Origin of the sequence: Lysobacter daejeonensis GH1-9, from assembly GCF_000768355.1 — a bacterium.
In the GTDB taxonomy this organism is placed as follows: Bacteria; Pseudomonadota; Gammaproteobacteria; order Xanthomonadales; family Xanthomonadaceae; genus Aerolutibacter; species Aerolutibacter daejeonensis.
In genome coordinates, this window is sequence record NZ_AVPU01000012.1 from 1 (window position 1) to 55,964 (window position 55,964).

Annotated in this window: 54 protein-coding genes (1 of these 54 running past the window's edge); 30 read left to right on the top strand and 24 right to left on the bottom strand. The window is 67.7% G+C overall.

From position 1 onward, the window contains the following. Positions 1-761 (bottom strand): hypothetical protein (locus tag N800_RS08155; protein WP_156962919.1); only part of this gene is annotated, 761 nt, incomplete at its 3' end. A 379-nt stretch (positions 762-1,140) separates the two neighbouring features. Between N800_RS08155 and N800_RS08160 the strand changes: the two genes are divergently transcribed. Beyond that, a complete protein-coding gene (locus tag N800_RS08160) occupies positions 1,141-2,136 on the top strand; it encodes a polyprenyl synthetase family protein (RefSeq protein ID WP_036136856.1) in 996 nt (331 codons plus the stop codon). 28 nt (positions 2,137-2,164) lie between these two features. Here N800_RS08160 and murD read toward each other — a convergent pair whose 3' ends face one another. The 3 genes from murD to N800_RS08175 are packed head-to-tail and all read right to left on the bottom strand — an operon-like array spanning position 2,165 to position 7,513. Continuing rightward, positions 2,165-3,565 (bottom strand): UDP-N-acetylmuramoyl-L-alanine--D-glutamate ligase, encoded by a 1,401-nt coding sequence (gene murD / locus N800_RS08165; protein ID WP_036136857.1) that lies wholly within the window; start codon positions 3,563-3,565, stop codon positions 2,165-2,167. Then, positions 3,546-4,907, bottom strand: coding sequence for a UDP-N-acetyl-alpha-D-muramoyl-L-alanyl-L-glutamate epimerase (gene murL, locus N800_RS08170; RefSeq protein ID WP_052108078.1), 1,362 nt, complete (start codon positions 4,905-4,907; stop codon positions 3,546-3,548). The genes murD and murL overlap by 20 nt, the downstream gene beginning before the upstream one ends. An 11-nt stretch (positions 4,908-4,918) precedes the next feature. After that, complete coding sequence (locus tag N800_RS08175) at positions 4,919-7,513, bottom strand: bifunctional aspartate kinase/diaminopimelate decarboxylase (RefSeq protein WP_036136858.1); 2,595 nt, start codon at positions 7,511-7,513, stop codon at positions 4,919-4,921. A 172-nt stretch (positions 7,514-7,685) separates the two neighbouring features. On the opposite strand from N800_RS08175, the gene N800_RS08180 reads away from it, so the two are divergent. Then, the gene (locus N800_RS08180) at positions 7,686-8,567 is read left to right on the top strand and encodes a PhzF family phenazine biosynthesis protein (RefSeq protein ID WP_036136860.1); all 882 of its coding nucleotides are present in this window, start codon (positions 7,686-7,688) and stop codon (positions 8,565-8,567) included. Between the two features lie 86 nt (positions 8,568-8,653). Here the strand turns inward: N800_RS08180 and N800_RS08185 are convergent, their stop codons facing one another. The 3 genes from N800_RS08185 to N800_RS08195 all read right to left on the bottom strand — a co-directional run bounded on the left by N800_RS08185 (position 8,654) and on the right by N800_RS08195 (position 10,538). After that, positions 8,654-9,319 (bottom strand): glycine zipper 2TM domain-containing protein, encoded by a 666-nt coding sequence (locus tag N800_RS08185; protein ID WP_036137031.1) that lies wholly within the window; start codon positions 9,317-9,319, stop codon positions 8,654-8,656. Between the two features lie 91 nt (positions 9,320-9,410). After that, on the bottom strand, positions 9,411-10,085 hold the full coding sequence (locus N800_RS15310) for an alpha/beta fold hydrolase (RefSeq protein WP_052108062.1): 675 nt from the start codon (positions 10,083-10,085) through the stop codon (positions 9,411-9,413). A gap of 15 nt (positions 10,086-10,100) precedes the next feature. Beyond that, entirely contained in the window at positions 10,101-10,538 is a 438-nt protein-coding gene (locus tag N800_RS08195; protein WP_036136861.1) for an OsmC family protein, read from the bottom strand. Positions 10,539-10,799: 261 nt separating this feature from the next. On the opposite strand from N800_RS08195, the gene fusA reads away from it, so the two are divergent. Further along, the gene (fusA, locus tag N800_RS08200; RefSeq protein WP_036136863.1) at positions 10,800-12,848 is read left to right on the top strand and encodes an elongation factor G; all 2,049 of its coding nucleotides are present in this window, start codon (positions 10,800-10,802) and stop codon (positions 12,846-12,848) included. 47 nt (positions 12,849-12,895) lie between these two features. Here the strand turns inward: fusA and N800_RS08205 are convergent, their stop codons facing one another. Together N800_RS08205 and N800_RS08210 are read right to left on the bottom strand one after the other, a co-directional pair. Continuing rightward, a complete protein-coding gene (locus N800_RS08205) occupies positions 12,896-13,348 on the bottom strand; it encodes a thioesterase family protein (protein WP_036136865.1) in 453 nt (150 codons plus the stop codon). A 73-nt stretch (positions 13,349-13,421) separates the two neighbouring features. After that, the gene (locus N800_RS08210) at positions 13,422-13,730 is read right to left on the bottom strand and encodes a hypothetical protein (protein ID WP_036136868.1); all 309 of its coding nucleotides are present in this window, start codon (positions 13,728-13,730) and stop codon (positions 13,422-13,424) included. A gap of 177 nt (positions 13,731-13,907) precedes the next feature. Between N800_RS08210 and N800_RS08215 the strand changes: the two genes are divergently transcribed. The 4 genes from N800_RS08215 (at position 13,908) to N800_RS08230 (ending at position 16,218) form a co-directional block, all read left to right on the top strand. Continuing rightward, complete coding sequence (locus tag N800_RS08215) at positions 13,908-14,231, top strand: helix-hairpin-helix domain-containing protein (protein ID WP_036136870.1); 324 nt, start codon at positions 13,908-13,910, stop codon at positions 14,229-14,231. Between the two features lie 214 nt (positions 14,232-14,445). Then, on the top strand, positions 14,446-15,012 hold the full coding sequence (locus N800_RS08220; RefSeq protein ID WP_156962920.1) for a DUF1439 domain-containing protein: 567 nt from the start codon (positions 14,446-14,448) through the stop codon (positions 15,010-15,012). Between the two features lies 1 nt (position 15,013). Continuing rightward, the gene (locus N800_RS15315; RefSeq protein WP_156962921.1) at positions 15,014-15,712 is read left to right on the top strand and encodes a hypothetical protein; all 699 of its coding nucleotides are present in this window, start codon (positions 15,014-15,016) and stop codon (positions 15,710-15,712) included. 41 nt (positions 15,713-15,753) lie between these two features. Further along, positions 15,754-16,218 carry a PIN domain-containing protein gene (locus N800_RS08230; RefSeq protein WP_052108067.1) on the top strand — a complete coding sequence of 155 codons (465 nt, stop codon included), beginning with the start codon at positions 15,754-15,756 and terminating at the stop codon, positions 16,216-16,218. A gap of 45 nt (positions 16,219-16,263) precedes the next feature. Here the strand turns inward: N800_RS08230 and N800_RS08235 are convergent, their stop codons facing one another. The 3 genes from N800_RS08235 to N800_RS08245 all read right to left on the bottom strand — a co-directional run bounded on the left by N800_RS08235 (position 16,264) and on the right by N800_RS08245 (position 20,213). After that, positions 16,264-18,534 (bottom strand): DUF5916 domain-containing protein, encoded by a 2,271-nt coding sequence (locus tag N800_RS08235; RefSeq protein ID WP_036136871.1) that lies wholly within the window; start codon positions 18,532-18,534, stop codon positions 16,264-16,266. 110 nt (positions 18,535-18,644) lie between these two features. Further along, a complete protein-coding gene (locus tag N800_RS08240; protein ID WP_036136872.1) occupies positions 18,645-19,475 on the bottom strand; it encodes a 3-hydroxybutyrate dehydrogenase in 831 nt (276 codons plus the stop codon). Positions 19,476-19,676: 201 nt separating this feature from the next. Continuing rightward, entirely contained in the window at positions 19,677-20,213 is a 537-nt protein-coding gene (locus N800_RS08245) for an SET domain-containing protein (RefSeq protein WP_084087364.1), read from the bottom strand. A gap of 88 nt (positions 20,214-20,301) precedes the next feature. Here N800_RS08245 and N800_RS08250 point away from each other — a divergent pair, with 88 nt between their 5' ends. From N800_RS08250 to N800_RS08295, 10 genes are all read left to right on the top strand, one after another. After that, a complete protein-coding gene (locus N800_RS08250) occupies positions 20,302-21,318 on the top strand; it encodes a VIT1/CCC1 transporter family protein (RefSeq protein WP_036136874.1) in 1,017 nt (338 codons plus the stop codon). 76 nt (positions 21,319-21,394) lie between these two features. Next, positions 21,395-21,988, top strand: a complete 594-nt coding sequence (locus N800_RS08255) for a YajG family lipoprotein (protein ID WP_156962922.1) — start codon at positions 21,395-21,397, stop codon at positions 21,986-21,988. 169 nt (positions 21,989-22,157) lie between these two features. Continuing rightward, positions 22,158-22,616, top strand: coding sequence for an SUF system Fe-S cluster assembly regulator (locus N800_RS08260; RefSeq protein ID WP_036136875.1), 459 nt, complete (start codon positions 22,158-22,160; stop codon positions 22,614-22,616). A gap of 16 nt (positions 22,617-22,632) precedes the next feature. Next, positions 22,633-24,099, top strand: a complete 1,467-nt coding sequence (sufB, locus tag N800_RS08265; protein ID WP_036136877.1) for a Fe-S cluster assembly protein SufB — start codon at positions 22,633-22,635, stop codon at positions 24,097-24,099. Positions 24,100-24,101: 2 nt separating this feature from the next. After that, entirely contained in the window at positions 24,102-24,296 is a 195-nt protein-coding gene (locus N800_RS08270) for a tautomerase family protein (protein ID WP_036136879.1), read from the top strand. An 8-nt stretch (positions 24,297-24,304) separates the two neighbouring features. Next, entirely contained in the window at positions 24,305-25,069 is a 765-nt protein-coding gene (sufC, locus tag N800_RS08275) for a Fe-S cluster assembly ATPase SufC (protein ID WP_036137048.1), read from the top strand. Position 25,070: 1 nt separating this feature from the next. Beyond that, the gene (sufD, locus tag N800_RS08280; RefSeq protein WP_036136881.1) at positions 25,071-26,396 is read left to right on the top strand and encodes a Fe-S cluster assembly protein SufD; all 1,326 of its coding nucleotides are present in this window, start codon (positions 25,071-25,073) and stop codon (positions 26,394-26,396) included. 2 nt (positions 26,397-26,398) lie between these two features. Next, the gene (locus N800_RS08285; protein ID WP_084087366.1) at positions 26,399-27,688 is read left to right on the top strand and encodes a cysteine desulfurase; all 1,290 of its coding nucleotides are present in this window, start codon (positions 26,399-26,401) and stop codon (positions 27,686-27,688) included. 74 nt (positions 27,689-27,762) lie between these two features. Next, on the top strand, positions 27,763-28,383 hold the full coding sequence (locus N800_RS08290; RefSeq protein ID WP_084087379.1) for a GNAT family N-acetyltransferase: 621 nt from the start codon (positions 27,763-27,765) through the stop codon (positions 28,381-28,383). Next, positions 28,380-28,706, top strand: a complete 327-nt coding sequence (locus tag N800_RS08295; protein ID WP_036136883.1) for a Rieske (2Fe-2S) protein — start codon at positions 28,380-28,382, stop codon at positions 28,704-28,706. The genes N800_RS08290 and N800_RS08295 overlap by 4 nt, the downstream gene beginning before the upstream one ends. 18 nt (positions 28,707-28,724) lie before the next feature. On the opposite strand, the gene N800_RS08300 is transcribed toward N800_RS08295, so the two are convergent. Then, positions 28,725-29,492 carry an oxygen-binding di-iron domain-containing protein gene (locus N800_RS08300; RefSeq protein WP_036136885.1) on the bottom strand — a complete coding sequence of 256 codons (768 nt, stop codon included), beginning with the start codon at positions 29,490-29,492 and terminating at the stop codon, positions 28,725-28,727. A gap of 217 nt (positions 29,493-29,709) precedes the next feature. Between N800_RS08300 and N800_RS08305 the strand changes: the two genes are divergently transcribed. After that, positions 29,710-31,818, top strand: a complete 2,109-nt coding sequence (locus N800_RS08305; protein WP_084087368.1) for a TonB-dependent receptor — start codon at positions 29,710-29,712, stop codon at positions 31,816-31,818. Between the two features lie 66 nt (positions 31,819-31,884). Further along, positions 31,885-32,547 (top strand): PepSY-associated TM helix domain-containing protein, encoded by a 663-nt coding sequence (locus N800_RS08310; RefSeq protein WP_036136886.1) that lies wholly within the window; start codon positions 31,885-31,887, stop codon positions 32,545-32,547. 1 nt (position 32,548) lies between these two features. On the opposite strand, the gene N800_RS08315 is transcribed toward N800_RS08310, so the two are convergent. Together N800_RS08315 and N800_RS08320 are read right to left on the bottom strand one after the other, a co-directional pair. Further along, complete coding sequence (locus N800_RS08315; protein ID WP_036136887.1) at positions 32,549-33,199, bottom strand: HutD/Ves family protein; 651 nt, start codon at positions 33,197-33,199, stop codon at positions 32,549-32,551. 161 nt (positions 33,200-33,360) lie between these two features. Then, positions 33,361-33,651 (bottom strand): ComEA family DNA-binding protein, encoded by a 291-nt coding sequence (locus tag N800_RS08320; protein ID WP_084087382.1) that lies wholly within the window; start codon positions 33,649-33,651, stop codon positions 33,361-33,363. A gap of 205 nt (positions 33,652-33,856) precedes the next feature. Here N800_RS08320 and N800_RS08325 point away from each other — a divergent pair, with 205 nt between their 5' ends. Further along, positions 33,857-35,350: a M20 family metallopeptidase gene (locus N800_RS08325; RefSeq protein WP_036136889.1), complete on the top strand. Its 1,494-nt coding sequence runs from the start codon at positions 33,857-33,859 to the stop codon at positions 35,348-35,350. Between the two features lie 157 nt (positions 35,351-35,507). After that, the gene (locus N800_RS08330) at positions 35,508-35,750 is read left to right on the top strand and encodes a GlsB/YeaQ/YmgE family stress response membrane protein (RefSeq protein WP_036136891.1); all 243 of its coding nucleotides are present in this window, start codon (positions 35,508-35,510) and stop codon (positions 35,748-35,750) included. A gap of 148 nt (positions 35,751-35,898) precedes the next feature. On the opposite strand, the gene cysN is transcribed toward N800_RS08330, so the two are convergent. Genes cysN through N800_RS08345 form a run of 3 tightly spaced genes read right to left on the bottom strand, consistent with a single transcriptional unit; the run spans position 35,899 to position 39,545 of the window. Beyond that, a complete protein-coding gene (gene cysN, locus N800_RS08335; RefSeq protein ID WP_084087370.1) occupies positions 35,899-37,821 on the bottom strand; it encodes a sulfate adenylyltransferase subunit CysN in 1,923 nt (640 codons plus the stop codon). Continuing rightward, the gene (cysD, locus tag N800_RS08340) at positions 37,821-38,747 is read right to left on the bottom strand and encodes a sulfate adenylyltransferase subunit CysD (RefSeq protein WP_425476503.1); all 927 of its coding nucleotides are present in this window, start codon (positions 38,745-38,747) and stop codon (positions 37,821-37,823) included. The genes cysN and cysD overlap by 1 nt, the downstream gene beginning before the upstream one ends. Positions 38,748-38,792: 45 nt before the next feature. After that, entirely contained in the window at positions 38,793-39,545 is a 753-nt protein-coding gene (locus N800_RS08345) for a sulfite exporter TauE/SafE family protein (protein WP_036136893.1), read from the bottom strand. Positions 39,546-39,703: 158 nt separating this feature from the next. Here N800_RS08345 and N800_RS08350 point away from each other — a divergent pair, with 158 nt between their 5' ends. From N800_RS08350 to N800_RS08360, 3 genes are read left to right on the top strand one after another with little or no spacing between them, the layout of a single operon-like run. Then, positions 39,704-41,632 carry an assimilatory sulfite reductase (NADPH) flavoprotein subunit gene (locus N800_RS08350; protein WP_036136895.1) on the top strand — a complete coding sequence of 643 codons (1,929 nt, stop codon included), beginning with the start codon at positions 39,704-39,706 and terminating at the stop codon, positions 41,630-41,632. Continuing rightward, positions 41,632-43,365, top strand: a complete 1,734-nt coding sequence (gene cysI, locus N800_RS08355) for an assimilatory sulfite reductase (NADPH) hemoprotein subunit (protein WP_036136897.1) — start codon at positions 41,632-41,634, stop codon at positions 43,363-43,365. The genes N800_RS08350 and cysI overlap by 1 nt, the downstream gene beginning before the upstream one ends. Then, complete coding sequence (locus N800_RS08360) at positions 43,362-44,117, top strand: phosphoadenylyl-sulfate reductase (protein ID WP_052108068.1); 756 nt, start codon at positions 43,362-43,364, stop codon at positions 44,115-44,117. The genes cysI and N800_RS08360 overlap by 4 nt, the downstream gene beginning before the upstream one ends. A 42-nt stretch (positions 44,118-44,159) precedes the next feature. On the opposite strand, the gene N800_RS08365 is transcribed toward N800_RS08360, so the two are convergent. Continuing rightward, positions 44,160-45,143 (bottom strand): LysR family transcriptional regulator, encoded by a 984-nt coding sequence (locus tag N800_RS08365; protein ID WP_036136900.1) that lies wholly within the window; start codon positions 45,141-45,143, stop codon positions 44,160-44,162. 247 nt (positions 45,144-45,390) lie between these two features. On the opposite strand from N800_RS08365, the gene cysG reads away from it, so the two are divergent. From cysG to N800_RS08380, 3 genes are all read left to right on the top strand, one after another. Further along, entirely contained in the window at positions 45,391-46,842 is a 1,452-nt protein-coding gene (gene cysG, locus N800_RS08370; protein WP_036136903.1) for a siroheme synthase CysG, read from the top strand. 57 nt (positions 46,843-46,899) lie between these two features. Further along, the gene (cysK, locus tag N800_RS08375) at positions 46,900-47,877 is read left to right on the top strand and encodes a cysteine synthase A (protein WP_036136905.1); all 978 of its coding nucleotides are present in this window, start codon (positions 46,900-46,902) and stop codon (positions 47,875-47,877) included. Between the two features lie 375 nt (positions 47,878-48,252). Then, positions 48,253-49,593: an ISL3-like element ISStma11 family transposase gene (locus N800_RS08380; RefSeq protein WP_036136908.1), complete on the top strand. Its 1,341-nt coding sequence runs from the start codon at positions 48,253-48,255 to the stop codon at positions 49,591-49,593. Between the two features lie 82 nt (positions 49,594-49,675). On the opposite strand, the gene merA is transcribed toward N800_RS08380, so the two are convergent. The 3 genes from merA to merT are packed head-to-tail and all read right to left on the bottom strand — an operon-like array spanning position 49,676 to position 52,022. Continuing rightward, positions 49,676-51,370 carry a mercury(II) reductase gene (gene merA / locus N800_RS08385; protein ID WP_036136910.1) on the bottom strand — a complete coding sequence of 565 codons (1,695 nt, stop codon included), beginning with the start codon at positions 51,368-51,370 and terminating at the stop codon, positions 49,676-49,678. Between the two features lie 10 nt (positions 51,371-51,380). After that, positions 51,381-51,659 (bottom strand): mercury resistance system periplasmic binding protein MerP, encoded by a 279-nt coding sequence (merP, locus tag N800_RS08390; RefSeq protein ID WP_012480190.1) that lies wholly within the window; start codon positions 51,657-51,659, stop codon positions 51,381-51,383. Positions 51,660-51,671: 12 nt separating this feature from the next. Continuing rightward, positions 51,672-52,022 (bottom strand): mercuric ion transporter MerT, encoded by a 351-nt coding sequence (gene merT, locus N800_RS08395; RefSeq protein ID WP_036136917.1) that lies wholly within the window; start codon positions 52,020-52,022, stop codon positions 51,672-51,674. Between the two features lie 77 nt (positions 52,023-52,099). Here merT and merR point away from each other — a divergent pair, with 77 nt between their 5' ends. From merR to murU, 3 genes are all read left to right on the top strand, one after another. Beyond that, the gene (gene merR / locus N800_RS08400; protein WP_425476504.1) at positions 52,100-52,504 is read left to right on the top strand and encodes a mercury resistance transcriptional regulator MerR; all 405 of its coding nucleotides are present in this window, start codon (positions 52,100-52,102) and stop codon (positions 52,502-52,504) included. Positions 52,505-52,792: 288 nt separating this feature from the next. Continuing rightward, positions 52,793-53,845 carry an aminoglycoside phosphotransferase family protein gene (locus tag N800_RS08405; protein ID WP_036136921.1) on the top strand — a complete coding sequence of 351 codons (1,053 nt, stop codon included), beginning with the start codon at positions 52,793-52,795 and terminating at the stop codon, positions 53,843-53,845. After that, complete coding sequence (gene murU / locus N800_RS08410) at positions 53,842-54,549, top strand: N-acetylmuramate alpha-1-phosphate uridylyltransferase MurU (protein ID WP_036136923.1); 708 nt, start codon at positions 53,842-53,844, stop codon at positions 54,547-54,549. Before N800_RS08405 ends, murU begins: the two co-directional genes overlap by 4 nt. Before the next feature lie 13 nt (positions 54,550-54,562). Here the strand turns inward: murU and hda are convergent, their stop codons facing one another. Together hda and N800_RS08420 are read right to left on the bottom strand one after the other, a co-directional pair. After that, positions 54,563-55,249 (bottom strand): DnaA regulatory inactivator Hda, encoded by a 687-nt coding sequence (gene hda / locus N800_RS08415; protein ID WP_232227572.1) that lies wholly within the window; start codon positions 55,247-55,249, stop codon positions 54,563-54,565. 26 nt (positions 55,250-55,275) lie between these two features. Then, positions 55,276-55,964: the 3' portion of an AI-2E family transporter gene (locus tag N800_RS08420; RefSeq protein WP_036137067.1), read on the bottom strand. 454 nt of this gene lie beyond the right edge of the window; only the last 689 of its 1,143 coding nucleotides appear in the window; its start codon lies beyond the right edge, outside the window; the stop codon is at positions 55,276-55,278.

The following is a 55,964-nucleotide window of genomic DNA, read 5'->3' on the forward strand; positions in this document are numbered from 1 at the left end:
CCGTCGACGGCGGTAAACGCAAATGAGTCTGGAGCAGCATCAGGCAAGGTCTGCTTGGTAACGTCCACATGGCCCGCCACCACGATGTTGCTGACCGAGGCCGTGCCGCCGGTGCACTTGGAGGTGGTTCCGGCACGCACGACCCCGGGGCCCGTGCAGACACCGCCGGTGTTCTGGCTGTATGCCAGCGTGTAGGGCATGACCAGCTTGCCATCAGCGCCCGCGGTGCAAGTCAGCTTCACATTCTGGACGGTGACGGTCGCGGATCCGTTGGCGTTGAAGTCGCCACAGGTATCAGTGGGCTGGGTGCCCGCATCCAGATCGGCAAACGGCGCCGGCGATTCCGGAAAGGTCGCAACCGAACACGTGCCGCCCAACTGCGCGGGATTGTTGCCGTCCTCTCCCATGAACAGGCCGATGTCATAACGATCCGTAGAATTGGACTGCAGCGTGAGTTGCACGCTGACCGTGATTTCCGACCCCGCCGTGCACGTGGTCGGAGCGCTGAGCGCTTGCGCGGTCACGATGTGCGAGAAGTCGTTGGCGGTGCACCCGAGGTTCGTCGGGTTGTCCATTCGATTGGCAAGGCAGGACAAGCTATTGGTGGCCGTGACCGTCTGGGCCTGCGCCGCGGGCGTTGCGCTCACCATCAGGAGCAGGCAGGCCAAGGCCATTGACGCGAGGTGTCGCGAGCGAAACACGCCGGATCGAGTTCCGGGCATTGCCGCGTTGGTATTTTTGTTTCCAGTTCCTGTGGCCATCTCGGCGCTCCCACTCCACTGCGTCATCGTCGGGAAATGCGGACGCCCAGCCGGCGCATGCGCGCCTGGCCAAGCGACAAGAAAGACGTGTGGGTGCGAGGCCGCGCGGTCGGACGTGCCGACGCGCTTCGACAACCTCGGTAGTGCCCCTATGACAGAACCCGGCTTCCGCCGGCCTCCCCATCAACCCCCCTCTCACCCTGCCGTTACGTCGGAAGTGAACTCGACCGGACAAAAATGAGACATAAGTCTCGTTTTTCTCGCCAATTGGTTAATTCACTGTTAATAATTGCTTCACATTAGTTGAGCGCTGGCCTGTGCGCGGGGGGAAACCGCACCCAACGCCTATACTTGTGGCCCCTCGCCCACCCGACACTCCATGCACGCCCAAGACGCCGCCTCCGCCCTCGACCTGAAGACGATCCAGGCCCTGGCCCAGGAGGACATGGCGGCGGTGGACGCGTTGATTCGGCGGCGGCTGGCCTCGGACGTGGTGCTGATCAACCAGATCGCCGACTACATCGTCAGCGCCGGGGGCAAGCGCCTGCGGCCGATGCTGCTGCTGCTGGCGGCGGGCGCGCTGGGCCACCGTGGCGCGGATGCGCACCAGCTGGCGGCCGTGGTGGAGTTCATCCACACCTCCACGCTGCTGCACGACGACGTGGTGGACGAATCCGACCTGCGCCGCGGCCGCAAGACCGCCAATGCCGTGTGGGGCAACGCCGCCAGCGTGCTGGTCGGCGATTTCCTCTACTCGCGCAGCTTCCAGCTGATGGTGGAACTGGACAGCATGCAGGTGCAGCGCATCCTGGCCGACACCACCAACCGCATTGCCGAAGGCGAAGTGCTGCAGTTGCTGCACGTACGCAACCCGGACACCGACGAGCCGGCCTACCTGCGGGTGATCGAGCGCAAGACCGCGGTGCTGTTCGCCGCCGCCACCCGGCTGGGCGCGCTGCTCGCGGGTGCGAGTCCGGCGGTGCAGCAGCAGTTGTTCGACTACGGGCTCAACCTGGGCTATGCCTTCCAGATCGCCGATGACGTGCTCGACTACGCGTCTGACGCCGAGACGCTGGGCAAGAACCTCGGCGACGACCTGGCCGAGGGCAAGGCGACCCTGCCGCTGATCCACGCCATCCGCCATAGCGACGAAGCCACCCGCCAGCTGCTGCGCACCGCGATCGAACACGGTGACACCTCGGCCATGCCAGCGGTCATGGCCGCCATCCATGCCACCGACGGCCTTGGCTACAGCCGCCAACGGGCACGCGACTACGCGGTGCTGGCCGAGCAGTCACTCGACACGCTGGAAGACAACGACTACGTCGCCGCGCTCCGCGGCCTGGCGCGCTACGCCGTCAGCCGCGACCACTGAGTCGCGGCGCGGTCCTCAGGGGCCGGGTTCAGGCGATGCCTAGCCCGGGAATCGCACTGATGCTGTCCGGATCGAATCCGGCGAGTGCGGCGAAATGACGGCCGCGCGCCACATAGTCCCGATACGGTCCGAAGCTCGGCGCGCCAGGCGACAGCAATACCACCCCGTCATGCCCGAGCACCGCCTGGGCCTGCGTGATTGCAGCCGACAGGTCTTCCGCAGCGGACAGGACGAAGCGTCCCTGCTGGGCCAAGGGCAGCAGGAGTTCATGAATGCGCGGGCCGTTCTGCCCCATGGTCACGATGGCCAGCGGCGCGTCGTGTCGCATCGCTTCGGCAAAGTCATGCCAGTCCACGCCACGGTCGTGACCGCCCGCCAGGAGGGCGATGCGACGGCCACGGAAGCAATCCAGCGCGGCCAGGCTGGCAAACGGCGTGGTGCTGATCGAGTCGTTGACCCAAGTCAGCCCATCGCGCACACCCAGCGTCTGCAGCCGGTGCGGCAGCGGCTTGAAGTCGGCGGCATGCGGCGCCAGCGCCACCGCGTCCAACCCGAGCGCCTCGATCGCGGTAAGTACGGCGCACAGGTTGCCTCGGTTATGGCGACCCGGCAGCGGCAATGACAGCGTGTCCATGACCAGCGTGTCGCCGCGGTAGAGCAGGTCCTCGCGCAGGTGCCAACCTTCGGCGTGACCGAAGTGGCGGACCTCGCTGTCAGGCAACACCAGGCCCGCCAGATGCGGGTCGTCGGCGTTGATGATCACGATCTTCGGGCGCGCGCCGGTCAGCAGGCGCAGCTTGTCCTCGACATAGCGGGCTTCGCTGCCATGCCAGTCCAAGTGCTCGGGGAAGAGGTTGAGGACGATGGCGACCTCGGGCCGTGCGCCGCTCTCGGCCACGTCGCCGGTCTGGTAGCTGGACAACTCGATGGCACGGAACGCGGGCACCGGCGACTCCGCCAGCTCCAGCAGCGGCAGCCCAATGTTGCCGGCCAGCGCAGTGACGTGGCCACCCGCGCGCAACAGATGCGCCAGCAGCGACGTGGTGGTGCTCTTGCCCTTGGTGCCGGTGACGCAGACGGTGTCGGCAACGAAGCCGTCAGCGCCCGCATGCTCGGCGAACCACAGCGCCGTGCCACCGAAGAAACGAGTACCCTGCGCCTGCGCCGCCTGGGCTTCGGGTTTGTAAGGGCTGATGCCTGGCGACTTCACCACCACATCGAAGGCCGACAGCCGCTCGGCGCTGGCTGCGGTTTCCACCGCCAGCAGCGGATCGGCCAGGGCCACCGCATCAGCGGTCTCCTCGGCGCTGCAGAACAACGTCAGCGGCAGGCGCGGCAGTTGCGTGCGGATGGCGCGATAGGCCGCCCTGCCCTCGCGTCCCCAGCCCCAGAGCGCAACCCGCTGGCCATCAAGCTGCAAGATGCGCACGCAGGCGGTCCCACAGCTTGGCGGGGATACGGTGCTCCTCATCGATCACCAGCAGCGGTGCGATGGCCAGTTCCGTGGCGTCCAACTGCGGCAGGATCTCGCGCGCGAAACGCTTGACCAGTTCATCCTCACGCCACTCCGGACGTGCGGCCAGCGCAGCCATCGCGGCGCGCGACTCCTTGCCCTCGCCCACGCATTCGAACGGCTTGTGATCCTGGAATTCGAGCAGGGCGTCGTAGCCGCCGGTCTGGGCCGGATCATCCAGCAGGTTACGGCCAAAGATGCCCACCAGCCGCGGCTTGGGCATGAACGGCGCAAGCGCCAGGAACACGAAGTGGCACTTGGGGCACACGCCGCACCAGCGGTTGGCCGGGCGCTCGCCCAGGATGTGGAAGTTGCGGTTGCAGCTGCTGAAGTGCGCGTCGTAGCGATCGGTGCGGGTGAACTGCCGCGCCACCGCCAACTCGCTGAGTGGACGCAACAAGGAGTAGTAATGCAGGTCGGCCGCGACGTGTTTCTCCACGTAGTCACCAAAGGCCGACTCGAACGCCCAGCCCTTGGACCACTGATGGTTCACCTCCCCGGTGCCCTCGATCAGGCTGCCGTAGCTGGCCGAGCGCTCATTGGAGAACACCACCTGGTCCACGCCGTGCAGCAGCGCGGCCAGCACCAGGATCGCGGAATTCACCGCGGTCACCGGGATGTGGCCGTTCCAGGCGCCTTCGCGGTTGTAGTCGAACAACTGCGGCGCCAATGCGCGGCCCAGGTTGAGCGTGGGCAGGCCGGTGCGCTCGGCGCAGGCCTTGATCAGCTGCGAGCCACCGATCCAGGTCACGGTCTGGTCGATGCCCAGCGCGCGCAACGCCTCGATGCTGACCAGCGAATCCTTGCCGCCGCCGATGGCGACCAGCGCGTGCTCGCGCAGACCCAGCGCCGGGGCGGCCGCATCGGCATCGGCCCCGTGCGGGAAGCGGATCCTGCCGTGCAGGTTGAGGCCGTTGCGGTAGGCGAACTCGCCCAGGCCATGCAGGTACACCGACTCCAGCAACGCGGCCGTCTCGGCATCGATCGTGTACGACTCGATGCGGATTTCCCCGGGCACCGCCGCCTTGTAGTAGCTCACGCCGGTGATCAGGTGCAGCAGCTGCAACGCGCGCTGCACCGCCGCGGCACGGGCCGCATCCAGGGCGAACGGTGCACCCGGGATGGTGATGGTCTCCACCAGTTCCGGGCCGTCGTCGAAGGCGTACACCAGCCGTGCGACGCCCGTCGCCGCATCCAGCTCGCAACGCACGAACCGGAACGCCTTGATGCCGTCACGCTGGAACCGCCACTCGCCCATGTCCACACCCATCACTCGGTTTTTCCCAACACCTGCTCGGCCGGCAGGGCCCGCAGATTGTATGTGTTTGCCATCGCCATGCCGTAGGCGCCCGCGTCGGCCACCAGCAGCACGTCACCCTCGACCGTCGCCGTAGGCAGCAGACGGCCACGACCCAGCACATCGCCGGTCTCGCAGATCGGTCCGACCACGTCGAAGGCCTGCGTAGCCCCATCGTCCAAACGGGTGAGGTTGTGGATGCCGTGGTAGGCCTCGTACATCGCTGGGCGCATCAATGCGTTCATGCCTCCATCGCCACCCACGCGGCGCACGCCGTCCTTCTCCACCACCTGGGTCACCGTGAGCAGCAGCACGCCCGATTCCGCGACCAGGTAGCGGCCCGGCTCGATAACCAGGCCGAAGCGCGGGTACTCAGCCTTGATCTCGTCCAACCCCGCACGCCACGCGACAAGGTCGAATGCCTCGGCGTCAGGCGTGTACGGGATGGGCAGGCCGCCGCCGATGTCGATGAACTCGATGGTGCCCACGCTGTCTGCGAGTCCCGCGAGGTTGGCATATACATCGCGCCAGTGGCGCGGATCGTCGATGCCGCTGCCCAGGTGGGCGTGCAGGCCACTGATCCGCACGCCCAGCTTGTTGGCCTCGCTGACGAACGCATCGAAACGTGCCACCGGCAGGCCGAACTTGGCGGCGACGCCACCAGTGCGCACCTTCTCGTGGTGGCCCTCGCCATGGCCCAGGTCCAGGCGCAGCCACAGCGTGCGGCCACGGAACACCTCCGGCCAGCGCTGCAGTGCCTCGATGTTGTCCAGGGTGACGTTGACGCCCCGCGCGAAGGCCGCCTCGTACTCGCGACGCGGCGCGAAGCTGGGGGTGAACAGCACGCGTTGCGGCGCCATGTTCGGCACCACGCTGAACACGTGGTCCAGCTCCGCTTGCGACACGCACTCCAGGCCGAAGCCTTCGGCCACCACCGCCTGCAGGATGGCCGGGTACGGATTGGCCTTGATCGCGTAGAAGCAGCGATCGATGGCCGTGATCGACGCCAGTGCGCGTGCACGGGCGCGCACGGTGTCCAGGTCGTAGACGTAGCGTGGCGTTCCCGCCTGCGCGGCCTGCAACAGCGCCTTGCGCTGGGGCGACCACCACGGCGTTCCGCGCTGCATCTTGCCGTGTGCGATTTCCTTCCAGCTGGGACCGAAGACGCTGGCGTCCTGCACCGGCATCGCGCCGCAGCGCACCAGTTCTGCGTGCAGTTGCGGCAGCAGGCCGTCGGCGTCGGCCTCGTCGATCACGAAGGTCAGGTTGAGGTCGTTGGACGACTGCGAGATCAGGTGTACGCGCTCGCGCCCGAACGTGGCCCAGATGTCCGACAGCTTGTGCAGCAGCGAACGCATGCCGCGGCCGACCAGGGTGATGGCCGCGCACGGCGCGATCACCTTGACCCGGCATACCTCGGCCAGGTCCTCGGACAGCGCGGCCAGCACGTTGCTGCTGACCAGGTTCTCGCTGGGGTCCAGCGACACGGTCACGTTGGTTTCCGAAGAGCCGATCAGGTCGATCGACAGGCCGTGGCGCTTGAAGCGTTCGAACACGTCGGCCAGGAAGCCAACCTGCTGCCACATGCCGATGCTTTCCATCGACACCAGCACGATGCCGTTGCGCCGGCTGATCGCCTTGACGCCCGGCACGGTGGCGGCCAGTGCGTCGATACGCGTGCCCAGCTCGTCGGGGCGCTCGGTGTCCAGGATGGCCATCGGCACGCCGGCCTCGCGGCACGGGCCGATGGAGCGTGGGTGCAGCACCTTGGCACCGGTGGTGGCGATTTCCTGCGCCTCGGCGTAATGCAGGCGCGACAGCAGGCGCGCGTCGGGCACGTCGCGCGGGTTGGCGCTGAACATGCCCGGCACGTCGGTCCAGATCTCGACGCGCCTGGCCTTGAGCAGCGCGCCGAAGTACGCCGCCGAGGTGTCCGACCCGCCGCGGCCAAGGATGGCGGTACCGCCATCCTCATGCCGGGCGATGAAGCCCTGGGTGATCAGCATGGCCGTGGGCTGCGCGGCGAAGCGGTCGGCGAAACCGGCATCGGCCTGCGTGCGGCAGTTCACCGACAGCCGGCCCGACCACTCGCTCTGGTTGGGCAGCGCGATGGCATCGAGCCAGTTGCGCGCGTCGCACCAGCCAAAATCGTGGCCCTGCGAACGCAGGTAGGCGGCCCCGATGGTGGAGGAGAGCAGCTCGCCCTGTCCCAGCACCTCGGCCTGCCAGTCCAGCGCGCGCGTCGCGGTGCGCGGATCGGTGGCCAGCGCCTGCAGCGCGGCCAGACGCTCGCCCAGCACTGCGTCGGCATCCAGATCCAGTTCCGCGCAGAACGCCCGATGGCGTTCCACCAGCCCGGCGATGCGGCCATCGATGCCGTCACCGTCGGCGATGGCCTGCAGCTCGTTGGTCACGCCCGACAGGGCGGACACCACCACCAGCACGCGGGCGTCGTCCCCCGTCATCCGTTTGGCGGCTATGCGGCCAATGGTGTCCCAACGGTTGCGGCGGGATACCGAGGTACCACCGAACTTGAGTACAACCCATCGCTGCGATTGCGCCGACACGGTCTTTCGATCTCCAGGGAAAGGGGTCGCACATTGTCCCCTGAAACCGGCGGGCGATGTAGGGCCATTGCACCGGCAACGGCACCGTCAGGGCCAGCACCAAAGGCCTAGAATGCCCTGCTCGCCCCCGGCCCCGGCTGGCCGGCGCCCTCCTCCCAAGGATGTCCCCCCAATGACGCTCCGCCACTACGTCCAGCTGGACGTGTTCGCCGACCGGCCCGGTGCCGGCAACCCCCTGGCCGTGGTGCTGGATGCCGAAGGCCTGGACGACGCGACGATGCAGGCCATCGCCCGCTGGACCCGCCTGCCGGAAACCACGTTCGTTTTCCCGCCCACGCAGCCCGGCGCCAGCTACCGTGTGCGGATGTTCAGCCCGCGCCGGGAGGTGCCGTTTGCCGGCCACCCCAGCGTAGGCACTGCGCATGCGGTGATGGAAGCCGGCTTGGCCGCGCCGAAGGACGGCCTGCTGTGGCAGGAGGGCATCGCCGGCGTGCTGCCGCTGCGCGTGGTGGGCGAAGGCCCCAGCCGCAGCATCGCCGTGCGCACGCCGCGTGCGCGTGCCGTGGAAGTGGCCTCCGCCGCGGATCCGCGACTGGCACCGGCCCTGCATGGCCTGGCGCTGGGTGCACTGCCGCCCGCACTGATGGACGGTGGCCGCCGCTGGTGGCTGGCCGAACTGGCAAACGAATCCGCGCTGCGCACCGCCACGCCGGACTGGACGGCGATCAGCGCGCTGGCACAGGCGACCGATTCGATGGGTCTGTTCGTCTACGCCCGCAGCGATGACCCGGTCTATTACTACGCCGTGCGCGCGTTCGTCGGCGCGCCGGCGCAATTCGAGGACGCTGCATCGGGGGCGGCCAACGCCACGCTCGCCGCCTGGCTGGCGAACCAAGGCGCCTTACCGAATGCCGAAGGCCGGTACCGGGTCAGCCAAGGCCGCGAAGTCGGCCACGACGCCATCATCGACCTGCACGTGGATGCCGAAGGCGAGGTCTGGTCCGGCGGCCGGGTGTGCGACGTGGTGAGCGGCCACATCACCTGGGAACACTGAAAAAAAGACGCCGACCGGGTAACCCCGGGCGGCGCCTCCCCCTGTGAAACCGAGGGCTCCGTTGCGGCACTTCCCGCCGCGACGGCTTACTCCGGCCGCACGTCCACGCGCACTCGGATGCGGTCGCCGGGGTGGTGGTTCATGCGGGTGGTGTATCGACGGCCGGCGTACTCGTACGTCACGTCATACGCGTCGATGGCGCGCTCATTGCTGGCATAGCGGCCATCCACCGGCTCTGGGTCGCACACGCGCGTGGTGGCGTTGCGCTGGCGCTGGTTCTGCTCGTAGATCTGCTTGCCGGCCATGCCGCCCACCATCGAGCCGATGGCCGAGGTGGCGTAGCGCGCCGAGCCGCCGCCCACCTGGCTGCCGACCACCGCGCCCACCACGCCACCGATCACGGTGGCCACCGTGCTGCCGGTCTGGCTGCCCGTGCGGTAGTTGCCGTTCTGGTCGTAATAGCCGTCACGGCGGCCATCGCGGTAGCCGTCGTAGCCGCGGTCATTGCGGTATGGGTCGTAGCTGCCGCCGGCCTGCACCGGGCTGTCGTAGCAGCGCTGGCCGCGCGTGGAGGCGTAGCCGGAATCGAACACCGGATCGACGCGGATCACCCGCGCGTAGTCGGACTGCGACGTGGTGCCGGAATAGCCGTTCGAATAGGCATCGCGGCCCGCATCGTAGGACTGGGCCGACGCGGTGCCGGCGGTGACCGCCAGGGCAAGCGCAAGGGACGAGGAAAGAAGGCGGTTCATCATGGCTCCCAGACGCCGGCATGGCGTGGAGCGATCCTCGGGCGCGGGCGGTTAAACCGGGCTGAACCTGCGTAAAGGCCGTGTGAAGCGTTCAGGCCTGCGACAGCCAGTCGGCTACACGGGCGGCCAGCGAGGGCGCGTGACGGCCCAACAGCGGCGACACGTGATCCCCGGGTACGCTCCATTGTTCGGCAGTCCACGCTGCAGCCAGCGCCGCGGTTACCGTTGCAGGCACGTCCGTGTCATCGGTTGAAGCAATGCACAGCAGCGGGCACGCGGGTCGCTCGACAGCCACGGTGCCGGCTTCGCACAGCACCCGACCCGATTCGTCACGCCAATGCCGGAAGGCGAACAGCGCCGTGGCATCGTCGCTGTCGGGCAACGCGCGTCGGGTGCCATCCAGCCGCGCGGTCCGCCGCCAAGGCACTACCTCGGGATAATCGCGCGTTGGCAGCGAGCGGTTCCATGGCGCAGGCGGCAGGGGATTGACCAGCACCAACGCATCGGCTGCATCGGCGCATCGCAGCGCCAGCAGGCCACCGAGACTGGCGCCCACCAGCGCGCGCGGGCGCCGCGCCGCGAGCAATGCCGCGCGCACCTGCGCCTCGTAATCATCGAGGCCCGTGGTCCCTAGTCCACCCACCGCCGGACTCAACTCCAGAGTAAACACATCGATGCCACGCGCCGCCAGCACCCCGCGCCACAGGTTCCACTCCCACGCACCGCCGCCCGCGCCGTGCACCAGCACGGCGTGCCCGATCCCCATGGACTGCATCCGCCGTCAGCTGACCAGCATCGCCGACATCGTCACCGGCACCGCCAGGGCGCGCGAGATCACGCAACCGGCCTTGGCCGATTCGGCGATCTCCTCGAACTGCTCGGGGGTGATGCCCGGCACCTTGGCATTGACCACCAGGTTGACCCCGGTGACCGTCGGCCCCGGATCCATGCCCGGCTCCATCGTCACCTCGGCGCGGGTCTGGATGCTGTCCGGCGGGAAACCCGCCTTCTCCAACACCGCCGACAGCGCCATGCTGAAGCAGCCCGCATGCGCCGCCGCCAGCAGTTCCTCCGGGTTGGTTCCCTTCTCGTCACCAAAGCGGGTCTTGAACGAGTAGTTCTGGTTGGCGAACAGCCCGCTCTGCGGCGTGCTCATCGCGCCCTTGCCCGCCTCCAGCCCGCCGTGCCACACCGCGTCCGCGTAACGCTTGAAGGCCATGTCACCACTCCTTGTCATGAGGGACGCCAAGCCTACCCCGCCAACTGTTAAACCCAAGCAGGCGCCGCGCAAACCCCGCCACCGACCGGCGTGTGCCGTGCCCCCCGCAACTTGACCCGCACCTCCAACAGAGTGACCCTAGCCCCCCGGCCCCGCGCCGGGCACCCCGCCATGACCGCCCGCCGAGCGCCACCCGCTCCGGCGCGAAGCGCGGACAGCCATGACGGCCTTCCCACCCTTGTCACAGGGAGAAGTCCGCTCATGTCCTACAGCACAGCGTCCATCCGCAACGTGGCCCTCGCAGGCCACCCCGCCGCCGGCAAAACCACCCTGTTCGAAGCCCTGCTGCAGGCCGGCGGCACCCTCCAGACGGCAGGCACGGTCGAGCGCGGCAGCACCGTCTCCGACTTCGACCCGATGGAGAAACAGCGCGGCCATTCGATGGATGCCGCCATCGCCAGCACCGACCACGGTGGCATCCACCTCAACCTGATCGACACCCCCGGCTACCCCGACTTCCGCGGCCCCGCGCTGTCCGCGCTGGCGGCGGTGGAAACCGTGCTGGTGGTGGTCGACGCCGACCGCGGCGTGGAGTACGGCACGCGGCGCATGCTCGAGTACGCAAAGACGCGCAACCTGTGCTGCGCCATCGTCATCAACAAGATCGACCACGCCGATGCCGATGCCGCCGGCGTGTTGGAGGCGCTGCGCACCGACATCGGTCCCGAGTGCCTACCGCTGAACCTGCCGGCCGACGGTGGCAAGCGCGTGGTCGACTGCTTCGGCAGCAACGCGGGTGAGAGCGATCTCGGCCCCGTCGCCGACTGGCACCAGAAGATCATCGACCAGGTGGTGGAGGTCAATGAGACGGTGATGGAGCACTACCTGGACCTGGGCGAAGGCGGCCTGTCCGGGCAGGAACTGCACGACGCCTTCGAGCAGTGCCTGCGCGAGGGCCACCTGGTACCGGTGCTGTTCTGCTCGGCGCGCAGCGGCGTGGGCATCAAGGAACTGCTGGACGTGGCCGAGCGCCTGTTCCCCAACCCCGCCGAGGCCAACCCGCCCGCGTTCCACAAGCTCAACGGCCACGGTCCCGAGCCTGTTGAAGCCACGCCCGATCCGGCGGCACACGTCATCGCCGACGTGTTCAAGATCGTCAACGACCCCTTCGTCGGCAAACTGGGCGTGTTCCGCGTTTACCAGGGCACGGTGAAGAAGGACACGCAGCTGTTCGTCGACGACGGCAAGAAGCCGTTCAAGGTCGGCCACCTGTTCAAACTCAAGGGCAAGGAGCACGTGGAGATCGACCAGGCGGTCCCCGGCGACATCGCGGCGGTGGCCAAAGTGGACGAGCTGCACTTCGACGCGGTGCTGCACGACAGCCACGACGAGGACCAGATCCACCTCGCGCCACTGGACTTCCCCAAGCCGATGTTCGGCCTGGCGATCGAGGCCGCCAGCAAGGGTCAGGAGCAGAAGCTGGCCAATGCGCTGCACAAACTGGCCGAGGAAGACCCGTGCTTCCATGTCGAGCACGAAGCCGAGACCAACGAGACCGTGGTGCGCGGGCTGTCCGACCTGCACCTTCGCGTGAACCTGGACCGGCTGAAGGAACGTTACGGCGTGGAGGTGAGATCCCGTCCGCCGCGCATCGCCTACCGCGAAACCATCAGCACCAAGGCCGAGGGCCACCACCGGCACAAGAAGCAGACCGGCGGCGCGGGCCAGTTCGGCGAGGTGTTCCTGCGCATCGAACCGTTGCCGCGCGGTACCGGCTTCGAGTTCGTGGACGAGGTCAAGGGCGGCACCATTCCCGGGCAGTTCCTGCCCGCGGTGGAGAAAGGCGTGCGCCAAGTGCTGCAGCACGGGGCGGTTGCCGGTTACCCGATGCAGGACGTGCGCGTGATCGTGTACGACGGCAAGCATCACCCGGTGGACAGCAAGGAGATCGCGTTCGTGGCGGCGGGCAAGAAGGCGTTCCTCGATGCCATCTCGAAGGCCCGCGCACAAGTGCTGGAACCGATCGTGGACCTGGAGGTCAGCGCCGCCGAGCAGCACATGGGCGACATCAGCGGTGGCCTGGCCGGCAAGCGTGCGCGCATCAACGGCACCGACGCCGCGCGTGGCGGCGAGATCGTGGTCAAGGCGCAGGTGCCGTTGTCCGAACTGGAGGGCTATGCGGCCGAGCTGAAATCGGTGACGGCCGGACGTGGGCGCTACTCGATGGATTTCAGCCACTACGAGCCGGTGCCGGCACCGATGCAGCAGAAGTTGATGGAGGCGTACAAGCCGCGAGTGGAGGAGGATTGAGCACCCCGGGCGGGCTCGCCCGCCCGCGGCGTCGACTGAATGCCGGGTCAGGCTCGCGGCTTGACGCTTGACGGAAGGACCGTGAAGTCGTCCGTCCGCTCCAGCGAATTCATCGCGTCCAGGAGCAGCGGTGGCGGTGCGACCAACTTGCGCTCAACCAGGTTGAGCCAGCCTCCCAGGCTGGTGACCCGCGCGCTGAGCTTCCCGTCGGGCCGGAAAACTTCGTGGCGGAGGAGGAAACGGCTGCCGTCCAGCGAATGACCCGCGATTGCGTAGGTCACCGAGATCCGCTGTTGCAGATGGATCTCGCTGAAATACTCGACCTCGTCCTTCATCACTACCGGCCCAATCCGGAGGCGCAGGAATTCCTCAATGGGAAAGCCATTCTCGATCAGGTACATCTGGCGAACGTCGGCGGCCTTGTCGAGGTACGCCGTGTTTTTCATGTGGGAATTGAAGTCCATGTCCGCCCAGCCCGCATAAAGCGTCTTGGTGTACATCGTTTCCTCCGCCGCGCACACAGACGTGCCGCGGCGCTACCGCGCGGCAGCTTCCGGAGCGCCTGTCAACGCATCAGGCCGCCCATTTCTTCCCAAGGGCTTCCAAACCGGCCTTCTGCAGATCTTCCGGGCTCATCACGATGCGGAACTTGCAATTGGCGTTGAAGTTTAGGAAGAACGGTTCCGCGAAGGTGGGCACGTCCGATGGCGCCTTCAAATCAATCACGAAGATTCCGCAGCGGGTTCCATCCTGCTCGGTGAAGTAAGCGGCCTCGGGCTTGATCGCCTGCAGGATCCGGTCCATGACCTCGCCCGCCTTTCCGCTCCGGACGAGGGAGTTGAAGGGTTCATGCGGGATTTCGGCTGTAAGCAGCATTTTCATGAGCTGCGTTCCTTATCTTTGCGGAGTTGAGGGACGTGCCCCCGATCCGGCCACGACTGCCGGCAGAAGCTGCAGTCTCAAGATACCGGCGTTAAAAGGGCGTACAGCCCGTAGCGTTCGTATCCGCCTTGCCCCTTATGGCGCAAACTACCGGGGCCCGCACTACCTCGCTCCGCCATGCCCAAAGCCACCCGCGCCGCCGACGCCCGCCGACTCACCGACATCCCCAACATCGGGCCGGCCATGGCCGGTGACCTGCGACTGCTGGGCGTGGAAGCACCGCCGGACCTGCACGGACAGGACCCGGTGGCCCTTTACCTGCGGCTGTGCCGCCTGACCGAGGCGCGCCACGATCCGTGCGTGCTGGATACGCTGATGGCCGCCGTGGCGTTCATCGAGCACGACGATGCGCGGCCGTGGTGGGCTTTCACGGAGCAGCGCAAGCGCGACTGGCCGACGGTCGAGGCGGCGCTGCCGGCAGCGCTGCGACGGACAGGTTGAACGGTGCATCTTCCCGGCATGCTCGCGCACCCTGCGCCGATGCCCGCGCACCCATCGCCCCTGCTCAAGCATCGGATCAGTGTGGGCGCGCCTTCGCGCCAGCGACGGGCACGGCAACCGGTCACACAACCGACTTGCCGCCGCGAGCGCACTAACCGACCATTCACCCCCGCCGCCTAAGGTGGTGTTTTCCAACCACCCAACGGACCCTGCCATGCGCCGCCCGCTCCTTCTCGCTTTGTTCGCCCTGCTCGCCGCCGTGGTCATCGCCGGCTGTTCCACGCTCAATGCCGTGGGCGCGCTGCTGGGCAACCAGCTCACCTTCACCCCGCTGCAACTGCAGGGCTCGCTCGACCGTAATTTCCCCAAGCGCTACGACCGCCTCGGCGGACTGGTGTCGATGACGCTTATGAACCCGCGCCTGTCGATCCCGCAGGGCACCAACCGCCTGCGCGTGGACTTCGATGTGGGCATCGGCGCCATGGGCAGCGACAGCTCGCGCCCCAGCGGCCGCTTCGGCCTGTCCAGCGCGCTGCGCTTCAACCCGTCCACCCGCGGCCTGCACCTGGAGCAGCCGGCGCTGGAGAACGTGGACGTACCCATGCTCGGCGGCGTGATGAACACCAGCACCCGCCAACTGCTCAACACCTGGCTCACCGACTACGCGCGGACCGAGCCGGTCTACCGCTTCGACAACACCCTGCTCGACCGCCTGGGCTCGCGCCGCATCGGCCGCACCGATATCCAGAACGGCCTGGTGGTGGTCAATCTGGACAACTGACATGCCCCTGCTCCGCCCCGCCATCCTTGTTTTGACAGCGTTGCTGCTGGCCGCGTGCGGCAAGGACGGCGCGACCTCGTCGACCCAGGGCCCCAACGGCGAGACGGACGGCACGCTGCCCGTCCCGGCCGGCGCATCGGGCAGCGTCACCGGTATGCCCAACCGCCCCGGCCCCGGCCCGGTGGGCGTACAGGGCGTGGAGCAGCCGCCGACCGAGGTGGCGCTCGACGCGGACGGCAACCCGCTGCCCGTCGACGGCGACGGCATGCCGGTGGATGGCGCTGCGGTCGAGGGCGTGCCGGAGGGCAGCGACGAGGCGGCGGGCGAGCCGACCGCCAACGACGCAGTCGCGGTGCTGCGCGATTACTTCGCCGCCATCAACAGCGGCAACTTCGCCCGCGCTTACGCGCTGTGGGCCGACGGCGGGCGCGCCAGCGGGCAGTCGCCACAGGGTTTCGCCGACGGCTTTGCCGACACCACCGGCCTCTCGGTGGAACTGATGCCGCCGGGGCGCGTGGACGCCGCGGCCGGCTCGCGTTACGTGGAAGTGCCGGTGACCCTGCGCGCCAACCTGCGCGACGGTGGCGAACGCCGCCTGACCGGCGCCTTCACCCTGCGCCGCGCGGTGGTCGATGGCGCCACCGCCGAACAGCGCGCGTGGCGCATCGCCACCGCCGACCTGCGCGACGTGGCACCCTGATCCCGGTCGTCGCGCCACCGCCGGCGCGACGACATGACGGCATGACCGACCACCCGCCCGCACGACCCACCCCGCCCGCGCCACCACGGCTGGTGCTGGACACGAATGCCTGCCTGGACCTGTTCGTGTTCGCGGCACCGGAAGTGGCGGGGCTGCATGCCGCACTCCGTCAGGGCGATGTCGTTGCCGTCACCAATGCCGAGTGCCGTGCGGAGTGGCTGCGGGTATTGCGCTATCCGCTACTGAAGTTGGATGAGGCCGGCATCGCCGCCGCGACCGCCGCGCACGATGCTTTGGTCGAGTGCGTCGAGAATCAACCCGATACCGGGGTACGCCTGCCCCGGTGCGCCGATCCCGACGACCAGAAATTCCTGCAACTCGCGCACGCCTGCGGCGCGCGCTGGCTGCTCAGCCGCGACAAGGCGCTGCTGGCGCTCGCCCGCCGAACACAACGCGACAGCCTGTTCCGCATCCTGGAGCCGGCCCACTGGCAGCACGACGCCTGACCGCGGTGCGCGCCGACGGGGCAGGCAGGTCACCGCCCCACGCCGTCACAGCTCGAAGCGGTAGGCCAGCTTCACCAGCAACTGCTCGCTGTCGCGCAGACTGAAGCTGTCGCGCCACTGCTCGCCCGCCCCGGTGGAGAACTCATCGAACATGTAGCCGCCTCGGCCATACACCACGTACAGGTGCGACAAGGGCGCGAGTTCGTAGCGGTAGCGCACCTGGAAGCCGAGGTTGCGCAGGCTGAAGTCGGTGACCGGCTCGCCGGTGGGCACCACGGTCCGGGCGCGGCCGTCGGGCAGCACTTCCACGGCCTCCTTCAACTCGGCGTCCAGGCCGATCGCCTGCAGCTTCACGCGCAACTCCTGTCGCTCGCCCATCGCCCAGTTCAGGCCCGCAGACAACGACAACGCGGTTTCATCGTAGCGGCCGACGATATTGTCGTAGCGCCACACCAGCCAGTCCGGCGTCAGCTCGGCCGACACGCCGGCGAACACGTTGAGCGCGTCGCTGACGTAATAGGTGGGCTCGAAGTACAAATCCACTTCCAGCTGCCGGTTGCCCGACAGGCCACCGCCGCCGAGCCAGCCTTCCGCCTTCCACGACCAGTCGCCCTTGCGCGGACGGAAGCGCTCCCAGTTCAGGCTGGCGTTGGGCGGGCGATACAGCGCGTGCCCGCCGCGGGTCAGCAGGTCGTCGTACGAGGCACTGTTGACGTTGAGCTGTGCGAACTCCTCGCCGCCGTCACGGCGCTGGCTCTGCGCGATGGCGCGGAACTGGCGCTGCAGGCGCAGGCCGTCGTCGTTGTCGATGCCGATCGCGCGCAGGCGCAGGTCGACGGCGGAATACGCGCTCGCTGCAGGCAGATCCGTGAAGCGACGACTCACCTGCCAGTGGCCGTAGTTGAGATCGTTACGCGACAGATAGCCGAAATCGTTGATCTCGAACGCGCCACCAAAATGCAGGGCCAGCCACTGGTGGCGCCAGCGCGGATTCATTTCGTAGTTGACCAGCAGCGTGGCGCCGGTGTCATGGCTGTCGTCGGCCACTCGGGTAGGCACACCATCCACGTCCACCGTGTTGTCGTCGCGGATGTCGCTGCCGACCACGCTGGCCATCACCGTCACCTTGTCGCCGGCCTTCCAGCGATGGTCCACGCCGACCACGTTGGCCTCGCGCTGCAGCCACGGCCGGTCCACGTGCGTGGCCATCAGGCCCAGCGAATGCGCACCCAACTCCCGCTGCAGGCGCAGCGCGCTGAACGAGCGCCCGGCGTCGCCCTTCTCCTCGGCCATCATCACGCCGTAGTTGGTGGCACCGAGGCTGCCGTTGAGCTTGACCGCGGCGGCAATCTCCGCCGGCCCACGGCCGTCGTCGGCCTGTCCACCCACCCGGCGGGTGTAGATCAGCTGGCTGTTGTCCAGCAGCAGGCCGAAGTCGAACACGCCCTGGTTCTCGGTGAAGAACGGCCGCTTGTCGCTGAAGAAGGTCTCCTCCGCGCCGAAGTTGACCACCAGGTCGTCGCTCTCCACCTGGCCGAAATCCGGGTTGATGGTGGCGGTCAGCTGGGTCTGGCCGTTGGGCTTCCAGAAGATGTCCGCGCCGGCGTCGAAATGCTGGTGGCCACCCACCTGGTCATGCACGCCCACCACGTACGGGGTCACTGCCAGCAGCGACTGCGTGTGCGCGGCCACTTCGACCTTCTCGAAATCCGACAGGTAACGCGGGCGCGTCCAGTTGGCGTTGACCGAGGCCACGCGCTCGCCGGTGGTGCCGATCACCCGGTCCAGGTACAGACCGATGGTGCGGGTATCGCCATCGGCCTTGCGCATCGGCGCGATGTACCACGGGATCAGCATCTCGACGTACCAGCCGGCCTCGTCCTCGCTGACAGCGTGCTTCCAGTTGCCGTCCCAGTCGTCGCGGAAGTTGGACTCGTTGGTGACGATCTCGTCGGCGATGCCATCGGCCAGCGTGACCATGAAGTTGTAGCCGGTGCGGCCATCACCGTCGAAGTCCACGACCACGTTGACGCGGTCCATCGGCGCGTCCTCGTCGCGGCGGGTGCGGTGGCGGGTGCGCGGCACGTCGGCCGACTGCAGGTTGCGGAAGGCGATGGCCAAGCCTTCGGGCGTGGACTTCACCCACGCCTCGGTCGGCTGCGGGGCCGGCCCCCACGACAACGGCTGGGTCAGGCGGAATTCGCTGACGTGACGGGCATCGGCCCATTCATCCGGGTCGATCCGACCATCGATCTCCAGCGCATGGGCCGGCAAGGTGAGGGCGGAGAGGATGGCGAGGGCAAGGATCGAGCGCATGGAATCGGGGCCGTCAATGGCAGGGGTGGCGCGCATCCTACCCGCCCCCCGCCCGGCCCGCCGACTGGCACAAGTCACGGCAACCTTTTGCCGTTCAGCTGCATCCGCGACTACTGCATGTGCCAGCCGTGGCTGATCACGAAGCTCTGCCCGGTCAACGCCGCGCTGGGGAATTCGGTGAGGAAACGCACGGTCTGCGCCACGTCTTCCACGGTGGTGAAGATGCCGTCCACCGTGCCACCCAGCATCACCCGGCTGACCACCTCCTCCTCGCTGATGCCCAGCTCACGCGCCTGCTCGGGGATCTGCTTGTCCACCAGCGGCGTACGCACGAAGCCCGGACACACCACGTGGGTGCGCACGCCACGCTTGCCACCTTCCTTGGCCAGCGTGCGCGACAGGCCCAGCAGGCCGTGCTTGGCGGTCACGTAGGCCGACTTCAGCGGCGAGGCCAGGTGCGAATGCACCGAGCCCATGTAGATGACCGTGCCGCCGCGCGGCTTGCCATCGGCACCCTCCGCGTACATGTACGGCAGCGCCGCCTTGGTGGTCAGGAACGCGCCATCGAGGTGGATGGCCAGCATCTTCTTCCAGTCGGCGTACGCGAACTGCTCGACCGGGTTGACGATCTGGATGCCGGCGTTGGACACCAGGATGTCGATGCCGCCGAACTGCGCGGCAACGCCGTTGATGCCGGCATTGACCGCGTCCTCGTCGGTGACGTCCATCGCCAGGCCCACCGCGTGCCCGCCCGCGGCGGTGATCTCCGCGGCCACGGCATCGGCGCCGGCCTGGTTGAGGTCGGCGATGGCGACGATGGTCCCGCCGCGTGCCAGTTCCTGGGCGATGGCCTTGCCGATGCCGCTGGCCGCGCCGGTGACGACCGCGACCTTGCCTTCAATCGAACTCTTTCCGCTCGAACCCGTTCCAGTCGAAACCATGGGGGACTCCTCGTGCCGTCCGCCGCGCGGCGGACCCGGTGATGACGTTGCGCCCACGGTGGCAGGCGCGTGTTACGCCAGTGTCTCGCGGGCAGAAGGCAGCGGCCATCGCCCGTTGGTACGTGGCGTCCCGGGCAAGCGCGCGGTAGCCCGGGGCGGTCGCGGCCGCTGCCCGGCGACCGCGTGCTCCGGAGCGTCTGCTCAACCGGCCTTCTGCGCGTGCAGGCGCAGCTTCTCCGCCTTCTCCGCTTCCTGGCGCTCTTTCTTCTTCTCGGACTTGGGCTGCAGCATGGTGCCCGTGCACGCCGGCGAGCCGCAGCGGCAGGCCCAGATCTCCTTCAGCCGCTTGGTGTGCTTCTCGGCCAGGGTGATGCCGTAGTTGTAGGACAGCTCCTCGCCCTTGGCGATGTCGCGCACGGCCTCGATGAACACCCGGTCCTTGCGCGGGTCGCCACCTTCGTCCTCTTCCAGCACCGCCTCGCAGTTGGGGTCGCAGCTGTGGTTGATCCACTTGGCCACGCCCCCCTCGTAATTGGCGTCGATCACGTATTCGTCGTTGAGCGTGAACAGGAAGGTGTGCCCGGAATCGGCGTCGCCGGTGTCGCCCGCATCCACCTCCTCGTGCGTGCGCCGACGCCCCTTGTACTCGACGACGCGTTCGCCCTTCTTGATGGCAGCGGTGGCAAACACCCCGTTGCCGTGGATGGCGGAACGGCGGGCGGCAATCTTGCTCGGCATGGGCGGGTCCGGTCGGTGGTTGGGTTGATTCTCGCTTACCCACGGCGTTTGCCCAAGCCATACACTGCGACAAGCACACGGAGATCCCATGGACGCACGCGCGCACTGGCAGGATGAAATGCAGTCGGCCTGGCTGTACCGGCAGTTGGCCCAGGCCGAACCCGAGGCGCGGATTGGCGCGCTGTTCACCGAACTGGCGGGCGAGGCCGAGGCCCAGGCGAGCCAGTGGTGGCCCGAGGGAACCGCCGCGGACCTCCATCCGGAGGCACGCGCCCGCCTGGCCGCCGCGCTGGCGCGGCGCGTGGGGCCGCGCCGAATCAAGCCCCTTCTGGTCTCGTTGAAGGTGCGCGGACTGTCGGCCTACGGCGCGGCGCCGCCCGGCCACGCCATGCCCCAGAGCCTGGACGACGTGGGCCGCGGCCACCGGCAGTTTGGCGGCGGCAACCTGCGTGCAGCCGTGTTTGGCGTCAATGACGGCCTGGTGTCCAACGCCAGCCTGATCATGGGCATGGTTGGCGCGTCGGCCAGCACCAGCACGGTGCTGACCACCGGCATCGCCGGCCTGTTGGCGGGCGCGATGTCGATGGCCGCCGGCGAGTTCGTGTCGGTGCGTTCGCAGCGCGAGCTGTTCGAGCACCAGATCGCCCTGGAGCGCGATGAACTGGAGAAGTACCCCGAGGCCGAAGCCGAGGAGTTGGCCCTGATCTACCAGGCCCGCGGCGTGGCGCTGGACGAGGCGCGCGCGTTTGCAAAGCGGCTGGTTGCCGATCCCAAGCACGCGCTTGATGTGCTGGCGCGCGAGGAGCTGGGCCTCAACCCGGATGAGTTGGGGTCGCCGACGGGCGCGGCCCTGTTTTCGTTCGGAGCGTTTACCGCGGGCGCGCTAGTGCCGCTGGTGCCGTTCTTCCTTGGCCTGCAGTTGCCGTCCGCCGCCTTCGTCGGGGCAGCGCTGGCTGCGGCCGGCCTGTTCGCCACCGGCGCGGCGATGAGCCTGCTGTCGGGTCGAGGCCCTCTGGTCGGCGGACTGCGGATGCTCGGCATCGGCGGTGGCGCGGGTCTGCTCACCTACTTCATCGGCTCGCTGATGGGCGGGGTCATCGGCTGAACAACCGCTTCAGGTTGCGTGGCCGGTTGCCGGAGCGTGGCGCGTTGATGGGGTTCACCCTCCCAATCACGCGCACATGAACAAGTCCGCTTTCCTTGCCACCGCCCTCGCAACCCTGGTCGTGTCCGGCTGTCAGCAGGCACCGTCCGCCGATGCTGCCCCGAGCACCCTGACCGCCGCTCCCAAGGCCCCCTCCGACGCCGAACTGGTCGCACGGGGCGAATACCTGATCCGCACCACCGGCTGTAACGACTGCCATACGCCCGATTACGGCCCCCGCCAGGGCGAGGTGCCCACGTCGGAGTGGCTGGTGGGTTCCCCGGTGGGCTTCAAGGGTCCATGGGGCACAACCTATGCCAGCAACCTGCGCCTGCGCCTGGCAGAGATGGACGAAACCCAGTGGTTGGACTTCAGCGCCAAGCTGAAGACCCGGCCGATCATGCCGGACTTCGCGGTGCGCGCGATGACCGCCGACGACCGCCGTGCCATCTACCGTTTCGTCCGCTCGCTGGGCCCGGGCGGCCAGCCAGCCCCGGCCTTCGTGCCGCCGGGCCAGCCCGCCCAGCCGCCATACTTTGAACTGGTGATGCCGACCCCGCCAGCGGGCGCACCGGCCCCCGCCGCCGCTTCGGCAGCGGACGCTGCGCCGAAGGCACCTGCCCAAGGTTGACCCGACCCGCAAGGCCGCATTGGGCCGGCCGGGTGCATTCGCCCGACCGGCCCAAGCTGAACCCCACGCGCTGAGGGCGACGCCCTTCGGGCAAGGCGCCGCTCCTGCGCTTGGCCCAGGAGCGGATAAACCGTACAATTCCGGTACGGATTACTCCCTCCCCCCAGCCATGCTCCGCGTCACCAAGCTCACCGACTACGCGACGGTCGTCCTGACCGTCCTCGCCGCCCAGTCCGATGCCGTGCTCAGCGCATCGGAGCTGGCCGAGCGCGCGGGCCTGGAGCCGCCCACCGTCAGCAAGCTGCTCAAGCCGCTGGCGCAGGCCGGACTGGTGGAAGGCTTCCGCGGCGCCAACGGCGGCTACCGCCTTGCCCACCCCGCCGACACGATCACCCTGTTCGCCATCGTCGAGGCCATGGAAGGACCCCTCGGCATGACCGAGTGCAGCGTCCACGAAGGCAACTGCGGCATCGAGCAGCAATGCGGCATCCGCGCCAACTGGCGGCGGATCAACGATGTCGTGGCCGATGCGCTGCGCGCCGTGACCCTGGCCCAGATGCTGCAGCCGCCCCCGCCCCCCGACCCCCACGTTGCGAAGCGCATTGACCTGCGCCTCGCCTCCGCTTGAAACAGTAGGCAGCCCCATGGCCACCGAAGTCACCGACACCGCCCCGCTCGAGAATCGCGAGATCCACGAGCAGCTGGGCCGCAAGTACGCCGCCGGTTTCGTTACCGACATCGAATCCGATTCGCTGCCGCCCGGCCTGAGCGAGGACATCATCCGCGCGCTTTCCGCCAAGAAGGAGGAGCCGGAGTGGATGACCGAATGGCGCCTGGCCGCCTACCGGCACTTCCTCACCATGCCGATGCCGCACTGGGCCAAGCTCAACATCGCACCGATCGATCTGCAGGCGCTGAGCTACTACAGCGCGCCCAAGGGTCCGAAGTACAAGTCGCTGGACGAGGTGCCGCAGGAGCTGATCGACACCTACGACAAGCTGGGCGTGCCACTGCACGAACGCGCCAAGTTGGCCGGCGTGGCGGTGGATGCGGTGTTCGACTCGGTGTCCGTCGGCACCACGTTCCGCAAGGAACTGGCCGAGAAGGGCGTGATCTTCTGCTCCATGTCCGAGGCCATCAAGGAGCACCCGGAGCTGGTGAAGCAGTACCTCGGCACCGTCGTGCCCACGGGTGACAACTACTTCGCCGCCCTCAACTCGGCGGTGTTCTCCGACGGCTCGTTCGTGTTCATCCCCAAGGGCGTGCGCTGCCCGATGGAGCTGAGCACCTACTTCCGCATCAACGCGGGGCATACCGGGCAGTTCGAGCGCACGCTGATCATCTGCGAGGAAAAGGCCTACGTCTCCTACCTCGAAGGCTGCACCGCGCCGCAACGCGACGAGAACCAGCTGCACGCCGCGGTGGTGGAGCTGGTGGCGCTGGAAGACGCCGAGATCAAGTACTCCACGGTGCAGAACTGGTACCCCGGCGACGAGAACGGCGTCGGCGGCATCTACAACTTCGTGACCAAACGCGCCGAATGCCGCGGCGCGCGCAGCAAGGTCAGCTGGACCCAAGTGGAGACCGGCTCGGCCATCACCTGGAAGTACCCGTCGTGCGTGCTGGTCGGCGACGATTCGGTGGGCGAGTTCTACTCCGTGGCCCTGACCCACCACCGCCAGCAGGCCGACACCGGCACCAAGATGGTCCACCTGGGCAAGCGCACCAAGAGCAAGATCATCAGCAAGGGCATCAGCGCCGGGCGCGGACAGAACACCTACCGCGGCCTGGTCAAGGTCGGCGCGCATGCCGAAGGCGCGCGCAACCACACCCAGTGCGACAGCCTGCTGATCGGCAAGAAGTGCGGCGCGCACACCTTCCCGTACATCGAGGTCAAGCACCCCACCGCCACGGTGGAGCACGAGGCCACCACCTCCAAGATCAGCGACGACCAGATGTTCTATTGCCGCTCGCGCGGCATCAGCGAGGAAGACGCGGTGTCGATGATCGTCGACGGCTTCTGCAAGAGCGTGTTCCGCGAGCTGCCGATGGAGTTCGCGGTGGAAGCCAAGAAGCTGCTGGAAGTCTCGCTGGAAGGCTCGGTGGGCTGACCATGCCGATCATCCGCATTGAAATGGTCGAAGGCCGCGACACCGCGCAGAAGCGCGAACTGGCCGAGGTCTTCACCCGTGAGATGGCCCGCATCTGCGGCTGCAGTGAGTCCGCCATCCACATCGTATTCGACGACATCAAGAAGCAGGACTGGGCCATCGGCGGCCAGCTGCTCCACGACAAGGCCCAGGGTTGAACAACGCCATGCTCAAGATCGAAAACCTCCACGTCTCCGTTGCCGGCAAGGAGATCCTCAAGGGCCTGACGCTGGACGTGCAGCCGGGCCAGGTGCACGCCATCATGGGCCCCAACGGCGCGGGCAAGTCCACGCTAGGCAACATCCTGGCGGGCCGTGACGGCTATGAAGTGACCGCTGGATCGGTGAGCTTCGAAGGCCGGGACCTGCTGGCGTTGGAGCCGGAGGAGCGCGCCGCCGCTGGCGTGTTCCTCGCGTTCCAGTACCCGGTCGAGATCCCGGGCGTGAACAACACCTACTTCCTGCGCGCGGCGCTCAATGCCCAGCGCAAGGCGCGCGGCGAGGACGAGCTCGACTCGATGCAGTTCCTCAAGCTGGTGCGGCAGAAGCTGGCCGTGCTGCACCTGAAGGACGAGCTGCTGCACCGCGGCGTCAATGAGGGCTTCAGCGGCGGCGAGAAGAAGCGCAACGAGATCTTCCAGCTGGCATTGCTGGAGCCCAAGCTCGCCATCCTCGACGAGACCGACTCCGGCCTGGACATCGACGCGCTCAAGGCGGTGGCCGATGGCGTCAACGCGCTGCGCGCCGCCAACCGCGCGTTCCTGGTCATCACCCATTACCAGCGCCTGCTGGACTACATCAAGCCGGACGTGGTGCACGTGCTGGCCGACGGCCGCATCGTCGAAACCGGCGGGCCGGAGCTGGCGCTGGAGCTGGAAGAGCACGGCTACGCCTGGATCAAGGAACGCATCGCGCCGGAGGCGGCTGCCTGACATGAGCGCCCTGCTCGACTCCTTCGCCACCGCGTTCGACGCGCTGCCCGCGCGCGACGCCGCCGGCCTCGGCGAAAGCCGCCGGGCCGCATTGGATGCAGCGCTGCGTGATGGCCTGCCGCACGCGCGCGTGGAAGCGTGGAAGTACACCCCGCTGCGCTCGTTGGAGCGCCGCGCGTTCACGGCGCCCGCTGCCCTCGCCTCGTTCGATTCGACCCTGCTGGACGGCATTCCCGCCCCACGCCTGGTCTTCGTCAACGGCCGCTTCGACGCTACGCACAGCGACGCCGCCGGCCTGCCGGGCAACGTGAGCCTGCAGCCGCTGTCGGCCGTGCTGTCGGGCGGCGATGCCCGTGAGTCCAATTTCCTCGCCCGCCGTTTCGACCGCGCTGACGAGGTATTTGCCCGCCTCAACGCGGCGCTCGCTGACGAGGGCGTGGTGTTGCGTGCGGAGGCCAACGCTCACGCTGATGCGCCAATCCACCTGGTTTTCATCGGCACCGCCTCGCACGACGGCACTGCGGCCACCGATTCCGCCTCCAAGGCCGATCAGGCCTGGCACCTGCGCCACCTGATCGAACTGCGCGAAGGCGCGTCGCTGACCGTGGTCGAGCACGTGCTCGGCGACGGCGCCCACGCCCACCTCGCCAACAGCCTGACCCACGTGCACCTGGCCAAGGACGCCACGCTGCGCCATGCCCGCGTGCAGGACGAGGCTACCGGCGCCACGCTGCTGGCCCGCACCGACGCGGTGCTCGCCCGCGACGCCGACTACCAGCGCCTCGATCTCGAACTGGGTGCCGGCCTGTCGCGCCACGAACTCAACGTCGCCCTGCAGGGTGAATCCGCGAAGCTGCATGCCAACGGCGTGCTGCTGGCCAACGGCAAGCGCCACCTCGACACCCGCCTCGGCATCGACCACGTCGGCCGCGACAGCAGTTGCGAACTGACCTGGCGCGGCCTCGGCGCCGGCCGCTCGCGCGCGGTGTTCCACGGCGGCATCCTGATCCGCGAAGGCGCCGACGGCACCGCCGCCATGCTGTCCAACAAGAACCTGCTGCTCAGCGAGGGCGCGGAAATCGACACCCAGCCCGTGTTGGAAATCCACGCCGACGAGGTGCAGGCCGCTCACGGTGCCACCGTCGGCCAGCTCGACCAGAACTCGCTCTTTTATCTGCGCTCGCGTGGCGTGCCGGCCGAGCAGGCACGCGCGCTGCTGACGGCCGCGTTCTGCCGCGAGACGCTGGCGGTGTTCGGCGACGCCCCGCTGCGCGAGTCACTGGCCGCGCGCCTGGACGCCGCACTGGTCCGGATGGAGGCCGCTTGAGCATGGGCACGCTGACCGCCCCCGCAGCGACCAGTCCACTGGCGATCCCCTCCGTGCATCCGGCCGTGTCCGGCGGCCACGTCGACTGGGCTCGCATCCGCGCCGACTTCCCGCTGCTGCAGCGCGAGGTGCACGGCAAGCCGCTGGTCTACCTCGACTCGGCCAACACCGGGCAGAAACCGGCGGCGGTGATCGACGCGGTGGACGACTTCTACCGCCACCACAACGCCAACGTCAGCCGCGCGGTGCACGCATTGGGCAGCGAGGCCACCGAGGCCTACGAGGCCTCGCGCCGCAAGCTGGCGAAGTTCCTCAACGTGCGTCCCGACGAGCTGGTGCTGTGCAGCGGCACCACCTTCGCGATCAACCTGGTGGCGTACTCGTGGGCGCTGCCGCGGCTCAAGGCGGGCGACGCCATCGTGGTCAGCCGCATGGAACACCATGCCAACATCGTGCCGTGGCAACTGGTGGCCCAGCGCACCGGCGCCACGATCAAGGTCGCCGAGATCCACGACAACGGCGAGCTCGACCTCGACGCGCTGTACGCACAGCTCACCCCCGAGGTGAAGCTGTTGGCCGTCACCCATGTCTCCAACGTGCTCGGCACCGTCAACCCGGTGCGCGAGATCTGCTGCGAGGCCCGCAAGCGCGGCATCACCACCGTGGTCGACGGCTCACAGGCCGCGCCGCACCGCCCGCTGGACGTCGCCAGCATCGGTTGCGACTTCTACGCCCTCACCGGCCACAAGATGGCCGGCCCCACCGGCACCGGTGCGCTGTGGGCGCGCAAGGAAACGCTGGACGCCATGCCGCCCTTCATCGGCGGCGGCGAAATGATCAAGGAAGTGCGCTTCGACGGCACCGTGTTCAACGACGCGCCGCACAAGTTCGAGGCCGGCACGCCCAACATCGCCGGTTTCATCGGCCTGGGCGCGGCGGTGGATTACCTGTCCTCGATCGGCATGGCCAACATCGAGGCGCGCGAGCAGACGCTGCTGGCCCACGCCACCGAGGAACTGTCGAAGATCGACGGGCTGCGCATCTTCGGCTCCGCGCGCGAAAAGGCGGCGGTGATCAGCTTCCAGATCGCCGGGGCGCATTCCCACGACCTGGCCACCCTGCTCGACCTGGAAGGCGTGGCGGTGCGTTCCGGCCAGCATTGCGCACACCCGCTGCTGCAGTTCTTCGGCGTTGCTGCCACCTGCCGTGCCTCGTTCGCGTTCTACAACACGCACCAGGAAGTGGATGCGCTGGTGGCCGCGATCCACAAGTCGCGCCGGCTGCTAGGCTGACGCACGCAACTGCCATCACCACGTCCTTTGTTGCCACGCCCCTTGTCGCCACGCCCACGATGACCGCCCACTCCATGCCAGAGCCCTCCCCGGCCCAGCGCGATGACGCCACCAGCCAAGATACCGCGGGCGAGCGTGCTTCCGCTGCCGCGCAGACGCCTGCCGAAGTTGCCAGTGAACTGACGTACCGCGCGGCCACGCTGGCCGACGTCGATGCGCTCGTCGCCCTGGTCGAATCCGCCTACCGGGGCGACAGCAGCAAGCAGGGCTGGACCACAGAAGCTGACATGCTGGGCGGGCGTCGCACCGGCGCCGATGACGTCAGCGCCTGTGTCGAACGCGCCGACAGCCGGATCCTCATCGCCGAGCGGGATGGCAAGCTGCTGGGCTGCGCCCATATCGCCAACGAAGAAGGGGCCGGCTACTTCGGCATGTTCTCGGTCTCGCCCAACCTGCAGGGCGGTGGCGTCGGCAAGGCCCTGCTGGCCGAGGCCGAGCGCGTGGTCCGCGACGAATGGCGCCTGCCGGCCATGCGCATGACCGTGATCGACATCCGCGACGAGCTGATCGCCTTTTATGAGCGCCGCGGCTACGTGCGCACCGGCATCAAGAAGCCGTTCCCGTACGGCGACGAACGCTTCGGCCAACCCAAGCGCGACGACCTGCGCTTCGAAGTACTGGAAAAAACCCTGTGAGCGAGAACTGGACCTTCGTCTGCGCCACCGCGCAGCTGCTTCCCGGCGAATCCACCGTGGCGTGGGACGGCGACACTGCCATCCTGGTCGTCAACTACGACGGGGATTATTACGCGATGGAGGACAAGTGCTCACACGAGGACTTCGAGCTGTCCGCGGGCAAGTTCGACGGTGACGAAGCCACCATCGAATGCGTGCTGCACGGCGCCAAGTTCGACGTGCGCGACGGCCGCGCACTGTGTGCCCCCGCCTACGAACCGGTCGTCAAGTTCCCGGTCAAGGTGGACGACGTGGGCATCTGGACGCGCGACGACCGCGAGTGACCGCGCGCGCCCGACGCATCACACCCTGAAGTCGGCCGGACCCAACAGGTCGATACCGCACTCCAGCCGCTCCAGCCAGTTGAGGAACTGGCCGATGGCCTCGCCGCGGAACGGCAGGCCGTGCTGCGGCACGATCATCTGCGGATCCAGCTTGCGCACCATATCCACCCACAGGCGCAACACCCGGTTGGAGCCCATGTAGCGGCGGTGGAAGCCTTCCATCTTCGGCACATGCGTCGCGAAATCCTGCACGAACCCGTAGCTGGCGCCGCTGGGGATCAGCGAGGCGCCCACATCGCCCGAGAACAGGATCTTCGCCTGCGGGTCGTAGAAGCCGAAGTTGCCCACCGAGTGCAGGAAGTGCGCCGGCACCGCGCGGATCACCGCATTGCCCACCGGGATCAGACCGCCCTCATCCGGCAACAGCAGGTAGCGGTCGGCGCCGCTGTTCTTCATGTAGCCCGGCACCACGTGCGGCACGAAGCGACCCCACAATTTGGAGCAGACCACGGTGGCTTGGGTGTACAGCAGCCACTTGTCCACCGCGCCGATGATGTCCGGGTCCTGGTGGGAACACAGCACCAGGTCGACCTCGTTGGGTTTGACGTAGGCGGCCAGCGCCAGCATCAGCGGGTTGTAGACCAGCGCCCCGCCCGGGTCGAGCACCGCCGAATGGCGGCCGTTCTGGATCAGGAACTGGTTGGCCTGCACGCCGTCGTCGCCGCGCACAAGGTCGTTGAAGGCCACGCAGCGGTGGTCTCCGGACTCGAAAAGCACAAACGCCATGGGGGATCGCTACCCGATTCGTGGAGTGGGGCACTCTAGGTGGCCAACACGCCCCGCACTTTGATCATTCGCAAATTGGCCCCGCGACCTTCGTCGGAGCAGGCCAGGAGGCGATTGCAGGGCGCTTGATCGAAATCACGTGCAATTCGTGTTGCGAATCATTATCATTCACTTCAACAACTGACCCGGCCATTCCGGCCGACACCACGCTCAAGCAATGAAGCCGCAACTTCCGAAGGGATCTCCGCTCGCCATCGCCCTCTCGCTCGCCATCGCCTTCCCAGCCTTCGCGGCCACCGAGGGTGAGGGCCATGTCGGCACCGCCACCGTCGCATCGGCCAACCTGGCCGCCCCCACCGATCTGGACAAGATCGAGGTGCACGGCGTGCATGTAACCGGTTACGACCCCAAGACCAGCCGCACCGCGACCAAGACCGATGCCCTGCTGCGCGACACCCCGCAGGCGATCTCGATCGTGACCGAGGAGCTGATCAAGGACACCGCCATGAACAGCATGGGCGACGTGGTGCGCTACATGCCGGGCATCACCATGGCCCAGGGCGAAGGCAACCGCGACACCACCGTGATTCGCGGCAGCAGCTCCACCGCTGACTTCTTCGTGGATGGCCTGCGCGACGACGTGCAATACATGCGCGACCTGTACAACATCGAGCGCGTGGAAGGCTTGAAGGGCCCCAACGCGATGATCTTCGGCCGCGGCGGTTCGGGTGGCGTGATCAACCGCGTCACCAAGCAGGCCGATTGGCACGACCACGGCGAATTCAACCTGCAGCTTGGTTCGTGGGACCGTCGCCGCGCCTCGGTGGACGTCGGCCACGGCATCAACGAGACCGCCGCCTTCCGCGTCACCGCGATGGGCGAGGACTCCGACAGCTACCGCGAAGGTTACGAGCAGCGCCGCTATGGCCTGAACCCGACCCTGGCGTTCCGCCTGGGCGACGCCACAATGCTCAACCTGAGCTATGAACACTTCCGCGACGATCGCGTGGCAGACCGCGGTGTCCCGTCGCTAAACGGCCGCCCCCTCGAAACCGATCCGGAGACCTTCTTTGGCGACCCGGAACACAGCCCGGTGTGGGCCCGCGTCAACGCTTTCAACGCAGTGCTCAACCATGACTTCGCGAACGGCGTGCACCTGCGCAATGCCACGGTTTACGGGGATTACGACAAGTTCTACCAGAACATCTTCCCAAGCAGCACCAATGGAACGACGGTGACCTTGGGCGCCTACAACAACTTCACCACCCGTGAGAACGCGTTCAACCAGACCGACCTGACCTACGGCTTCAGCACAGGCACCGTCGCGCACACCTTGCTGATGGGTGCGGAAATCGGCCGCCAGGTCACCGGCAACCGCCGCGAAACTGGCGTCTTCGGCGCGTCCAACGTGGTGCCGGTGTCCAACCCGATCTATACCGGCCCGATCACCTTCCAGCAGAGCGCCACGGACAGCACCAACACCGGCACCACCGACATCGCCGCGCTGTACGTGCAGGACCAGATCGAGTTCTCGCCGAAGTTCCAGGCCATCCTGGGCGTTCGCTACGACCGCTTCGAGGTGGATTTCACCAACGTCCGCAATGGCGCGCACTTCACCACCCAGGACGACCTGCTCTCGCCGCGCGTGGGCCTGGTCTACAAGCCGCTCGAAGCCGTATCGCTGTATGCCAGCTACAGCAACTCGTTCATGCCGCGGGCTGGCGATCAGCTGAGCTCGCTGTCGCTGACCAACGCTGCGCTGGACCCGGAAGAGTTCAAGAATTACGAAGTCGGTGCGAAGTGGGATATCCGCCCTGCGCTCTCGCTCACCGCTGCCGTGTACCGTCTCGATCGCGAGAACGTTGCCGTGGCCACCAATGTTCCGGGGGTCTCGGAACTGGTGAAGGGCCAGCGCACCGAAGGTGTCGAGATCGGCCTGTCCGGCGAACTCACCGAGCACTGGAAGATCATCGGCGGCTACGCCTACCAGGACAGCGAGAACCTGCTGACCCACAAGGAGATCGCCAGCGTGCCGCGCAACAGCGCCTCGCTGTGGAACCGCTACGACTTCAACGACCAGTGGGGCGTCGGCCTGGGCGCGACCTACCGCGACGACATGTACGCCGCGGCCGACAATGCCGTGGTGCTACCCGGTTACACCCGCGTGGATGCGGCGGTGTTCTACACCGTCAACCCCAACGTGAGGCTGCAGCTCAACGTCGAAAACCTGCTGGACGAGCAGTACTACGCATCCGCGCACAACAACAACAACATCACCCCGGGCGCACCGCGCGGCTACTACCTGACCGCCAGCTTCAAGTTCTGATCTTCCGTTGCACCGCAACTCCCGGGCCCGCACTTGCATGCGGGCCCTTTTGCCCTTGGAGCTCCGATGACCGCCTCTGCCGCCTCGATCGCACAGACCACCACCCGCCGCCGCAGCAACACCGCCTATCGCTGGGTGCGCCAGGTGCACCTGTGGATTGGTGCCTGGGGCGCGCTGGCGGCGGTGGTCTACGGGCTGACGGGCCTGGTGATGAACCACCGCTTTGGCGACGGGGCGTGGCCGCAGGGCGACACCCAGGACAGCGGACGCGTGGTGCTGGAGGTGCCGGCCGGGGCGCGCGACACTCCCGAAGCCCTGTCGGCCTGGCTCGGGTCGGCCCACGGGCTGCACCCGCAGGTGATCCGCAAGGGCAAGCCGGAAGCGGCCCGTCTGGGCGGCACTGAAGTCCGGCAGCCGCCCAAATGGAACCTGTCCGGTGGCACGGCGGCCAAATCGTGGTCGCTGGAGTACATGCCGGGCAACGCCACCGCGGAGGTCAAGCAATCACGCCACTCGCTGCTGGCCGGCCTCAACCGCCTGCACAAGGGCGTGGGCGGCGGTTGGGCATGGATCGCGCTCGCCGACAGTTTCGCTATCGGCATGCTGCTGCTGGGCCTCTCCGGCATCTGGATGTGGGCCCGTGGGCGCACCACCCGGCAGATGGTGGCCAGCGTGATGGGCCTGTCGGTGCTGGTGCTGCTGGTGGTGCTGGGACCGGCGCTGCTTTGATTCAACCGCCCGCGCGGGGCGCCAGGCGGATCATCAGGGCTTCGCCGCCGCCATGCAGCACGTGGCGCAGTCGCGTGTCGCCGGCACGGATCAGCACCGTGTCGCCCATCGCCAGCGGCGGCAATTCCGGCGCGCCATCAAAGGTGGCCCGCCCCGCCAGCAGGTGCACCGCCCACAGTCCGCGCGGCTCGGTGAAGATCACCATCGGCCCCACCAGCGGTCGGTGCCACAGGTCGGCCTCGACGCGGTCGCGTCGCCACATGAGGTTGAAGTCGTGGGTGGGGCCGTCGAGCAACTCGCCAGTCAGGACGCGCTCGCCGGCAAAGCGCAGGCGCTCATGCGGCGGACGCAGCTCGTGCACCTCGCCATCGTCGAAACGCAGGCGCACACCGTGCCCCGACAGCAACACCAGTTCGCGGTCGATGCCCGGGAACGCGGAAAACTCCGCGTCGCGCTCGATCTCGGCAATGGACAGCCGCCAGTCCCACTCCCCACCCGCGTCCCCGGCATCGGGTTGGAAGCCCGAGTCCGTCAGCTGGCCACGCGCGATCTCGCGCGTCCACCCCAACTGGTTTCTCCAGCGCTCACGCCGGTATTCGTTGGCGGGAATCACCTGCACGTGCCCGCCCGCGTGCCCACTGTCGGCCGTCATCCATCCACCCCACATCGCAAGCCCGCCAGTCTAGCCGCCCCGTCAGGTCAAACGAACACAGTGATGCCGCCCGGCCGCGCATCCTGTGCGGCCGGGCGGTATACGTCCTTGTCCGGGGTCAGGCCCCGATTCCCCCGGCCACTCCATTCCGGGTCCTGGAGTCAGCGGCGCTTGGGGATGGCGCCGACGACGATGCGGTCGCGGTTCTTCTCGATGGTCTTCAGGCCGATGCCCTTGACCAGGGCCAACTGCTCGACGCTGCGGAACGGGCCGTTGGCGGTGCGGTAGGCCACAATGGCCTGGGCCTTCGCCGGGCCGATGTTGAGCAGCACGCGATCCAGCGTGGTCACGTCGGCGGTGTTGATGTCGATCTTCTCGGCCGCCATGGCGAGCGGGCTGCAGAGCAGCAGGGCGGCCATCAGCAGGCCTCGCAGGGCGTTGGCGATATTCATCATCGGAATGCTCCTTGGGGTGGCTGGGGCCGTTAGGGCCAATCCGCGTGGCCGCGGCGACATGGACACAGTCTCCGGATCACGGCCGCCGGGCGGAATCGGCCGGGGCCGCGCCGAGGCTCGGAATCGGGCGCGCCCTCGTGTAGGAAAATTCCTACCCCCGCCAGCCGGGTTAAAATGGCCGTTCATCACGCACGAGGTCGTCATGGACGCCAAGCAGGTAGAGCGCTTCGTCTCGAAGAAGTGGGACGACGAAATCGTCCCGCAGCTGGTCGAGTACATCCGCATCCCCAACAAATCGCCGATGTTCGACGAGCAGTGGGTGGAGCATGGCTACATGGACCAGGCCGTCGACCTGATGGCCAGCTGGGCCAAGGCCCAGACGATCCCCGGCATGCAGCTCGAGGTGGTGCGCCTGGAGGGCCGCACGCCGCTGATCTTCGTCGAGATCCCGGCAGCCAACGGGGGTAGCAACGACGACTGCGTGCTGCTGTATGGCCACCTGGACAAGCAGCCGGAAATGACCGGTTGGGACGACGACCTTGGCCCGTGGAAGCCGGTGATCAAGGGCGACAAGCTCTACGGCCGCGGCGGCGCCGACGACGGCTACGCCATCTTCGGCTCGCTGGCCGCGATCATGGCCCTGCAGGAACAAGGCCTGCCGCATTCGCGCTGCGTGATCCTGATCGAGGCCTGCGAGGAATCTGGCAGCTACGACCTGCCCGCCTACGTCGACCACCTGGCCGACCGCATCGGCAAGCCGTCGCTGGTGGTGTGCCTGGACTCGGGCTGCGGCAACTACGACCAGCTGTGGTGCACCACCTCGCTGCGCGGCCTGACCGGCGGCAACCTGTCGGTGAAGGTGCTCAATGAAGGCGTGCACTCCGGCGATGCCTCGGGCGTGGTGCCGTCCAGCTTCCGCCTGCTGCGCCAGATCCTGTCGCGCATCGAGGATGAGAAGACCGGCAAGATCCTGCTCGACAAGCTCCACGCCGAGGTCCCGGCCGAACGCCTGGCGCAGGCCAAGCGCGCAGCGGAGGTGCTGGATACCGCGGTGTTCGACAAGTTCCCGCTGGTCGACGGCCTCAAGCCGATGGCCGACGAGCTGAGCGAGCTGGTGCTCAACCGCACCTGGCGCCCGGCACTGTCGGTCACCGGCGTGGACGGCATGCCGCCGCTGGCATCGGCTGGCAACGTGCTGCGTCCGCACACCGCGGTGAAGCTGTCGCTGCGGCTGCCGCCGACCACCGACGGCAAGACCGCCGGCGACCTGTTGAAGGCCGAACTGCTGCGCGATCCGCCCAACGGCGCGCAGGTCACGATGGAACTGGAAAAGGCGTCCACCGGCTGGAATGCGCCGGCGATGTCGCCGTGGCTGGACACCGCCATCGACGAAGCCAGCCAGGCCTACTTCGGCAAACCGGCGATGTACATGGGCGAAGGCGGCTCGATCCCGTTCATGGGTATGCTGGGCGAGAAGTTCCCGGGCGCGCAGTTCATGATCACCGGCGTGCTGGGCCCGCACTCCAACGCGCACGGGCCGAACGAGTTCCTGCACATCCCGATGGGCAAGCGCGTGACTGCGTGCGTGGCGCACGTGGTGGCGGCGCACCATCACGCCAGCCAGCGTGGCGAGACCAGCGGTGCGGGCGTGGTGGCCGACAGCGGTACGCGCCATGGCGGGCACGGCTGCTGCTGAGTCCCGCGCCGGGCACGGCGCACTTCGCTAATGCCCCACGACGCCCGGCCCAGGCCGGGCGTCGTCGTTTCTACTTCGCTGCAGTGCAACGTGCCAGCCTCCGGCCGACTGCTAGGATCGGCCGGGCAGTACCCACCACCAACGCAAGGGGAACGATATGGGCGGAATCCTGTACACGATCATCATTGGTGCGGTCATCGGCGTGCTTGCGCGCTTCTTCAAGCCGGGCGCGGACCCGATGGGATGGATCGTCACGATCCTGTTGGGCATTGCGGGCTCTTACATCGGCAGCCTGATCTACCCAGCCGCCGGCGTATTGGGGTTCGTGGTGTCGATCGTGTGCGCGGTCGTACTGTTGTTCGTGTACGAGATCATCCGTAAGAAGACGGCGAAAGCCTGACCTGCTTGCGGTCCAGGCGTGAGCAGAAAGCCCCGGCCAATGGCCGGGGCTTTCCCTTTTCGATCGTCAGAATGCGCTCGCGGTTGCGCCAACCGGCTCCGCAACCGCAGGGTGACGCCACCCGTTGGCATGCGCCGCGGCCCGGAAGTCATCCCAGCAAACGGTCGACCACCCGCTGCGCCAGCGTCTCGGCGGCGGCCGCTGTGGTGTCGAGGCGCAACTCGGGCGATTCCGGGGCTTCGTAGGGCGAATCGATGCCGGTGAAGTTGGGGATCTTGCCGGCCCTCGCCTTGGCATACAGCCCCTTCACGTCACGTTCCTCGGCCACCGACAACGGCGTGTCGACAAACACCTCGATGAACTCGCCTTCGCCGAACAGCTCGCGCGCCATGCGCCGTTCGGCGCGGAACGGCGAGATGAAGCTGACCAGCACGATCAGGCCGGCATCGGTCATCAACCGCGCCACCTCGGCCACGCGACGGATATTTTCCACGCGGTCCTCGTCGGTGAAGCCCAGGTCCTTGTTGAGGCCATGACGGACGTTATCGCCATCCAGGATGTAGGCGTGGTGCCCCATCGCGTGCAACTTCTTCTCCACCAGGTTGGCGATGGTGGACTTGCCTGATCCCGACAGTCCGGTGAACCAGGCGCAACGCGGCGTCTGGCCGAGGCTGAGCGCGCGCGCCGCCTGGTCGATGTCGGCGTGGTGCCAGTGGATGTTGCCGGCGCGGCGCAGGGCGAAATCCAGCGTGCCGGCGGCGACGGTGGCGTTGGTCTGCCGGTCGATCAGGATGAAGGCGCCGAGGTCACGGTTGTCGCGATAGGCCTCGAACGGGATCGGCTGGTCCAGGCCAAGGTTGCAGTAGGCCACCTCGTTGAGTTCCAGGTGCTTGGCCGCTAGTTGCGCCTGGGTGTTCACGTCGACCTTGTGCTTGATCTCGGTGACCGTGGCGCTGACGGTGCGCGTGCCGATCTTCATCCAGTACGGACGGCCAGGCAGCAGGCGTTGCTCGCCCATCCACAGCAGGTGCGCGGCGAACTGGTCTGCGACTTCGGCAGGGCGTGCCGCGGCGGCGATCACGTCACCGCGGCTGATGTCCAACTCGTCGGTCAGGGTCAGGGTGATGGCCTGCCCGGCCGCCGCCACCTGCAGGTCGCCGTCGGCGGTGACGACCCGGTCCACGCGACTGCGACCGCCGGATGGCAGCACCACTACCGCGTCACCCGGACGGACTTCGCCTACGGCCACGGTGCCGGCGAAGCCGCGGAAGTCCTGGTTGGGGCGGTTGACCCACTGCACCGGCAGGCGGAAGCCGATGTCCGCGCGGTCGCGCGTGACGTCCACCGACTCCAGGTACTCCAGCACGCTGGGCCCTCGGTACCACGGCGTGTGCGGTGAACGCTCCAGCAGGTTGTCGCCCTGCAGCGCCGAGAGTGGCACTGCGGTGACGTGCTCGATGCCCAGCTGCGTGGCCAGCCCACGGTAGCCATCGACGATTCGCTCGAACACACCTTCGTCGTAGCCGACCAGGTCCATCTTGTTGACCGCCAGCAGCACGTGGCGGATGCCCAGCAGCGAGATGATGTAGCTGTGGCGCCGCGTCTGGGTCAGCAAGCCTTTGCGCGCATCCACCAGCACCACGGCCACATCGGCCGTGGACGCACCAGTGGCCATGTTGCGGGTGTACTGCTCGTGCCCGGGACAGTCAGCGACGATGAACTTGCGCTGGTCGGTACTGAAGAAGCGGTAGGCCACGTCGATGGTGATGCCCTGCTCGCGCTCGGCGGCAAGGCCATCGACCAGCAGGGCGAAGTCGATCGCATCACCCTGGGTGCCATGGCGACGGCTGTCGGCGGCCAGTGCGGACAACTGGTCGTCGAACAGACGCTTGGTGTCGTGCAGCAGGCGCCCGATCAGCGTGCTCTTGCCATCGTCCACGCTGCCGCAGGTGATGAAGCGCAGCAGGCCCTTGGTCTCGTGCTGGTGCAGGTAGGCGGCGACGGCGGCCGCGGCGTCATCGTGTTCCGGCACGACGGTGGAGGTGGCTTCGTTGAGCGGTGCGCTGGCCATCAGAAATAGCCCTCCTGCTTCTTCTTCTCCATCGACGCGGAGGGGTCGTGGTCAATGACGCGGCCCTGGCGCTCGGACGTGGTGGCCACCAGCATCTCGGCGATGATCTTTTCCAGCGTGTCGGCTTCGGAGTCGATCGCGCCGGTCAGCGGGTAGCAACCCAGCGTGCGGAAGCGCACCTTGCGCAGCTGCGGCGCTTCGCCTGCGTGCAGCGGCAGGCGTTCGTCGTCGACAAGGATCAACGCGCCATCGCGCTCCACCACGGGTCGTTCGGCCGCGAAGTACAGCGACGGCACCGGGATACGTTCGCGGTAGATGTACAGCCAGACGTCCAGCTCGGTCCAGTTGGAGATCGGGAACACGCGCACCGACTCGCCCTTGTGCACGCGGGTGTTGTACAGGTTCCACAGCTCCGGGCGCTGGTTCTTGGGGTCCCAGCGGTGCTGCGCGGTGCGGAACGAGAAGATGCGCTCCTTGGCGCGCGACTTTTCCTCATCGCGGCGCGCGCCGCCGATGGCGGCATCGAAGCCGTACTGGTCCAGCGCCTGCTTCAGGCCCTGGGTCTTCATCACGTCGGTGTGCACGGTAGCGCCGTGACTGATCGGGCCGATGCCCTGCGCCACGCCTTCCGGGTTGGTGTGCACGCGCAGGTCGATGCCAGTCTCCGCGGCGCGACGATCACGGAAGGCGATCATCTCGCGGAACTTCCAGCCGGTGTCCACGTGCAGCAGCGAGATCGGCGGCTTGCCCGGGGCGAACGCCTTCAGCAGCAGGTGCAGCAGCACCGAACTGTCCTTGCCGATGGAATACAGCATCACCGGGTTGCGGAACTCGGCCGCGACCTCGCGCAGGATGTGGATGCTCTCGGCCTCGAGGCGGTCGAGGTGGCTGAGCGCGGACGGCGACAGGGAAGACGACGGGGACATCGGAAGGTTCAAGGGGCGACTCGCGGAAGCAGGTTCAATCGTGACTCAAAACGCACCGAAGTGCTTGAGCAGGGTACGGGCGCTGAGCCCCATGACCAGCAGGCCAACCAGCACCAGCAGCGGCCGCGGGTGCACGTGGCGGACCAGCAACGCCCCCAGGGGAGCAGCGGCAACACCACCAATGGCCAGCCCGAGGATGATGTCCCAGTGGCCCAGGCCCAGGGTCACCAGGAACACCAGCGACGCAGTCAGCGTCACGAAGAACTCCACCGCGTTCACCGTGCCCACGGTCAGGCGCAACCCATTGCCGCGCGCCAGCAGGTTGCTGGACACGATCGGGCCCCAGCCGCCGCCGCCAATCGCGTCGATCAGCGCACCGAAAAAGCCCAGCGGCACCACGTGCGAAGCGACTTCGGCCGGCGGGAAGTCGCGGAACGCCTTGTAGACGATGATGGCGCCCATCAGCACCAGATAGCCGGCGATCCACGGGCGCAGGGCATCGCCGGACAGGCTGGCGAGGAGATAGGCGCCCACACCCGCGCCCACCACACCGGGCAGCAGCAGCCGCTTGAACAGCTTGCGGTCGATGTTGCCGAAGGCATGGTGCGACGCCGCCGAGGCGCCGGTGGTAAAGCACTCGGCCGCATGCACGGTGGCGCTGGAGATGGCCGGTGGCACGCCGAAACCCAGCAACAGGCTGGATGCGGTCACGCCGTAGGCCATGCCCAGGGCGCCATCGACCAGCTGGGCAGCAAAGCCGATGGCGATGAACAGCAGCAGGTCGGGGGGAAGCTCCATCGGCAATGAGGGGCATCAAGTGGGGTGTGGCCAGTATCGGAGCGACCCTCGGCGCCGATGAAATACAGCGAGGGCATAAGCGCATAACCGCCTTTCCTTTCCGCGTGCGGAACGGGCTGCCTAGTCTGGCAGCGTCGAAATCCCCCTGCGGTGTCTCCATGTCCGCCTCGCCCGCCTTCTCCGCCCCGCCCTCGCTGCTGACGCAGGCGCAATCCGCGCTGGTCGAGCAGCTCACCACCGACCTCGACGGCGCCGGGCTGTGGTGGCTGTCTGGCTACGCCGCCGGGCTGGCCCGTGCCCAGACGTTGCCCGCCGCGCGCCCGATGGCGGTCCCGGCACCCGAGGCGCAACCCGCGGCCACGTTGACCATCGTGTATGGCAGCCAGACCGGCAACGCCAAGCGCGTGGCCGAGTCACTGGGACAGCAGGTCGAAGCGGCGGGCCTGCAAGTGCGCGTGCTGCGCGCCGATGCCTACCCCACCCGCGATCTGAAGCAGGAGCGCTACCTCGCCGTGGTGATCAGCACGCAGGGCGACGGCGACCCGCCGGACGATGCGCGCGGCTTCGTCGAGTTCATCACCGGCAAGCGGGCGCCGGCGCTGACCGACCTGCACTTCGCCGTGCTGGGTTTGGGCGACTCCAGCTATCCACAGTTCTGCGCGGTGGGCCAGGTGCTGGACGAGCGACTGGCTGCACTGGGCGGCAAGCGCTGGATCGCCCGCGGCGATGCCGACCTCGACATCGAGACGGTCGCCACGCCGTGGTTGGCAAATGCCCTGGCTGCCGCGAAGGAATCGCTGAAGCCGCAGACACCGCTGGCCACGGTGACGCCATTACGCCCGTTGGCAGCGGCCACCAGCGCGTATACGCGTGACAACCCGTTCCACGCCGAACTGCTGGCCAACCAGCGCATCACCGGCCGCGACCGCGCCGGCGCGCCGTCGGCCAAGGACATCCGCCATATCGAGTTGTCGCTGGAGGGCTCCGGCCTGCATTACCAGCCGGGCGATGCGCTGGGCGTGTGGCCGATCAATCCGCCGCGACTGGTCGATGCGCTACTGGCGACCCTGGCGCTGGAGGGCACGCAGCCGGTCGACCACGGCGGGCAGACATTGCCGTTACGCGAGTGGCTGTCCAACCGTCGTGAGCTGACCCGCCTGTCGCGCCCGTTCCTGGTCGCGCACGCCGCGCTGGCCAAGGACGAAGCACTGGACCGGCAACTGTCCGCGGACAACCCGACAGGACTGACGGAGCTGCTCGCCAACCACCAGCTGATCGATCTGTTGCGCGCGCACCCGGCCGCGTGGACCGCCGAAGCCCTCGTGGCCGCACTGCGACCGTTGGTGCCGCGACTGTACTCCATCGCCTCCAGCCCGAAAGCCGTGGGTGACGAGGCGCACCTGACGGTCGCGCATATCGAGTACCGCGTGGACGGTGGCCCCGCCGGGACCATCGGCGATGCGCAAGGCGGCGGCGACGTTGAAGCTAGCGTCGATGATGGCCTGCGCTGGGGCACGGCCTCCAACTTCCTCGCCCGCGCGTTGGAAGGCGAACGCCTGCCGGTGTTCATCGAACACAACGAGCGCTTCCGCCTGCCCGCCGATGGCCACCGCGACGTGATCATGATCGGCCCGGGCACCGGCGTGGCCCCGTTCCGCGGCTTCGTGCAGGAGCGCGCCGCCGCGGGCGCCAGCGGGCGCAACTGGCTGTTCTTCGGCAATCCTCACGCGCGCACCGACTTCCTCTACCAGACGGAATGGCAGGAGGCGCTCAAGCGCGGCCAGCTGCATCGCCTGGACCTCGCCTTCTCCCGCGACCAGGTGACGTCGCTGGACGACGCAGCCCGCACCACCACGGGCAAGACCTACGTGCAGGACCGCCTGCGCGAGCGCGGCGCGGAAGTCCATGCCTGGCTGGAAGGCGGCGCGCACGTCTACGTCTGCGGTGATGCCACGCGGATGGCCAAGGATGTGCACGCCGCCCTGCTGGCGCTGATCGCCGAGCACGGCAACCGGTCGGCCGAAGAGGCCGCGGACTACCTCAACGCGCTGCAGGCGCAGGGCCGCTACGCCCGGGACGTTTACTGATGAGCACGCATTCGGTCGAAGACATCAAGCGAGAAAGCGGCCGCCTGCGCGGCACGCTGCTGGAGTCACTGGCCAATCCGGTCACCGGCGCCCTGCACGAGGACGACCAGACCCTGATCAAGTACCACGGCAGCTACCAGCAGGATGACCGCGACGTCCGCGACGAGCGCCGCCTGCAGAGGCTGGAGCCGGCGTACTCGTTCATGATCCGCACCCGCACGCCGGGTGGCGTGGTGTCGCCGGAGCAGTGGCTCAAGCTGGACCGCATCGCCACCACCTTTGCGGAGCGCGGGCTGCGCATCACCACGCGCCAGGCCTTCCAGTTCCACGGCGTGATCAAGACCGAGCTGAAGCCGACGATGCAGGCGATCAATGCCGCATTGATCGACACGCTGGCCGCGTGCGGCGACGTCAACCGCAACGTGGCGGTGGCCGCGAACCCGCACCAGTCACGCGCGCACGCCAGGGTGCATGCGCAGGCCGCGGCCTTGTCCGAACACCTGCTGCCCAACACCCGCGCCTATTACGAGATCTGGCTGGATGAGGAAAAGGTCTCCGGCAGCGGTGAGGAGGCCGAGCCCATCTACGGCGCCGGCTACCTGCCGCGCAAGTTCAAGATCGGCTTCGCCATCCCGCCGTACAACGACGTCGACGTGTTCGCACAGGACCTGGGGTTCATCGCCATCATCGACGACGGAGAACTGCGCGGTTACGACGTCACCGTTGGCGGCGGCATGGGTGCGACGCACGGCGACCAGGAGACCTACCCGCGCCTGGGCAATGTCATCGGCTTCATTCCCCCGGAGCGCTTGACCGCCGTGGCCGAGGCCGTCGTCACCACCCAGCGCGACTGGGGCAACCGCGTAGTGCGCAAGCGCGCGCGGCTGAAGTACACCATTGACGATCGCGGGCTGGAGGCGTTCCAGGCCGAAGTGGAGCGCCGCGCCGGTGGCGCGCTGGAGCCGGCGCGCGGCTTCCGCTTCGTACACAACGGCGACCGCTTCGGCTGGGTGCAATCCGACGATGACGCGACGCGCTGGCACCTGACCCTGCGCATCGTGGCCGGGCGCATCTGGGACCGGGATGGGCTCAGCCACCTGACCGGCTTGCGCCACATCGCGCAGTTGCTGCACGAGGCCGACGCCGCGCCTGGTACCGTTGCCCCCGAATTCCGCATGACGGCCAACCAGAACCTGGTCATCGCCAACGTGCCGGCCGCACTGCGCGCGCGGGTGGACGCGCTGCTTGAGCACCACGGCCTGGACACGCACGCGCGCGCCACGCCGTCGCGACTCAACGCCATCGCCTGCGTCGCCCTGCCCACCTGCGGCTTGGCCATGGCCGAAGCCGAGCGCTACCTGCCCGAGTTCATCACCCGGCTGGAAGGCCTGCTCGATCGCCACGGCCTGCGCGAGCAGCCCATCAACGTGCGCCTCAGCGGCTGCCCCAACGGCTGCTCGCGGCCGTACCTGGGCGAGATCGCGCTGGTGGGCAAGGCGCCCGGGCGCTACAACCTGATGCTGGGCGCCGACCACCGCGGCCAGCGGCTCAACCGCCTGCACCGCGAGAACGTGGACGAAGCCGCGATCCTGGCCGCGCTCGACCCGCTGCTGGCGGACTACGCCGCACAGCGCACCGCGGGCGAATATTTCGGCGACTACCTGGTGCGTGCGGGCGTCATCGCCGTGCCTGCCAAGGACGATCGCACCATCGGCATCGAGGTGGTGGCATGAGCCCTCCGGACCCCATCACCGCGGCCGAATCGCCGCGCGCGCTCGACGAGCTCAACCGCTGGCTGGGCACGCTCAGCGCCGAGGCGCGCGTGGCCTGGGCGCTGGAAGCGCAGGCCGGCGAGCATGCGTTGTCGTCCAGCTTCGGGGCGCAGGCGGCCGTATCCCTGCACCTGGTCACCCGGCAGAAGGCCGACCTCCCGGTGATCCTGGTCGACACCGGCTACCTGTTCCCCGAGACGCACGTGTTCATCGACGAGCTCACCCAGCGCCTCGACCTCAACCTGCAGGTTTACCGCCCGCGGGAGGACGCGGCGTGGGATGCCGTGCGCGTGGCTCAACTGCCAGAACTGGGCGTGGAAGGCATCACCCGCTACAACCACGCACACAAGGTCGAACCGATGCAGCGCGCGTTGCGCGAACTGGGTGTGCGTACGTGGATTGCCGGACTGCGGCGGCAACAATCGGCCAGCCGTGCCGGCATCGACTTCCTGGAACTGCGCGATGGCCGCTGGAAGCTGCATCCGCTGGCCGACTGGACCGATCGCGACGTGTGGCAGTACCTGCAACGCCACGACCTGCCCTACCACCCGCTGTGGCACGCGGGGTACGTGTCGATTGGCGACACGCACTCCACGCGCAAGCTGGAGGCCGGCATGAGCGAAGAGGACACGCGCTTCTTCGGGCTCAAGCGCGAGTGCGGGCTGCACGAAAGCTGGGACGCCGCCTACGCGCCCACCAGCCAGGCGGCCTGAAGCCATGCCGCTTGCGGCATCCACGCAAGCGGCGCGTCGGTCTTACACGGTGATCGGCTGGCTCAGTTCGGTCCAGGTCGGCGGCACCGGCCAGTCGGCCATCTGGTTGCCGGCCAGCACGCGACGCAGGTCATGGCGATCCAGCTGCGGCGCCAGCGCGTGCAGCAGCTCGAGCGTGTAGTCGCGCAACACGCGCTCGCGCGGCAGCACCGCCCACGCCACGCATTCGGGGATCGCCGCGGGCGCGGTCAACGCGCGCAGGTCGGCATCGTCGTGCGTGCTGACGGCCATCTCGGCGAGCAGGCCCACGCCGAGGCCCGCACGCACGTAGGTCTTGATCAGGTCCGCGTCGCGCGCGGTCATCGCCAGTTGCGGCTCCAGCCCGGCTTCGACGAAGGCGCGCCGCAGCGACGACTCCGGACGGATCGATGACTCGTAACTCACCAATGGATAGTTGGCCAGTTGCGCCAACCCCGGCGCGGCGTTCGCGGCCAGTGGGTGGTCCTTCGGCACCAGCACCTGGCGGCGCCAGCGGAACAGCGGAACAGCAATGCCGCCTTCTGGCACATCGCCGGCGGTGCTGATCAGCGCCAGGTCGGCCTCGCCGCTGGCCAGCAGCGATAGCACCTCGCCATCGGCGGTCGGTTGCAGGTGCACGCTGACCTGCGGGTAGGCCTGCTTCACCTGCGCGATGGCCGGCGGCAGCACGAAGCGCGCCTGGGTGTGGGTGGTGGCCAGCACCAGCCGGCCCTGGCCGTCGCGGCGCTGGTTGGCCGCGTACGAGCGGATGTTGTTGGCCTCCGCCAGCAGGCGGCGCGCGTGCTTCAGCACCTGCTGGCCCGACGGCGTGACCGCGTCGAGGCTGCGCCCCTTGCGCGAGAACAGCAGGAAACCGAGTTCGTCCTCGAGCTGCTTGAGCTGCTTCGACAGCCCCGGCTGCGTGGCGTGCACGCGCTCGGCCGCGAGGGTGATGTTGAGCCCCGAGTCGGCGATGGCGACCAGGTAGCGGAGTTGGGTGAGGGTCATGAGCGCGGTGTCCGGTCAGGTCGAGGGTCCAGTCGATGGGCGTTGGACGGATGCACGGGACAGGACATGGGGGCGATGATGCACATGATTTATCTCTCTATTCGGATGAACTGATTTTAATACTAAGCCGCAAAGCCAAGCCAATTCAATGCTTATGCGTTTACGGAATAAGCCAAGACCCTGATGTTATTTCCCCAGCCCGGCCGCGATGGCTAGCGTCGGAGGCCCTCCCAATCCGTCCGCTGCCATGGCCGCCCCGCTGTTTCCGCTGTTCGTCGATCTCTCCGGCCGCGCCGTCGTGGTGGTGGGGGGCGGCAACGTCGCCCGGCGCAAGGTGACGGCACTGCTGGACGCAGGCGCCAAGGTCACCGTCGGCGCGCCCGCACTGGAGCCAGAACTGGCCGAATTGGCCCGCCGGGGCGACATCCAGCACGTGGAGGGCGCGTTCGACCCCAACTGGCTCAATGGTGCGTGGCTGGCCATTGCCGCCACCGACCTGCCGGCCGTCAACCGCGCGGTCGCGGTGGCCGGCGAAGCGCGGCGGGTCTGGGTCAACGTGGTCGACGACGCCCCGCTGTCCAGCGTGCAGGTGCCCTCGCGCGTGGAACGCGGACCGGTGCAGATCGCGATCTCCAGCGGCGGCGGCGCACCCATGCTGGCGCGGCACCTGCGCGAGCAGTTGGAGACCCAGTTCGATGAATCATTGGGTGCATTGGCCACGCTGCTGACGCGCCTGCGCGGCCGCATCCGCGAACGCCTGACCGACCTGCATGCCCGCCGCCGCTTCTTCGAACGCCTGTTGGCCAGCGACGTGCCCACGCTGCTGCGACGCGGTGACGCCTCCGCCGCGGAACGCTCGCTGCTGGCCCAACTGGCCGACAGCGATAGCGTCCCCTTGGCAGGTCGCGTCGCACTGGTCGGTGCCGGTCCCGGCGACGGGGGCCTGCTGACCCTGCGTGGCCTGCGCCTGCTCAACGAAGCCGACGTTATCCTGCACGACCGACTGGTCGGTCCCGAGGTGCTCGCCCTCGCCCGCCGCGACGCCGAACGCATCGAGGTCGGCAAGCAGGCCGGCCACCACCACGTCACCCAGGACCGGATCCATGCGCTGATGCTGGAGCACGCGCGCGCCGGCAAGCGCGTGGTGCGGCTCAAGGGCGGCGACGGTTTCATCTTCGGCCGCGGCGGCGAGGAACTGGAGTTCCTGCAGGCGCACGGCATCGCCTTCGAAGTGGTGCCCGGCATCACCGCCGCGCTCGCCTGCGGTGCCTACGCCGGCATTCCGTTGACCCATCGCGACCACGCGCAATCAGTGCGTTTCGTTACCGCACACACCAAAGATTCGGCCGATGCCATCGACTGGGCGTCACTGGCCGCCGAACGCCAGACCTTGGCGGTGTACATGGGCGTGGCCGGCCTGGAAACGCTGCGCGAACGCCTGATCGCGCACGGCCGCGCCGCATCCACGCCGTTCGCGCTGATCGAGAACGGCTCGCGCCCGGAGCAGCGCGTGGTCGTGGGCACGCTGGACCGCCTACCCGCCCTCGCCCGCGCGCATGCCGTGCAGTCCCCCGCGCTGCTGGTGCTGGGCGAAGTGGCGGCACTGGCCGGCACGCTGCACTGGTTCGGCACCGCGCCGCTGGGCGACACCACGCCTGCCCAACCGCCCGCCACGGTGATGCTGGAGCAGGCGGCATGACCATCGCGCCGCCGCAAGCCACGTAACAACGCACCCCATTCCTCGAAGGACACCCCCATGGCCCTCCACGACAGCATCCTCGACACCATCGGCAACACGCCCATCGTCCGCCTCAACCGCATCGCGCCCACGCACGTCACGCTTTACGCCAAGGTCGAAGCCTTCAATCCGGCCGGCTCGGTGAAGGACCGCCTGGCGCTGGCCATCGTGCTCGACGCCGAGCGCCGCGGCGTGCTCAAGCCCGGTCAGACGATTGTCGAAGCCACCTCGGGCAACACCGGCATCGCCCTGGCGATGGTCGCCGCCGCGCGCGGCTATCCGTTCGTCGCGGTGATGACCGAGACCTTCTCGATCGAGCGCCGCAAGCTGATGCGCGCCTATGGCGCCAAGGTCATCCTCACCCCCGCCGCCGAGCGCGGCACCGGCATGGTGCGCAAGGCCGCCGAGCTGGCGGCGCAGCATGGCTGGTTCCTCGCCAGCCAGTTCGAGAACCCGGCCAACCCCGCCTACCACCGCAGCACCACCGGCCCGGAAATCCTGCGTGACTTCGCCGGCAAGCGCCTGGACTACTTCGTCAGCGGCTGGGGCACCGGCGGCACCATCACCGGCGCCGGCGAGGTGCTCAAGCTCGCCCGTCCGGAGCTGAAGGTGATCGCCAGCGAACCGGCCGGCGCCGCGCTGCTCTCGGGCAAGGAGTGGCAACCGCACAAGATCCAGGGCTGGACCCCGGACTTCATCCCCGGCGTGCTGAACCGCGGCATCGCCGACGAGGTGTTGCCGGTCGACGATGGCCTCGCCCGCGACACCGCGCGTCGCCTTGCCGCCGAGGAAGGGCTGTTCGTCGGCATCTCCGCCGGCGCCACCGTCGCTGCCGCGCTGCGCGTGGCCGAATCCGCGCCCGAGGGCTCGGTGCTGCTGGCGATGCTGCCCGACACCGGTGAGCGCTACCTGTCCACCGTGCTGTTCGAAGGCGTCAACGAAGGTTCGGACGACGAGTGGCTGGCGTCGCTGGAGCCGGCTGCGCAGGCGGCCTGAAACCCGCTGCCGCCAGCGGTTTTGCATACGGCCGCAATCGCCACGGGATGGTTGCAGGGGCGCCGACCGCTCGCACGCATCCGCGAAAGCTGCGCACAGACCGTTCTGGCCTGAAAAGGCCTGATTCCATACCTGCAACATCAATATCGTATGCAAGATCCCTGTGCGCAGCGCGCCACGTCCTGTGCGTACACGTGGCGCGCCTGCGGCCGCCGTCGCACCCAAAAAACATGGGTATCCGGAATCTGGTGTGGGTTCTGGCTCCTTGGGTCTTTGTAGCTATCACTTTCAAAGAATGGATTTTGGTGTTGGACGGCTGAGCGGATGTGCTAGAGTAAAAGTCGGATTTCAGTGTGGGTTCGCCCAAGGTGCTGAGTGACGGACTTTCTCCAGCTGCGAAGCCTGAAGACGCTTGAAATCCTGACCAGCGAGGACAGTTACGTCGTCAAGGCCGAAGGCGTCAATCAGTGGGTGACCTGCCCGCTGTGCAAGACCGGACGCCTGCATGGTCACGGCTCACAGGAACAGTCGTTTCAGGACACACCGACGCACGGCAAACCCGTCGTGATCTTCATCCAGCGCCGTCGCTATCGCTGTACAAGCTGCACCAAGACCTTGTTTGAGCCTGTGGCGGACCTTGATGGAAAACGCCAAGCCACGGCGCGTCTGGTGCGTTATATCCGCGACCAGTCCTTCTCCAAGACCTTTGCGGCCCTTGCCCGGGAAGTAGCCGTGGACGAAAAGACGGTCCGCCACGTCTTCGACGATTTCATCGAGGAGGTCGAGGCCAAGACCCAGTTCCGGACGCCGCGGGTGCTGGGTATCGACGAGCTCAAGATCATCGGCCAGTACCGGGCCATGATCACCAACGTCGAGCGCAAGACCGTGTTCGATATCCGCCCCAGCCGGGCCAAAGCCGAGTTGATGCCCTATTTCCGCGACCTGCGGGACAAGGACTCGGTCGAGTGGGTGGCGATGGACATGTACCACGTTTATCGGCAGTTGGTGCGCGCCACGCTGCCACAGGCCCGGATCGTGGTCGATCGATTCCATATCCAGCGCATGGCGAACGACGCGCTGGAGAAGCTGCGCAAGCGCATTCGCAAGGATTTGTCCACCCGGCAGCGCCTCAAACTCAAGGACGAGCGGTTCCTGCTGCTCAAGCGGCAGCACGACCTGACAGGGAGAGATATGGACCGGATGCGGGAATGGTTCCAACAGTTCCCGCTCCTAAGCGAAGCCCACGCGCTCAAGGAAGGATTTCTGTCGATCTGGGATCAGAAGACCCGCCCAGCAGCAGAAGCCGCCTGCGCGAAGTGGCAGGCCAATATTCCGACCGAATTGGCGGCCACGTTCAAGGACCTGACCACCGCCGTGCACAACTGGCACGACGAAATCTTCGCCTACTTCGAGCAGCCGATTACCAATGCCTATACTGAGTCAGTCAACCGAGTGGCCAAAGACATGAACCGCATGGGCAGGGGTTACAGCTTCGAGGTGCTTCGGGCGCGCATGCTCTACGACAAGAAGGCGCGCAAGGATGGCTCGGTTATCGAAACCGTGTTGGTCGATGACGACGACCCAATGACCACGGACTTCGTGTTCCAGCGGATGACCACGGCGGCAACGCGCAAGAAGAAGATCACGCGCGTGGTCGAGTACGGCCCCTATCTCCCGACGCTGGCGCGGCTACTCGAAGAGGGGTATTTCGAATAGTCCTCAGCCCATTGTGCAAGAGGCGGCGCTTCAGCCTGAATTTGTGATTCAGCCGATGAAGCATAGGTAAGAGGCCCAGCCACTACCCCGCGCAACAGGACAGTTGCTTTACGTCCTTGGTGAAGGTTTGTGCCGCGAGTTTCAGCCCCTCGACCATCGTCAGGTAGGGGAATAACTGGTCGGCCAACTCTCGCACCGTCATGCGGTTGCGAATCGCCAGTACTGCGGTTTGGATCAGCTCGCCTGCTTCCGGGGCTACCGCTTGCACGCCGATCAGTCGTCCCGAACCGGCCTCCGAAACCAGCTTGATGAAACCGCGCGTGTCGAAGTTGACCAGCGCCCGGGGCACGTTGTCGAGCGTCAGCGTGCGGCTGTCGGTCTCGATACCGTCGTGGTGCGCTTCGGCTTCGCTGTAGCCCACGGTGGCGACCTGCGGGTCGGTGAACACCACCGCCGGCATCGCCGTCAGATCCAGCGTCGCGTTGCCACCCGTCATGTTGATTGCAGCGCGGGTGCCGGCCGCCGCCGCGACGTAGACGAACTGCGGCTGGTCAGTGCAGTCGCCGGCGGCATAGATGTGCGGCACGGTAGTGCGCATCGCGTGGTCGATGGTGATGGCGCCTTGCGCATTGACCACCACACCGGCCGCGTCGAGGTTGAGCGTGCGGGTGTTTGGGGTGCGGCCGGTGGCGAACAACAGCCGGTCGGCATGCAGTTCGCCGCGTTCGGTGGTGAGCACGAATTCCCCATCCTCATAGGCGACCTGGCTGGCCTGGGTGTGGTCCAGCACTTCGATGCCTTCGGCGCGGAACACGGCCGTGATGGCCTCGCCAATGGCGGGGTCTTCGCGAAAGAACAGTGTGCTGCGCGCCAGCATGGTCACCTTGCTGCCCAGCCGGGCAAAGGCCTGCGCGAGTTCGACGGCCACCACCGACGAGCCGATCACGGCCAGCCGATCGGGGATCGTGTCGCTGGCCAGCGCTTCGGTCGACGTCCAGAAGGGCGTGTCTTTCAAGCCCGGGATCGGTGGAATCGCCGGACTGGCCCCGGTGGCGATGAGGCAGCGGTCGAAACTCACCTCGCGCATCCCGTCGTCAGCGGTTGCCACGGTCAGCGTGTGCGCATCCTTGAATCGGGCATCGCCGCGCAGCACGGTGATGGTCGGGGTGCTCGTCAGGATGCCTTCGTACTTGGCGTGGCGCAGTTCATCGACGCGCCCCTGCTGCTGAGCCAGCAAGCGCTTACGCAGAATCTTCGGCGAGGCGGCGGCAATGCCGTCATCGAACGGACTCTCGCGACGCAGATGCGCAATGTGGGCAGCGCGGATCATGATCTTGGACGGCACACATCCGACGTTGACGCAGGTGCCGCCGAGAGTGCTGCGCTCGATCAGCGTCACACGCGCCCCTTGCTCGACGGCCTTCAACGCCGCCGCCATCGCCGCGCCGCCGCTGCCGATCACGGCCACGTGCAGTGCAGCCTCATCGTCCTCGCGCTTTGGTTCGCCGCCCAGCCGCTCTTGTGCATTGTTCAGCAGGTCGCTGGGTTGCCCCGGCGCATCGGCAAGCTGCGCTCGGTAACCGAGTGCGGATACCGCCGCGACCAGCGAGGTCACGTCCGCGGCGGTACCTGCGCTGGCCTCAATCTCGGCCCGGCGCTGTGGGTAGGACACTGAGGCCGAACGCACGCCGGGCACCTTTTCCAAGGTCTGCTTGACGTGCTCGGCGCACGACCCGCAGGTCATGCCATCGATGTGCAGCGTGATCGCCTCGGTCATGAGCGTGTGCTCACTTCTTGACGGTAGACGGGTAGCCGGCGTTCTCGGTGGCTTTGGTCAACGCGGCCGGAGTGGTCTTGGCATCGTCGTAGGTTACCACCGCCTCCTTGGGCTCCCAGGTCACCTTGGCCTCGATGACGCCTTCGACCTTGGTCAGCGCCTTCTTGACCGTGATCGGACAGGTGGCGCAGGTCATGCTCGGCACCGACAGCGTGACGGTTTTGGTGGCGGCCCAGGCGGGAGCGCTGAGGGCAACGGTCAGAGCGAGCAATGCGACGAGTTTCTTCATGGCAATCTCCTTTCAGTAGAACAGGGGCATGAGGTAGGGGAACACGAGCGCGATCAGCACCAGGGCGGTGACGATCCAGAAGATCACCTTGTAGGCCGTCCGCACCTGGGGCACGGCGCATGCGTCGTCCGGCGCGCAGGCGCGAGCCGGCCGGAAGATGCGACGCCACGCGAAGAACAGCGCCACGAGCGCCACGCCAATGAAGATCGGCCGGTACGGTTCCAGCGCGGTCAAGTTGCCGATCCAGGCGCCGGAGACACCCAGCGTGATCAGCACCAGCGGACCGAGGCAGCAGGTCGAGGCGAGGATGGCGGCGAGGCCACCGGCGGCCAGTGCACCGCGGCCGTTGCTGGGGTCTGCCATGTGAGGGATCTCCTTCCGAGACGTTGCGTGATGCGCTAAGGTTACTTCCGTAGTCAAGTACGGAGTCAAGCGCGATGGTGAACGATCCGCAAACACTGACCATCGGGGCTTTCGCCAAGGCCGCTGGGGTCAACGTGGAGACCATCCGGTTCTATCAGCGCAAGGGGTTATTGCCAGAACCAGGTCGGCCCGTCGGCAGTATTCGCCGCTACGGATCGGCGGACGTGGCGCGGGTGCGTTTCGTGAAATCCGCCCAGCGGCTGGGGTTCAACCTGGACGAAGTCGGCCAACTCCTACAGCTTGAGGACGGCACTCACTGCAGCGAAGCCGCCGAGCTGGCTGCGCTCCAGCTCACCGACGTGCGCACCAAGATGGCGGACCTGACGCGAATCGAAGCGGTGCTGTCACGGTTGGTCAACGAGTGCCATGCGCAGCGAGGCACTGTGTCGTGCCCGCTGATCGATTCTCTGCACGGGAGCTAGGCGCGTGGCTTAACCCGGTTTTCCGTTCCACTGCGCCTCAAACCCCAGTTCGAGCCGGGGGCAAGGTGACCTGCCACTGATTGTTTCCTTGCACCGACATGCGCCAGACAAAGCCCACACTGAAGGCTAAAAGCGCGTAAGCCTTGCGATACCAGAAACCTACCGAACGAGAGCTGTCAGACAAGAAGGGCTAGTGCGGTCTTCCCACACTAAAATCCGGATACCCAAAAAACATTACCTCCGGCTACCCTGTAGCGATCAGGCGGCCAGCGCCGCCCGGAGCCCCCCATGACCACCCACCCCGAACCCACTCCGCGCGAACTCGCCCGCCTTGACTGGGCGCGTGCCGCCACCGGCAACCCCACTTTCGAACTGCACCGCGCCTCCATGGACGCCGGTTTCCGCAGCTACTGGCGCGGCGCCGTGACGCCCGGCAGCGTGGCTGGCACCGATGCCGCCAGCGTCATCGTCATGGACTCGCCGCCTGACAAGGAGGACGTGCGCCCGTGGCTCCGCCTGCGCGACGTGCTGGAAAGCGGCGGCGTGCGCGTGCCGCGCGTGCTGGCACGGGACGTCGAGCACGGTTTCCTGCTGCTGGAAGACCTGGGCACCGACACCTACCTGCACGTGATCGGCCTGCACAACGCCGACGCCCTGTTCGACGACGCCATCACCCAGTTGCTGAAGCTGCAGGCCATCCCCTGCCCCGCGGACCTGCCCGCCTACGACGAGGCCCTGCTCTCATGCGAGCTGCGCCTGTTCGATGAGTGGTACCTCGGCCACCACCTTGGCCTCGCACTCGACTGCGGCGACATGGACCGCCTCGACCTGGTCTACCGCCGGCTGATCGACGCCGCGCTCGCCCAGCCACAGGTGCTGGTGCACCGCGACTTCATGCCGCGCAACCTGATGCCCGCCGCCGATGGCCCCGCCGTGCTGGACTTCCAGGACGCGGTGCGCGGCCCGATCGCCTACGACGCGCTCAGCCTGTTCAAGGACGCCTTCCTCAGCTGGCCCGAGGACCGTGTCGAAACGTGGCTCGCGCACTACCACGCCCGCGCGGTGGACGCCGGCCTGCCCGTGCCCGACCTCGCCCGCTTCCGCCGCGACGCCGACTGGATCGGCGTGCAGCGCCACCTCAAGGTCATCGGCATCTTCGCCCGCCTCTGGCACCGCGACGGCAAGCCCAAATACCTGGCCGACGTGCCGCGCTTCTTCGCCTACCTCGACGGCGTGCTGCCGCGCTACCCGGAGCTGGCGCCGCTGGCGGAGGTGATCGAGCAGCGCGTCAAGCCGGCACTGGCGGAACTGGCGCGCGGCCAGGAGGGCATGGGCGGATGAAGGCGCTGATCCTGGCCGCCGGTCTGGGCGAACGGATGCGTCCGCTGACCAACACCACGCCCAAACCGCTGCTGCGCGCGGGCGGCAAGCCACTGATCGCCTGGCACATCGAGAAGCTCGCCGCGATCGGCGTGCGCGACATCGTGGTCAACACCAGCTGGCTGGCCGAGCAGTTCCCGCAGGTGCTCGGCGATGGCGCAGGCTGGGGCGTCCGCCTGCATTACTCGTACGAAGGCCCCACGCCGCTGGAGACCGGCGGTGGCATCTGGCACGCACGCACGCTGCTCGGCGACGCGCCTTTCATCGCGGTCAACGGCGACATCTGGACCGACTTCGATTTCGCCACCCTGCCGCGCGAACCGGCGGGCGACGCGCATCTCGTCCTCGTGGACAACCCGGTGCACCACCCGATCGGCGACTTCGCCCTGCATAGCGACACGCTCGCCAGCACTGGCGATGCCAAGCTCACGTTTTCCGGCATCGGCGTGTACCGCAGCGCTTTGTTTGACGACTGGCGGACCACGATCGGCGACGCGCCGGGCGCGGACGAAACTCCGCCGCGTTTCAAGCTCGCCCCGCTCCTGCGCCGGGCCATGGACGCGGGCCGCGTGAGCGGTTGCCACCACCGCGGCCAGTGGACCGACGTGGGCACACCCGAACGCCTGGGCCAACTCGACGCGTCACTGGGGTTGGCCGCGACGTAGGCGGCCGACGCACTCAATCCGCGCCCAGCACCTGCCGCAGGAAAGGCACGGTCAAACGACGTTTGGCCGCCAGCGATGCACGATCCAGTTGGTCCAGCACGCCGGTCAACGCGGCCAGATCCCGATCCACGCGCTTGAGCAGCCATTCCAGCGCGGCCTCGTCCAGCACCAGTCCACGGCGCTGCGCGCGCTGGCGCAGCACCTCGCGGCGCCCATCGTCGTCCAGGGGCGCCAACACCAGGCGGGTGCACTGCTGCAGGCGCGACCGCAGGTCGGGCAACACCAGCCCCAATTCGCCCGGATTGCCGCGCGCGGCGTACAGCACCGTAATACCGGCCGCGCGCGCTCGGTTGTGGGCGTCGAACAGCGCCACCTCGTCGTCGCGATTGCCGGCGATGCGTTCCAGCCCGTCCAGCGCCAGCAGGTCATTGCCCTCCAGCGCCTGCAACGCCTCGCGCAGACGGCCGGCAGCGGCGACCAGCGGCAGGTAAGCGGCACGGCGCCCCGCTCCCTCGGCCGCCGCACAGGCGGCCAGCAGCAGGTGTGTCTTGCCCACGCCGGCCGGCCCGGCCAGATACAGCCAATCGCCACCCACCGTCGCGGCTGCCTGCACCAGCCCAACGACGCCCGGCTCGAGCGTCACATAGGTATCCAATCGCTGGTCCGGCGGGTAGCGCAGCGCCAGCGGCAGTTGCGGCACGGTGGGTCCGCCTCCTCCGGAAACGCTCACCCCTGGCCCTGCTCCGGATGCTTGGCGTGATGCGCGGGGGCGCCCAACACGATGCCGGGCTGCTCACCGGCGTAGAGCCGGCTGGCCACGTAGCGTTCCTGCGCGAAGCGCAGCAGCACGTTGATCACCGCCGCCAGCGGCAGCGCCAGCAGCATGCCAAGGAACCCGAACAGCTGGCCGCCCGCCATCACCGCGAAAATCACCGCGACCGGATGCAATCCGATGCGGTCACCCACCAGCTTGGGCGTCAACCAATAGCTCTCGATTACCTGGCCAATACCGAACACCGCCAGCACGCCGGCCACGTGCGGCCAGTCGCCGTATTGCACCAGCGCGGCAATCACACCGAGGATGATGCCGCTGGCCGGGCCCAGGTACGGGATGAAGGTGAACAGGCCGGCGACGATGCCGATCAGGATCCCCAGGTCCAGTCCCACCGCCCACAGCCCCAGGCCGTACATCACGCCCAGGATCAGCATCACCAGGAACTGCCCGCGCAGGAACGCCCCCAGGATGTCGCTGCTCTCGCGCGCCAGCCGCGTCGCCGTGCCCAGGTGGTCACGCGGCACCAACGCGGCCACGCGCTCGACGAACACGTCCCAGTCGCGGAGGAAGAAATAGGTCAGCACCGGCAGCAGCGCCACGTTGGCCACCAGCGTCAGCAGCGCGAACCCCGAGCGCGACA

What these genes read in the sequence shown, in the direction of transcription:
- N800_RS08160 (WP_036136856.1), top strand. Translation starts at nt 1,141, where the DNA reads ATGCACGCCCAAGACGCCGCCTCCGCCCTCGACCTGAAGACGATCCAG.
- murL (WP_052108078.1), bottom strand. Translation starts at nt 4,907, where the DNA reads ATGGGCGAGTGGCGGTTCCAGCGTGACGGCATCAAGGCGTTCCGGTTC.
- N800_RS08180 (WP_036136860.1), top strand. Translation starts at nt 7,686, where the DNA reads ATGACGCTCCGCCACTACGTCCAGCTGGACGTGTTCGCCGACCGGCCC.
- N800_RS08185 (WP_036137031.1), bottom strand. Translation starts at nt 9,319, where the DNA reads ATGAACCGCCTTCTTTCCTCGTCCCTTGCGCTTGCCCTGGCGGTCACC.
- N800_RS15310 (WP_052108062.1), bottom strand. Translation starts at nt 10,085, where the DNA reads ATGGGGATCGGGCACGCCGTGCTGGTGCACGGCGCGGGCGGCGGTGCG.
- N800_RS08195 (WP_036136861.1), bottom strand. Translation starts at nt 10,538, where the DNA reads ATGGCCTTCAAGCGTTACGCGGACGCGGTGTGGCACGGCGGGCTGGAG.
- fusA (WP_036136863.1), top strand. Translation starts at nt 10,800, where the DNA reads ATGTCCTACAGCACAGCGTCCATCCGCAACGTGGCCCTCGCAGGCCAC.
- N800_RS08205 (WP_036136865.1), bottom strand. Translation starts at nt 13,348, where the DNA reads ATGTACACCAAGACGCTTTATGCGGGCTGGGCGGACATGGACTTCAAT.
- N800_RS08210 (WP_036136868.1), bottom strand. Translation starts at nt 13,730, where the DNA reads ATGAAAATGCTGCTTACAGCCGAAATCCCGCATGAACCCTTCAACTCC.
- N800_RS08215 (WP_036136870.1), top strand. Translation starts at nt 13,908, where the DNA reads ATGCCCAAAGCCACCCGCGCCGCCGACGCCCGCCGACTCACCGACATC.
- N800_RS08220 (WP_156962920.1), top strand. Translation starts at nt 14,446, where the DNA reads ATGCGCCGCCCGCTCCTTCTCGCTTTGTTCGCCCTGCTCGCCGCCGTG.
- N800_RS15315 (WP_156962921.1), top strand. Translation starts at nt 15,014, where the DNA reads ATGCCCCTGCTCCGCCCCGCCATCCTTGTTTTGACAGCGTTGCTGCTG.
- N800_RS08230 (WP_052108067.1), top strand. Translation starts at nt 15,754, where the DNA reads ATGACCGACCACCCGCCCGCACGACCCACCCCGCCCGCGCCACCACGG.
- N800_RS08235 (WP_036136871.1), bottom strand. Translation starts at nt 18,534, where the DNA reads ATGCGCTCGATCCTTGCCCTCGCCATCCTCTCCGCCCTCACCTTGCCG.
- N800_RS08240 (WP_036136872.1), bottom strand. Translation starts at nt 19,475, where the DNA reads ATGGTTTCGACTGGAACGGGTTCGAGCGGAAAGAGTTCGATTGAAGGC.
- N800_RS08245 (WP_084087364.1), bottom strand. Translation starts at nt 20,213, where the DNA reads ATGCCGAGCAAGATTGCCGCCCGCCGTTCCGCCATCCACGGCAACGGG.
- N800_RS08250 (WP_036136874.1), top strand. Translation starts at nt 20,302, where the DNA reads ATGGACGCACGCGCGCACTGGCAGGATGAAATGCAGTCGGCCTGGCTG.
- N800_RS08255 (WP_156962922.1), top strand. Translation starts at nt 21,395, where the DNA reads ATGAACAAGTCCGCTTTCCTTGCCACCGCCCTCGCAACCCTGGTCGTG.
- N800_RS08260 (WP_036136875.1), top strand. Translation starts at nt 22,158, where the DNA reads ATGCTCCGCGTCACCAAGCTCACCGACTACGCGACGGTCGTCCTGACC.
- sufB (WP_036136877.1), top strand. Translation starts at nt 22,633, where the DNA reads ATGGCCACCGAAGTCACCGACACCGCCCCGCTCGAGAATCGCGAGATC.
- N800_RS08270 (WP_036136879.1), top strand. Translation starts at nt 24,102, where the DNA reads ATGCCGATCATCCGCATTGAAATGGTCGAAGGCCGCGACACCGCGCAG.
- sufC (WP_036137048.1), top strand. Translation starts at nt 24,305, where the DNA reads ATGCTCAAGATCGAAAACCTCCACGTCTCCGTTGCCGGCAAGGAGATC.
- sufD (WP_036136881.1), top strand. Translation starts at nt 25,071, where the DNA reads ATGAGCGCCCTGCTCGACTCCTTCGCCACCGCGTTCGACGCGCTGCCC.
- N800_RS08285 (WP_084087366.1), top strand. Translation starts at nt 26,399, where the DNA reads ATGGGCACGCTGACCGCCCCCGCAGCGACCAGTCCACTGGCGATCCCC.
- N800_RS08290 (WP_084087379.1), top strand. Translation starts at nt 27,763, where the DNA reads ATGCCAGAGCCCTCCCCGGCCCAGCGCGATGACGCCACCAGCCAAGAT.
- N800_RS08300 (WP_036136885.1), bottom strand. Translation starts at nt 29,492, where the DNA reads ATGGCGTTTGTGCTTTTCGAGTCCGGAGACCACCGCTGCGTGGCCTTC.
- N800_RS08305 (WP_084087368.1), top strand. Translation starts at nt 29,710, where the DNA reads ATGAAGCCGCAACTTCCGAAGGGATCTCCGCTCGCCATCGCCCTCTCG.
- N800_RS08310 (WP_036136886.1), top strand. Translation starts at nt 31,885, where the DNA reads ATGACCGCCTCTGCCGCCTCGATCGCACAGACCACCACCCGCCGCCGC.
- N800_RS08315 (WP_036136887.1), bottom strand. Translation starts at nt 33,199, where the DNA reads ATGACGGCCGACAGTGGGCACGCGGGCGGGCACGTGCAGGTGATTCCC.
- N800_RS08320 (WP_084087382.1), bottom strand. Translation starts at nt 33,651, where the DNA reads ATGAATATCGCCAACGCCCTGCGAGGCCTGCTGATGGCCGCCCTGCTG.
- N800_RS08325 (WP_036136889.1), top strand. Translation starts at nt 33,857, where the DNA reads ATGGACGCCAAGCAGGTAGAGCGCTTCGTCTCGAAGAAGTGGGACGAC.
- N800_RS08330 (WP_036136891.1), top strand. Translation starts at nt 35,508, where the DNA reads ATGGGCGGAATCCTGTACACGATCATCATTGGTGCGGTCATCGGCGTG.
- cysN (WP_084087370.1), bottom strand. Translation starts at nt 37,821, where the DNA reads ATGGCCAGCGCACCGCTCAACGAAGCCACCTCCACCGTCGTGCCGGAA.
- cysD (WP_425476503.1), bottom strand. Translation starts at nt 38,747, where the DNA reads ATGTCCCCGTCGTCTTCCCTGTCGCCGTCCGCGCTCAGCCACCTCGAC.
- N800_RS08345 (WP_036136893.1), bottom strand. Translation starts at nt 39,545, where the DNA reads ATGGAGCTTCCCCCCGACCTGCTGCTGTTCATCGCCATCGGCTTTGCT.
- N800_RS08350 (WP_036136895.1), top strand. Translation starts at nt 39,704, where the DNA reads ATGTCCGCCTCGCCCGCCTTCTCCGCCCCGCCCTCGCTGCTGACGCAG.
- cysI (WP_036136897.1), top strand. Translation starts at nt 41,632, where the DNA reads ATGAGCACGCATTCGGTCGAAGACATCAAGCGAGAAAGCGGCCGCCTG.
- N800_RS08360 (WP_052108068.1), top strand. Translation starts at nt 43,362, where the DNA reads ATGAGCCCTCCGGACCCCATCACCGCGGCCGAATCGCCGCGCGCGCTC.
- N800_RS08365 (WP_036136900.1), bottom strand. Translation starts at nt 45,143, where the DNA reads ATGACCCTCACCCAACTCCGCTACCTGGTCGCCATCGCCGACTCGGGG.
- cysG (WP_036136903.1), top strand. Translation starts at nt 45,391, where the DNA reads ATGGCCGCCCCGCTGTTTCCGCTGTTCGTCGATCTCTCCGGCCGCGCC.
- cysK (WP_036136905.1), top strand. Translation starts at nt 46,900, where the DNA reads ATGGCCCTCCACGACAGCATCCTCGACACCATCGGCAACACGCCCATC.
- merA (WP_036136910.1), bottom strand. Translation starts at nt 51,370, where the DNA reads ATGACCGAGGCGATCACGCTGCACATCGATGGCATGACCTGCGGGTCG.
- merP (WP_012480190.1), bottom strand. Translation starts at nt 51,659, where the DNA reads ATGAAGAAACTCGTCGCATTGCTCGCTCTGACCGTTGCCCTCAGCGCT.
- merT (WP_036136917.1), bottom strand. Translation starts at nt 52,022, where the DNA reads ATGGCAGACCCCAGCAACGGCCGCGGTGCACTGGCCGCCGGTGGCCTC.
- N800_RS08405 (WP_036136921.1), top strand. Translation starts at nt 52,793, where the DNA reads ATGACCACCCACCCCGAACCCACTCCGCGCGAACTCGCCCGCCTTGAC.
- murU (WP_036136923.1), top strand. Translation starts at nt 53,842, where the DNA reads ATGAAGGCGCTGATCCTGGCCGCCGGTCTGGGCGAACGGATGCGTCCG.